This is a genomic window from Streptosporangium sp. NPDC049046, assembly GCF_040649155.1.
Lineage (GTDB): Bacteria > Actinomycetota > Actinomycetes > Streptosporangiales > Streptosporangiaceae > Streptosporangium.
On record NZ_JBEZEZ010000037.1, the window covers coordinates 1 to 55,428 of the forward strand.

General features: G+C 71.5%; 49 protein-coding genes. 25 read left to right on the forward strand and 24 right to left on the reverse strand.

Annotation, left to right across the window (positions count from 1 at the left end; all coding sequences use genetic code 11):
- Positions 1–133: 133 nt before the first annotated feature.
- Positions 134–1,333 (reverse strand): hypothetical protein, encoded by a 1,200-nt coding sequence (locus AB0B96_RS35285; protein ID WP_362905852.1) that lies wholly within the window; start codon positions 1,331–1,333, stop codon positions 134–136.
- Complete coding sequence (locus AB0B96_RS35290) at positions 1,330–1,845, reverse strand: SigE family RNA polymerase sigma factor (protein ID WP_362905854.1); 516 nt, start codon at positions 1,843–1,845, stop codon at positions 1,330–1,332. Before AB0B96_RS35290 ends, AB0B96_RS35285 begins: the two co-directional genes overlap by 4 nt.
- A gap of 204 nt (positions 1,846–2,049) precedes the next feature.
- Between AB0B96_RS35290 and AB0B96_RS35295 the strand changes: the two genes are divergently transcribed.
- From AB0B96_RS35295 to katG, 4 genes are all read left to right on the forward strand, one after another.
- On the forward strand, positions 2,050–2,535 hold the full coding sequence (locus AB0B96_RS35295; protein ID WP_362905856.1) for a hypothetical protein: 486 nt from the start codon (positions 2,050–2,052) through the stop codon (positions 2,533–2,535).
- Entirely contained in the window at positions 2,532–2,840 is a 309-nt protein-coding gene (locus AB0B96_RS35300) for a transcriptional regulator (RefSeq protein ID WP_362905858.1), read from the forward strand. The genes AB0B96_RS35295 and AB0B96_RS35300 overlap by 4 nt, the downstream gene beginning before the upstream one ends.
- Positions 2,841–3,016: 176 nt before the next feature.
- Positions 3,017–3,454, forward strand: a complete 438-nt coding sequence (locus AB0B96_RS35305) for a Fur family transcriptional regulator (RefSeq protein ID WP_350949426.1) — start codon at positions 3,017–3,019, stop codon at positions 3,452–3,454.
- A 40-nt stretch (positions 3,455–3,494) separates the two neighbouring features.
- Positions 3,495–5,726 (forward strand): catalase/peroxidase HPI, encoded by a 2,232-nt coding sequence (katG, locus tag AB0B96_RS35310; RefSeq protein WP_362905860.1) that lies wholly within the window; start codon positions 3,495–3,497, stop codon positions 5,724–5,726.
- A 94-nt stretch (positions 5,727–5,820) separates the two neighbouring features.
- Here the strand turns inward: katG and AB0B96_RS35315 are convergent, their stop codons facing one another.
- From AB0B96_RS35315 to AB0B96_RS35325, 3 genes are all read right to left on the reverse strand, one after another.
- Complete coding sequence (locus tag AB0B96_RS35315) at positions 5,821–6,834, reverse strand: class I SAM-dependent methyltransferase (protein WP_362905862.1); 1,014 nt, start codon at positions 6,832–6,834, stop codon at positions 5,821–5,823.
- The gene (locus tag AB0B96_RS35320) at positions 6,831–7,271 is read right to left on the reverse strand and encodes a VOC family protein (protein ID WP_362905864.1); all 441 of its coding nucleotides are present in this window, start codon (positions 7,269–7,271) and stop codon (positions 6,831–6,833) included. Before AB0B96_RS35320 ends, AB0B96_RS35315 begins: the two co-directional genes overlap by 4 nt.
- Before the next feature lie 183 nt (positions 7,272–7,454).
- Positions 7,455–8,219 (reverse strand): SDR family NAD(P)-dependent oxidoreductase, encoded by a 765-nt coding sequence (locus AB0B96_RS35325; RefSeq protein ID WP_362905866.1) that lies wholly within the window; start codon positions 8,217–8,219, stop codon positions 7,455–7,457.
- A gap of 115 nt (positions 8,220–8,334) precedes the next feature.
- On the opposite strand from AB0B96_RS35325, the gene AB0B96_RS35330 reads away from it, so the two are divergent.
- Both AB0B96_RS35330 and AB0B96_RS35335 read left to right on the forward strand, forming a co-directional pair.
- Positions 8,335–11,250 carry a condensation domain-containing protein gene (locus AB0B96_RS35330; protein ID WP_362905868.1) on the forward strand — a complete coding sequence of 972 codons (2,916 nt, stop codon included), beginning with the start codon at positions 8,335–8,337 and terminating at the stop codon, positions 11,248–11,250.
- The gene (locus AB0B96_RS35335; RefSeq protein WP_362905870.1) at positions 11,247–12,458 is read left to right on the forward strand and encodes an acyltransferase; all 1,212 of its coding nucleotides are present in this window, start codon (positions 11,247–11,249) and stop codon (positions 12,456–12,458) included. The genes AB0B96_RS35330 and AB0B96_RS35335 overlap by 4 nt, the downstream gene beginning before the upstream one ends.
- A gap of 73 nt (positions 12,459–12,531) precedes the next feature.
- On the opposite strand, the gene AB0B96_RS35340 is transcribed toward AB0B96_RS35335, so the two are convergent.
- Complete coding sequence (locus AB0B96_RS35340) at positions 12,532–13,947, reverse strand: DHA2 family efflux MFS transporter permease subunit (protein WP_362905872.1); 1,416 nt, start codon at positions 13,945–13,947, stop codon at positions 12,532–12,534.
- Between the two features lie 153 nt (positions 13,948–14,100).
- Here AB0B96_RS35340 and AB0B96_RS35345 point away from each other — a divergent pair, with 153 nt between their 5' ends.
- Positions 14,101–14,760 (forward strand): TetR/AcrR family transcriptional regulator, encoded by a 660-nt coding sequence (locus AB0B96_RS35345; protein ID WP_362905874.1) that lies wholly within the window; start codon positions 14,101–14,103, stop codon positions 14,758–14,760.
- A 15-nt stretch (positions 14,761–14,775) separates the two neighbouring features.
- Here AB0B96_RS35345 and AB0B96_RS35350 read toward each other — a convergent pair whose 3' ends face one another.
- Positions 14,776–15,435, reverse strand: coding sequence for a TetR/AcrR family transcriptional regulator C-terminal domain-containing protein (locus tag AB0B96_RS35350; RefSeq protein WP_362905876.1), 660 nt, complete (start codon positions 15,433–15,435; stop codon positions 14,776–14,778).
- A gap of 132 nt (positions 15,436–15,567) precedes the next feature.
- Here AB0B96_RS35350 and AB0B96_RS35355 point away from each other — a divergent pair, with 132 nt between their 5' ends.
- A complete protein-coding gene (locus AB0B96_RS35355) occupies positions 15,568–16,251 on the forward strand; it encodes a DUF998 domain-containing protein (RefSeq protein ID WP_362905878.1) in 684 nt (227 codons plus the stop codon).
- 74 nt (positions 16,252–16,325) lie between these two features.
- Here the strand turns inward: AB0B96_RS35355 and AB0B96_RS35360 are convergent, their stop codons facing one another.
- Complete coding sequence (locus AB0B96_RS35360; RefSeq protein WP_362905880.1) at positions 16,326–19,883, reverse strand: amino acid adenylation domain-containing protein; 3,558 nt, start codon at positions 19,881–19,883, stop codon at positions 16,326–16,328.
- Positions 19,880–22,426 (reverse strand): prolyl oligopeptidase family serine peptidase, encoded by a 2,547-nt coding sequence (locus AB0B96_RS35365; RefSeq protein WP_362905882.1) that lies wholly within the window; start codon positions 22,424–22,426, stop codon positions 19,880–19,882. The genes AB0B96_RS35360 and AB0B96_RS35365 overlap by 4 nt, the downstream gene beginning before the upstream one ends.
- 211 nt (positions 22,427–22,637) lie before the next feature.
- On the opposite strand from AB0B96_RS35365, the gene AB0B96_RS35370 reads away from it, so the two are divergent.
- Together AB0B96_RS35370 and AB0B96_RS35375 are read left to right on the forward strand one after the other, a co-directional pair.
- A complete protein-coding gene (locus AB0B96_RS35370; protein WP_362905884.1) occupies positions 22,638–23,849 on the forward strand; it encodes a cytochrome P450 in 1,212 nt (403 codons plus the stop codon).
- 11 nt (positions 23,850–23,860) lie between these two features.
- Positions 23,861–25,018, forward strand: a complete 1,158-nt coding sequence (locus tag AB0B96_RS35375; RefSeq protein ID WP_362905886.1) for a winged helix DNA-binding domain-containing protein — start codon at positions 23,861–23,863, stop codon at positions 25,016–25,018.
- Positions 25,019–25,073: 55 nt separating this feature from the next.
- On the opposite strand, the gene AB0B96_RS35380 is transcribed toward AB0B96_RS35375, so the two are convergent.
- From AB0B96_RS35380 to AB0B96_RS35395, 4 genes are all read right to left on the reverse strand, one after another.
- On the reverse strand, positions 25,074–25,853 hold the full coding sequence (locus AB0B96_RS35380; protein ID WP_362905888.1) for an alpha/beta fold hydrolase: 780 nt from the start codon (positions 25,851–25,853) through the stop codon (positions 25,074–25,076).
- Positions 25,854–25,906: 53 nt separating this feature from the next.
- On the reverse strand, positions 25,907–26,914 hold the full coding sequence (locus AB0B96_RS35385; RefSeq protein ID WP_362905890.1) for a 3-deoxy-7-phosphoheptulonate synthase: 1,008 nt from the start codon (positions 26,912–26,914) through the stop codon (positions 25,907–25,909).
- Positions 26,908–27,735, reverse strand: coding sequence for an orotidine-5'-phosphate decarboxylase (pyrF, locus tag AB0B96_RS35390; RefSeq protein WP_362905892.1), 828 nt, complete (start codon positions 27,733–27,735; stop codon positions 26,908–26,910). Before pyrF ends, AB0B96_RS35385 begins: the two co-directional genes overlap by 7 nt.
- 217 nt (positions 27,736–27,952) lie before the next feature.
- Positions 27,953–28,858 (reverse strand): NmrA family NAD(P)-binding protein, encoded by a 906-nt coding sequence (locus AB0B96_RS35395; protein WP_362905894.1) that lies wholly within the window; start codon positions 28,856–28,858, stop codon positions 27,953–27,955.
- 183 nt (positions 28,859–29,041) lie between these two features.
- Between AB0B96_RS35395 and AB0B96_RS35400 the strand changes: the two genes are divergently transcribed.
- The 3 genes from AB0B96_RS35400 to AB0B96_RS35410 all read left to right on the forward strand — a co-directional run bounded on the left by AB0B96_RS35400 (position 29,042) and on the right by AB0B96_RS35410 (position 31,112).
- Positions 29,042–29,716: a TetR/AcrR family transcriptional regulator gene (locus AB0B96_RS35400; RefSeq protein ID WP_362905896.1), complete on the forward strand. Its 675-nt coding sequence runs from the start codon at positions 29,042–29,044 to the stop codon at positions 29,714–29,716.
- Between the two features lie 104 nt (positions 29,717–29,820).
- The gene (locus AB0B96_RS35405) at positions 29,821–30,690 is read left to right on the forward strand and encodes an LLM class flavin-dependent oxidoreductase (protein ID WP_362905898.1); all 870 of its coding nucleotides are present in this window, start codon (positions 29,821–29,823) and stop codon (positions 30,688–30,690) included.
- Positions 30,687–31,112, forward strand: coding sequence for a nucleoside deaminase (locus AB0B96_RS35410; protein WP_362905900.1), 426 nt, complete (start codon positions 30,687–30,689; stop codon positions 31,110–31,112). Before AB0B96_RS35405 ends, AB0B96_RS35410 begins: the two co-directional genes overlap by 4 nt.
- A 26-nt stretch (positions 31,113–31,138) precedes the next feature.
- On the opposite strand, the gene AB0B96_RS35415 is transcribed toward AB0B96_RS35410, so the two are convergent.
- Positions 31,139–31,732: a TetR/AcrR family transcriptional regulator gene (locus AB0B96_RS35415; RefSeq protein WP_362905902.1), complete on the reverse strand. Its 594-nt coding sequence runs from the start codon at positions 31,730–31,732 to the stop codon at positions 31,139–31,141.
- 106 nt (positions 31,733–31,838) lie between these two features.
- On the opposite strand from AB0B96_RS35415, the gene AB0B96_RS35420 reads away from it, so the two are divergent.
- Positions 31,839–33,089 carry a Gfo/Idh/MocA family oxidoreductase gene (locus AB0B96_RS35420; RefSeq protein WP_362905905.1) on the forward strand — a complete coding sequence of 417 codons (1,251 nt, stop codon included), beginning with the start codon at positions 31,839–31,841 and terminating at the stop codon, positions 33,087–33,089.
- 113 nt (positions 33,090–33,202) lie between these two features.
- Here AB0B96_RS35420 and AB0B96_RS35425 read toward each other — a convergent pair whose 3' ends face one another.
- The 3 genes from AB0B96_RS35425 to cobF all read right to left on the reverse strand — a co-directional run bounded on the left by AB0B96_RS35425 (position 33,203) and on the right by cobF (position 36,167).
- Positions 33,203–34,045, reverse strand: a complete 843-nt coding sequence (locus tag AB0B96_RS35425) for a pentapeptide repeat-containing protein (protein ID WP_362905908.1) — start codon at positions 34,043–34,045, stop codon at positions 33,203–33,205.
- Positions 34,046–34,114: 69 nt separating this feature from the next.
- On the reverse strand, positions 34,115–35,077 hold the full coding sequence (locus AB0B96_RS35430; RefSeq protein WP_362905910.1) for a putative protein N(5)-glutamine methyltransferase: 963 nt from the start codon (positions 35,075–35,077) through the stop codon (positions 34,115–34,117).
- Positions 35,078–35,381: 304 nt separating this feature from the next.
- Complete coding sequence (cobF, locus tag AB0B96_RS35435; RefSeq protein ID WP_362905912.1) at positions 35,382–36,167, reverse strand: precorrin-6A synthase (deacetylating); 786 nt, start codon at positions 36,165–36,167, stop codon at positions 35,382–35,384.
- A gap of 187 nt (positions 36,168–36,354) precedes the next feature.
- Here cobF and AB0B96_RS35440 point away from each other — a divergent pair, with 187 nt between their 5' ends.
- Together AB0B96_RS35440 and AB0B96_RS35445 are read left to right on the forward strand one after the other, a co-directional pair.
- Positions 36,355–36,843: an NUDIX domain-containing protein gene (locus AB0B96_RS35440; protein WP_362905914.1), complete on the forward strand. Its 489-nt coding sequence runs from the start codon at positions 36,355–36,357 to the stop codon at positions 36,841–36,843.
- A 157-nt stretch (positions 36,844–37,000) separates the two neighbouring features.
- Entirely contained in the window at positions 37,001–37,348 is a 348-nt protein-coding gene (locus AB0B96_RS35445) for a PRC-barrel domain-containing protein (RefSeq protein WP_350949394.1), read from the forward strand.
- An 80-nt stretch (positions 37,349–37,428) separates the two neighbouring features.
- On the opposite strand, the gene AB0B96_RS35450 is transcribed toward AB0B96_RS35445, so the two are convergent.
- A complete protein-coding gene (locus tag AB0B96_RS35450) occupies positions 37,429–39,582 on the reverse strand; it encodes an RICIN domain-containing protein (protein ID WP_362905917.1) in 2,154 nt (717 codons plus the stop codon).
- A 545-nt stretch (positions 39,583–40,127) separates the two neighbouring features.
- Between AB0B96_RS35450 and AB0B96_RS35455 the strand changes: the two genes are divergently transcribed.
- From AB0B96_RS35455 to crcB, 4 genes are all read left to right on the forward strand, one after another.
- On the forward strand, positions 40,128–41,774 hold the full coding sequence (locus AB0B96_RS35455; protein ID WP_362905919.1) for an acetyl-CoA acetyltransferase: 1,647 nt from the start codon (positions 40,128–40,130) through the stop codon (positions 41,772–41,774).
- Positions 41,775–42,069: 295 nt separating this feature from the next.
- Complete coding sequence (locus tag AB0B96_RS35460) at positions 42,070–42,591, forward strand: CrcB family protein (RefSeq protein ID WP_362905921.1); 522 nt, start codon at positions 42,070–42,072, stop codon at positions 42,589–42,591.
- On the forward strand, positions 42,588–42,929 hold the full coding sequence (locus AB0B96_RS35465) for a DUF190 domain-containing protein (protein WP_362905923.1): 342 nt from the start codon (positions 42,588–42,590) through the stop codon (positions 42,927–42,929). The genes AB0B96_RS35460 and AB0B96_RS35465 overlap by 4 nt, the downstream gene beginning before the upstream one ends.
- Positions 42,926–43,312, forward strand: a complete 387-nt coding sequence (gene crcB / locus AB0B96_RS35470) for a fluoride efflux transporter CrcB (protein WP_362905925.1) — start codon at positions 42,926–42,928, stop codon at positions 43,310–43,312. The genes AB0B96_RS35465 and crcB overlap by 4 nt, the downstream gene beginning before the upstream one ends.
- Before the next feature lie 57 nt (positions 43,313–43,369).
- Here the strand turns inward: crcB and AB0B96_RS35475 are convergent, their stop codons facing one another.
- Entirely contained in the window at positions 43,370–45,019 is a 1,650-nt protein-coding gene (locus tag AB0B96_RS35475) for a bifunctional NAD(P)/FAD-dependent oxidoreductase/class I SAM-dependent methyltransferase (protein WP_362905927.1), read from the reverse strand.
- Positions 45,020–45,209: 190 nt separating this feature from the next.
- Positions 45,210–46,037 carry a nitroreductase/quinone reductase family protein gene (locus tag AB0B96_RS35480; protein ID WP_362905929.1) on the reverse strand — a complete coding sequence of 276 codons (828 nt, stop codon included), beginning with the start codon at positions 46,035–46,037 and terminating at the stop codon, positions 45,210–45,212.
- Between the two features lie 775 nt (positions 46,038–46,812).
- Here AB0B96_RS35480 and AB0B96_RS35485 point away from each other — a divergent pair.
- The 3 genes from AB0B96_RS35485 to AB0B96_RS35495 are packed head-to-tail and all read left to right on the forward strand — an operon-like array spanning position 46,813 to position 49,341.
- Complete coding sequence (locus AB0B96_RS35485; RefSeq protein WP_362905930.1) at positions 46,813–47,337, forward strand: PadR family transcriptional regulator; 525 nt, start codon at positions 46,813–46,815, stop codon at positions 47,335–47,337.
- Positions 47,330–47,992 (forward strand): ABC transporter ATP-binding protein, encoded by a 663-nt coding sequence (locus tag AB0B96_RS35490; protein ID WP_362905932.1) that lies wholly within the window; start codon positions 47,330–47,332, stop codon positions 47,990–47,992. Before AB0B96_RS35485 ends, AB0B96_RS35490 begins: the two co-directional genes overlap by 8 nt.
- Positions 47,989–49,341, forward strand: a complete 1,353-nt coding sequence (locus tag AB0B96_RS35495; RefSeq protein WP_362905934.1) for an FtsX-like permease family protein — start codon at positions 47,989–47,991, stop codon at positions 49,339–49,341. Before AB0B96_RS35490 ends, AB0B96_RS35495 begins: the two co-directional genes overlap by 4 nt.
- Before the next feature lie 103 nt (positions 49,342–49,444).
- Here AB0B96_RS35495 and AB0B96_RS35500 read toward each other — a convergent pair whose 3' ends face one another.
- On the reverse strand, positions 49,445–49,990 hold the full coding sequence (locus AB0B96_RS35500) for a hypothetical protein (RefSeq protein ID WP_362905936.1): 546 nt from the start codon (positions 49,988–49,990) through the stop codon (positions 49,445–49,447).
- A gap of 755 nt (positions 49,991–50,745) precedes the next feature.
- On the opposite strand from AB0B96_RS35500, the gene AB0B96_RS35505 reads away from it, so the two are divergent.
- Positions 50,746–51,462, forward strand: a complete 717-nt coding sequence (locus AB0B96_RS35505) for a polyprenol monophosphomannose synthase (RefSeq protein WP_350949382.1) — start codon at positions 50,746–50,748, stop codon at positions 51,460–51,462.
- Positions 51,463–51,754: 292 nt separating this feature from the next.
- On the opposite strand, the gene AB0B96_RS35510 is transcribed toward AB0B96_RS35505, so the two are convergent.
- From AB0B96_RS35510 to AB0B96_RS35520, 3 genes are read right to left on the reverse strand one after another with little or no spacing between them, the layout of a single operon-like run.
- The gene (locus AB0B96_RS35510; protein ID WP_350949381.1) at positions 51,755–52,366 is read right to left on the reverse strand and encodes a class I SAM-dependent methyltransferase; all 612 of its coding nucleotides are present in this window, start codon (positions 52,364–52,366) and stop codon (positions 51,755–51,757) included.
- A 52-nt stretch (positions 52,367–52,418) separates the two neighbouring features.
- Positions 52,419–53,258, reverse strand: a complete 840-nt coding sequence (locus AB0B96_RS35515) for a TIGR04282 family arsenosugar biosynthesis glycosyltransferase (protein WP_362905939.1) — start codon at positions 53,256–53,258, stop codon at positions 52,419–52,421.
- On the reverse strand, positions 53,255–53,920 hold the full coding sequence (locus AB0B96_RS35520; protein WP_362905941.1) for a glycosyltransferase family 2 protein: 666 nt from the start codon (positions 53,918–53,920) through the stop codon (positions 53,255–53,257). Before AB0B96_RS35520 ends, AB0B96_RS35515 begins: the two co-directional genes overlap by 4 nt.
- A 92-nt stretch (positions 53,921–54,012) precedes the next feature.
- On the opposite strand from AB0B96_RS35520, the gene AB0B96_RS35525 reads away from it, so the two are divergent.
- The gene (locus AB0B96_RS35525) at positions 54,013–55,401 is read left to right on the forward strand and encodes a hypothetical protein (protein WP_362905943.1); all 1,389 of its coding nucleotides are present in this window, start codon (positions 54,013–54,015) and stop codon (positions 55,399–55,401) included.
- The last annotated feature ends 27 nt before the right edge of the window (positions 55,402–55,428 follow it).

Sequence of the window (55,428 nt, forward strand, 5' to 3'; positions counted from 1 at the left end):
TTCTCCCATCTCGTGTTAGTGGCGTTTGGATGAGGGGGTTTGTATGCCGGTCCGCGACGCGGACCGGCATCCTCACCGAGGGCGCCGCCCGCGCGGACCCCGGTGCCCGCGCGGGCCCCTGTACGCGGCGCCGTCAGGGGATCCTGGACAGGTCGATCACATATCTGCCTTCCACGGTGAGGTACGTCATCATCCGCCCGGCCCGGTCGGCGACCGGGACCCCGCCCTGCGTGCCGTCGTTCCCGCTGTCGAAGGCCGCCAGCTTTCCGGTCTTCATGTCGTAGAGCCCGAGCCCTGGGGCGTCGTCTCGGAGGTTGCGCGCGTAGAAGCGGCTCTGGCTGGGAGGCTCCGGGATATGGAAACCGGGCGGCACCTCCTGCTGTGTCGAGCCGTCACGTGACCGGGTGAACGCTCTGGCGCCGCCGGGCGTCGTCGAGATGCAGGACTGGACGCCGCAGGCGAGCAGTTGCTGTCCCTGCCGGGCAGGGGCCGCGTCGTCGGTCTGGCCGGTCTCCAGGTTGACCAGGTGGGTGAACGGCGCCCCGTCCGCCCCGTCCTGTGGGCTCCATGTGCCCGGCGAGCCCGCCCACGGCCAGGACAGCAGGTGCAGCCCGGTCCCGTGGTCGAGCGGTGTCACCCGGCCCCCGTCCACGGGAACGCTGAACACCCCGCCCTTCCGCACGGAGAACACGATCGCGCCCTTCGCCACGGCGAGGCCGTCGATCGTGTCGCCTTCGGTCCTGTGCTCGGCCACCTGCCTGGCCTCGCCTCCGGTCAGCGGTACGGCCCACAGACGCACGGAGGTCTTCGTCGAGGTCGACCACGCCACCATGCTCTCGCCCAGGCCGATGTTCGCGGCGTTCCCCGGCGCGCGTATATCCGTGATCTTTCGTAGATCTCCTCCGGTCAGGTCGTAGAGGTAGAGAACCTCGGGCCGCATGGCCTCGGAGAGCGCCTCGACCAGCAGGTTCTGGTCGTCGGTCAGTGCGATCGGACGCAGTCGCCTGCCCTCGGGATCCTTGGCGGGTATCTTCCACACCGCCTGCGGCCACACCTTCTCGACGGGTTCGACGATGGTGTCGATCTCCACGAACGGCCTTCCCGACGGGCGGTCGGCCACGGTCACCGCCCTTCCGTCGTCGCCCCCCTGCAGGGCTACGGTCATCCCGCCGGCGACCGCCACGATGGTCGCCGCCGCGAGCAGGGTCTGGGACCTGCTCCTACGCCGCCGGTGGCCGGTCTCCAGCCGTTCCGCCGCCGAGGGGGCCAGTCGTGGCGCTCGTTCGGCCATGCGGCCCAGGGACCTGCTCAACCGCTCCTCGATGTCGGTCATCGACGCTTCCCGTGCTCCGACATGACGTTCTCCTCCGTGTGCTCGCCCGCCGCGGAACGGAGCTTGCCGAGCGCCCGCGACGCCTGGCTCCGCACGGTTCCGCGGGAGATCTTCAGGGCCGTCGCGATCTCCTCGTCGGTCAGCCCTTCGTAGTAGCGCAACACCAGCACCACCCGCTGCTTGCGGGGCAAACCGGCCAGCGCCTCCTCCAGCGCCCGCTCGTCCTCGCCGGGCGGCGTGTCGTGGTACCCGTGCTCCGGTGGGTCCCAGGCGAGCAGCTCGCGCCGTCGTAGTCGCCAGGTCGCCGTGTGGAGTCTGGCCATGGTGGTACGCACGTAACTTTCCGGGTTGTCCTTGGCGCGCAGTCTCGGCCAGGCGGCGCGCAGCCTCAGCAGCGCCTCCTGCACCAGGTCGGCCGCGTCGTGCGGGTTCCCGGCCAGGACGTAGCCGTAACGCAACAGTGCGTCACCGCGCTCGGCGACGAACCCGGCGAACCGGGGATCTGATTCCAACTGCCCTCGCCTTTCGTCGTCCCATCACCTCTCAGATGGATTGACCGGGCGAACTGTTGCATCGTCCGCGGAAAGGCGCGGAAGTCTCTCCTGGCGGGGGCGGTCGTCGGAAGGGCCTGTCCATGCTTGGCCAGTCTCGGAAAGTACTTGACGATCTGGAAAGTAGAAAGTACTTTCCAGATAGGAAAGAGTGAAGGAGTGGGCATGGAAATCTCCCCGGAAGAGGCTGCGCGGACGCTGGACCAGGTTCACGAGACGCGGCGCAGGGCCCTGCGCGCCGCGCCGCCGATGTTCCCCGCCTGGTATCCCGTGGCGGTCTGGGTCTTCGTCGCCGGAATACAGTTCGTCACCGAGGTCCCGCCCGCCTGGTGGATCTGGATCGCGGTGCCGGCCCTGTCGGCCGGTCTCGCCGTCGCCGTCCTCAAGTTCGTGACAGACGTCAAGAACGCGAACATGCGCCTGCACTCCTCCGTGGTGGACCCGTGGGCGTGGATCGGTTTCACCGGCTGGCTGGTCGCCACCGGTGTCGGGGCCGCCCTGATGGCGTTGTGGTTCACGGAACTGGGCCTCACCTACCCGCGTACGCTCATGGGTGTGATCATGACTGTGGTCGCGGCGATCACCACGCCTCTTCTGGCCCGCTGGATGTCCGGGCGGGCCGTCCGCCGGGCGGAGGCGGTGACGCGATGACGCCGCGACTCGACCCGGCGATCCACGCGCCGACCCGGTTGGGGATCGTCTCGCTGCTGGCCGCCGCCGACGAGGCGGAGTTCGCCTTCGTCCGCGACAACCTGGGCGTCAGCGACTCGGTGCTGTCCAAGCACGCGAGCGCCCTGGAGGCGGCCGGTTACGTGAAGATCCGCAAGGGGCACGTCGGCAAGCGCCCGAGGACATGGTTCAGCCTCACCCGCGAGGGGCGCGCCGCCTACACCGGCCACGTCGCCGCACTTCAGGCCATCGTCGCCCAGTCCGGCCTCTCGGTCCTCCCCAACTGAGACGGAACAGCCAGGACGAAACTCCCGCCGGGCCGTTCCGGGTGGCCGGAGTCGCCACTCGGAGCCGGTCCTCGGGTCCTCGGGGAACCCGGACCGTCTCCTCGCCTGGCGGGGTTCTAAATTTGCATCGTTCGTTAACTTGAACTCTTCGTGTTTATGGCGCTAGATTTGGCCCCATGACCGCACCTGGCACTCCGACCACCGCAGATGAGCTGCGCGGGGTGGGCCTGCGGGTGACGGCCGCGCGGGTGGCCCTGCTCGAGACCGTACGGGACGGCAACCACCTCGGAGTCGAGGCGATCGCCTCCGGAGTGCGCGATCGGGTGGGCCACATCTCACTCCAGGCCGTGTACGAGGCCCTCCAGGCGCTCACCGCGGCCGGGCTCTTACGCCGCATCGAGCCTGCCGGCAGTCCGGCCAGGTTCGAGGGGCGTGTCGGCGACAACCACCATCACATCGTGTGCAGGTCGTGCGGTGTCGTCGCCGACGTCGACTGCGTGGTCGGTGAGGCGCCCTGCCTGACCGCGTCCGACGACCACGGCTTCTCGATCGACGAGGCCGAGGTCATCTTCTGGGGCCTGTGCCCCGGCTGTTCCACCCCTCGCGGCTCCTGAGCGCCGCGACTCCCTGAAACAGAAGATCCAGAAGGATTCCATGTCTGAGAACCACGATGCAATCGTCACGGACGCGAAGGCGGAGGGCGAAGGTGGCTGCCCGGTCGCGCACGAGCGCGCCCCGCACCCGACTCAGGGCGGCGGAAACCGCCAGTGGTGGTCGGAGCGGCTCAACCTGAAGATCCTCGCGAAGAACCCCGCCGTGGCCAACCCCCTCGGCGAGGAGTTCGACTACGCCGAGGCGTTCAAGTCCCTCGACCTCGCGGCCGTGAAGCGGGACATCGCGCAGGTGCTCACCACCTCGCAGGACTGGTGGCCGGCCGACTACGGTAACTACGGCCCGTTCATCATCCGGATGGCCTGGCACAGCGCGGGCACCTACCGGATCAGCGACGGCCGCGGCGGCGCCGGTGCCGGTCAGCAGCGTTTCGCCCCCCTCAACAGCTGGCCCGACAACGCCAACCTCGACAAGGCCCGCCGCCTGCTGTGGCCGGTCAAGAAGAAGTACGGCCAGGCGCTCTCGTGGGCCGACCTCCTGGTCCTGTCCGGCAACGTCGCCCTGGAGTCGATGGGCTTCGAGACCTTCGGTTTCGCCGGCGGCCGTGCGGACGTCTGGGAGCCCGAGGAGGACGTCTACTGGGGTCCGGAGACCATCTGGCTCGACGACCAGCGCTACACCGGTGACCGGGAGCTCGAAAGCCCGCTCGGCGCGGTCCAGATGGGTCTCATCTACGTCAACCCCGAGGGCCCGAACGGCAACCCGGACCCGCTCGCCTCGGCCCGCGACATCCGCGAGACGTTCCGCAGGATGGCGATGAACGACGAGGAGACGGTCGCCCTGATCGCGGGCGGTCACACCTTCGGCAAGACCCACGGCGCGGGCCCGGCCGACCACGTCGGCGCCGACCCGGAGGCCGCCTCGATCGAGGAGCAGGGCCTGGGCTGGAACAACACCTACGGCACCGGCAAGGGTGGCGACACGATCACCAGCGGTCTCGAGGGTGCGTGGACGAACACCCCGGTGACGTGGGACAACAGCTTCTTCGAGATCCTCTACGGCTACGAGTGGGAGCTGAGCAAGAGCCCTGCGGGCGCGCACCAGTGGAAGCCCAAGGACGGCGCCGGTGCCGGTACGGTCCCCGACGCCCACGACCCGTCGAAGAGCCACGCTCCGACGATGCTCACGACCGACCTCGCGCTGCGGGTGGACCCGGTCTACGACCAGATCTCGCGGCGCTTCCTGGAGAACCCCGCCGCGTTCGCGGACGCCTTCGCCCGGGCGTGGTTCAAGCTGACCCACCGCGACATGGGCCCGGTCGTGCGCTACCTCGGCCCGGAGGTCCCGTCCGAGACGCTGCTGTGGCAGGACCCCCTGCCCACCGCGACGTACCAGCCGATCGACGCCGATGACGTCGCCTTCCTCAAGAGCAAGATCCTCGCCTCCGGCCTGCCGGTCTCCCAGCTGGTGTCGGCCGCGTGGGCGTCGGCCTTCTCCTTCCGCGGCAGCGACAAGCGCGGCGGCGCCAACGGCGCGCGCGTCCGCCTCGAGCCGCAGAAGGGGTGGGAGGTGAACGACCCCGACCAGCTGGCCACCGTGCTGCGCGCCCTGGAGGAGATCCAGGAGGCGTTCAACGCCGTGCGGAGCGGGGGCAAGCAGGTCTCGATCGCCGACCTGATCGTGCTCGCCGGCAGCGCCGCCGTCGAGCGGGCCGCCAAGGACGCGGGCTTCGACATCGAGGTCCCCTTCACGCCGGGCCGGGTGGACGCCTCGCAGGAGCAGACCGACGTGGAGTCGTTCGCCGCGCTCGAGCCGGCCTCCGACGGGTTCCGCAACTACCTCGGCAAGGGCAACCGCTTGCCCGCCGAGTACCTGCTGATCGACCGGGCGAACCTGCTCACCCTGAGCGCCCCCGAGATGACGGTCCTCGTCGGTGGCCTGCGCGTCCTGGGCGCCAACCACGGGCAGTCCTCGCTCGGCGTCCTCACCACGACCCCCGGGGTCCTGACCAACGACTTCTTCGTCAACCTGCTCGACCTGGGCACGAGGTGGAAGGCGACGTCGGAGGACGAGAGCACGTTCGAGGGCCGCGACCTCGCCACGGGCGAGGTCAAGTGGACCGGCAGCCGCGCCGACCTCGTCTTCGGGTCGAACTCCGAGCTGCGCGCGCTCGCGGAGGTCTACGCGAGCGACGACGCGAAGGAGAAGTTCGTGAAGGACTTCGTCGCCGCGTGGGTCAAGGTGATGAACCTCGACCGGTTCGACCTCGCCTGAGTGAGTTGTTCGGCGCGTCCGGGCCGGCCCACGCCGGTCGGCCCGGACGCGCCTTTCACCTGCCGGACGCACGTCCGGCAGGGTGTCACGGTCATCACCGGTCGCCGGTCCCGCCGGGAGCGGCCATCTGGTTCCGCAGGAGCACGTTGCCCGAGATCCTGGACTCGCACAGCCTCTCCGCCTCCGGGGTGCCGGCCACGACGGTGAAGCCGGTCGGCGCGAGCCGCAGCTCCATCACCGCGGCCCGTTCGGCGACGGGCAGCGCCGCGTAGCGGGCGAGCAGCTCCTCGTCGTCGAACAGGTCGGCGTCCGACAGGAACACCGGTGAGGCGGGGTGGCGACGGCCCAGGTCCAGGATCTTGCCGCCGCCGTCCCAGTTGACGCCGTTCAGCGCGACCCAGCCGATCCCGTCGAGGCCCTCGAACAGGCGGGCCGCGTCACCGAAGCGGTGGGTGCGCATGACCGGGTGCAGGTAGGCGTCGGCGTCCAGCACGTCCTGGTCGCGTGGGTCGGCGCCGGGCGCGGTGCCCGTGCCGTAGCGGCCCGCGGAGCGGCCGAAGCCCAGCCGGTGCACCACCGACAGGCCCTCCTCGCCGGTGTCGCCGCCCGACAGCAGCCGCACCAGCTCGCGGTCGATCAGCCGCTGGTGCTCGCCGAAGCTGTGGAACAGCCACAGGTACATCAGCCCGCCGGGCGACAGCCGCTCGGCGAGCCAGGCCAGGCCCGCGCGGGGGTCGTCCAGGCAGTGCAGCACCCCGGTCATCACGATCAAGTCGTAGGGGCCCTCGAACCCCTCCCCGCCGATGGCGCCGCGCACCAGCTCCACGTTGGTCAGCCCGTTGCGTTCGCGCAGCTCCTCGGCGACGTCGAGTGACGACTGCGACAGGTCCATGCCGGTGAAGTGCGCCCGGGGATACTGCGAGGCGAGCCCGAGCAGCTGGTGCCCGGTGCCGCACCCGGCGTCCAGCACCCGCTTGCCCGCCAGGGTCTTGTCCCTGGCGACCATACCGATGCCGAGCGCCAGGTCCAGGATCAGGTCGTCGCCGACGGTCAGCGACGGGCACGGGTAGCGTTCGTACAGCTCCCTGACCTGCTCGACGGCGCTCATGGGGTGTCGATCTCCTCGTACGGGATCTCCTCGACCCTGCGGGCGAAGACCCAGTGATGGCCCTCCGGGTCCTCGGTGGTGTAGTTGCGGTCACCGTAGAAACGCGTGTCCGGCTTGTCGCGGATCACCGCTCCCGCGGCCTTCGCGCGCTCGTAGTGCTCGTCCACGTCGTCCACGAACACATACAGGCTCTGGCGCAGCTCGCCCTCGCCCTGCGGCTCGTGCTTGCGGCCGTCACCCGTTCCGGCGAGCTGCACGACCCCCTCGCCGAACGACAGCTCGGCGTGGACGACGGACCCGTCGTCGTCGTTCAACACCTTGCGCTTTTCGAATCCGAACGCCTCGATGAGCCATTCGATGGCTTTCTCGACATCGGAGTAGAAGATGACGGGGGTGATTCTCGGCATTCCGTCGGGTGGGGTGAGCAATTTCCTCATCTCCTTCGATCGACGACCATGGAAACGTAACGGGACGCTACCCCGCATCCCGCCGGCGAGACGTGTCGGCGTTCACGGGATCGGTGTTCTGCTCGGAAGTTGCGCCGCCAAACGCCCCGTTGGTTTTTCACGTGTTCGGCGGGTCTTTCCGGTGTTCCGCTCCCGAACGTACGGCGAGTTCCCTCAGGTGTTCGGCAGGCGCAGGCCGCCGTCCAGGCGGACGACGGCGGCGTTGAGGTAACCCAGTTCGCATACGGCGCGGACCGCTCGCGCGAACTCCGCAGGGGTTCCCGGCCGGGGCGGGAAGGCGATCTGCCGCAGCAGCGGGCGCCGGAACTCCGGCGGGATCGCCGCGAGCAGCGGGGTGTCGAACAGGCCCGGTGACAGCGCGCACACCCGCACGCCGACGGAGGCGAGGTCGCGGGCGGCCGGCAGGGTGAGCGCCGCGACCGCGCCCTTGGAGGCGGCGTAGGCGACCTGGCCCGCCTGGCCGTCCTCGGCGGCGGCCGAGGAGGTGTTGACGACCACGCCACGCTCGCCGTCCTCCAGCGGTTCGGTCGCGGCCATCGCGGCGGCGGCCAGACGCATCACGTTGAAGGTGCCGACCACGTTGACCGCGAGCGCCCGCTCGAAGGTCTCCAGGTCGTGCGGGCGGCCGTCCAGCCCGACCGTACGGGCGGCGGGCGCGATTCCCGCGCAGCTCACCGCCACCCGCAGCGGTCCCGCGACCTCGGCGGCCGTCCGCACGGCGCGCTCGACCGAGCCCGCGTCGGTCACGTCGGTCTCCACGAACGTGCCGCCCACCTCGTCGGCCACCGGGCCCGCCGCGGCGGCCTCCAGGTCGGCCACGACCACGTGCGCTCCGGCCTTGGCGAGCTCGCGCGCGGTGGCGGCGCCGAGCCCTCCGCCGCCCCCGGAGACCAGCGCCGTCACACCCTGCAGCTCCATATCCGCTTCGCCGCCTTTTCGCAATAGAGGGTAAATGCTCTCGCTTATCAAGACATATCCTGACGCAAAATTCTGCATTCACGCTGCACCCCACAGACGTGAGGACACCATTCACATGACGATTTCCAAGAGCGCGGACAATGTGCACGACCTGATCGCCCGCCGCAGGCGCGAGCGAGATCGCATCCCGCGACACGCCGTGCCCGATTCGGGGGTGCCGGTCTCCTCCACCCAGGAGCGCATCTGGTTCGGCGAGATGTTCAATCCGGGTTTCGGGTTCTACCACGTGCCCGCCACGCTGCGGCTGCGCGGACCCCTTGACGCCCAAGCCCTCGACCGGGCGCTGTGCGAGGTGATCAGGCGGCACGAGATCCTGCGCTCCACCGTCGCGGAGGTCGACGGCATGCCCGTGCAGCGCGTCGGTGACGCGCCCGCGAGCGTGCTGCGCTCCGTCGACCTGGGTGACGAGCCGGACGCCGAGGCCGAGGCCGCGCGGATGGCCGCCGACGACATCCTCGCCCCGTTCGACCTGCGCCACGGGCCGCTCTGGCGGGCGCTGCTGCTTCGGCTGGGCCCCGACGACCACGTGCTCGTGCTCACCTTCCATCACATCGTCTTCGACGACCCGTCCTTCGGGATCGTCGGGCGCGAGGTCGAGGCCCTCTACACCGGGGCCGTCGGCGGGGCGACCGGTACCGGAGCCGGTACCGGCTCCGGCGAACCGGTGAGCCTGCCGGACCTGGACCTGCAGTACACCGACTTCTCCCTCTGGCAGCGCGAACGGCTGCGCACCGAGGACGTGCGCTCACGCCTGGTCGACTACTGGCGGCGCACCCTGGACGGCGTACCCCGCCTGCTCGACCTGCCCTCCGACCGGCCCCGGCCGCCGCACCGGCGCCGCGCGGGCCGCTTCCACCGCTCCCGGCTGCCGGGCGACGTCGTCGCCTCCGTGCGCGCGGTGGCACGTGAGGAGGGCACCACCCCGTTCACCGTGCTGCTCGCCGCCTACGGCGTGCTGCTGTCGCGCTACGCGGGCCAGGCCGACATCGTCACCGCCGTACCCGCCGCCGGGCGCATCCGGCCCGAACTCGAAGCGCTCGTCGGATGCTTCATCAACATCATCTGCCTGCGCCTCGACCTGCGCGGGGAGCCCACCTTCCGCGAACTGCTGCGCCGCGTGCGTCACGCCTCCGTCGAGGGACACGACCACGAGGAGATGCCCTTCGAGGAACTGGTGCGCGAGCTGCACCCGCAGCGGCCCCAGAGCCACACGCCGTTGTTCCAGGCGGGGCTCGGGGTGCGCGACAACGACGGCGTCTTCCTGAACCTGCCGGGCGTGCGGGCCTCGGAGTTCGTCCCCGACGTCGAGGTGTCGCACTTCGACCTGATGGTGGACTTCAGCGTCGACGGCGACGGCATGGCCGGCCTGTGGGGCTACAACGACGACCTGTTCGACCCCGCCACGGTCGAGGTCCTCGCCGAGCAGTTCGAGCTCCTGGTCGCCGGAGCCTGCGCCCACCCGGACCTAGCGGTCGGTGACCTCTCCCTTCCTCCCGCGCCCCGGCCCGCGGAGCCAGGGACCGGCGCCGAGGGACCGGCCGCCGTCCTCGCCGAGCGGGTGCGGCTCACCCCCGACGCGCCCGCCGTCACCACCCACGCGGGCACGCCTTCCACCGGCACCTCCACGAGCACTTCCACAGGCACCGCCACGGGCACGTCTTCCACGGGCGCCCCCTCCGCCGTCACGCTGACCTACGCCGAGCTCGACGCCCGCGCCGAGAACCTCGCGCCCGCCGTACGCAGGGGAGCAGGCCCCCCGGCCGCCGACAGTCCTGATCCGGCCGTCTGGCGATACGCCCACCTCAAGGCGGACGTCCTCGACGGCCGTACGGAGGGCGCGGGCGCCGCGCCGATCGCCGACCTCGCCTCGCGGATCGGCCTGGGCGTCGCCGACACCGTGCTCACCTTCGCCCCGCCCACGTCCGGCGCGTTCGCCGACGCCGTGCTGCTCGCACTCCTGCACGGCGCGCACCTGGTGACCGCGCCCCCCGAGGCCGCCCGTGACGCCGGACGGCTGAGGGACCTGGTCGCGGACGCCACCGTGGTGCACGCCCCGTCCGCCGCGTGGCGGCTGCTGCTCCATGAGGGCCTGCCCGCCGACCGCCCGTTCACCGCGCTCTGCGACGCGGCCACGACCCCGCCCGCTCTCGCGCGGGAACTGGCCGCCGCGATTCCCACCTGGACCCTGTACGGCGAGCACTGGGCCGCGGCCCACCGGGTCGACCCGCTCACGGAACCCCGCAGGGGCGTCCTGCTCGGCGAGGCCCTCGCCGGTACGTCGATCGAGATCGCCGACCGGACCGGGCGCCCCGGCGCAGTCGGCGTTCCCGGCGAGATCCACGTCGGCGGCACCGCCACCGGCGACCGCGGCCGCGTTCTCCCCGACGGCTCGCTGGAACTGCTCGGCCGCTTCGACCGGATGTTCACCGTCGGCGGGTTCCGGGTGGACACCGACGAGCTGGCCCGCTCCCTGGCGGGGCGGCCCGGCGTCGCCGAGGCCGCCGTCGACGTGCGCCACGACCGGCTCGCCGCGTACGTGGCGGGGGAGGGGATCGACCTCACCGAGCTCACCGCCCACCTGCCCGAATACCAGCTCCCCGGCTCCGTCACCGTCCTGGACTTCCTGCCCAGGACCGCCGAGGGCCACATCGCCCATACCGAGCTGCCCAGCCCCGAGGCCCCCGGCGAAGAGGGCGGGCACGTGCCGATCGAGGGCGGCACCGAGGAGACCGTCGCCGGGATCTGGCGCGAGCTGCTCGGCGTGGAGGAGATCGGAGCCTCCGACGGCTTCCTCGACCTCGGCGGCCACTCGCTCACCCTGGCCAGGCTGAGCCTGCGCTACGAGGTGGCGTTCGGCGTCGAGGTGGAGCTGCCCGACCTGCTGCGTCACGCGACCGTCCGCGAACAGGCGGCGCTCCTCGACGAGCGCCGCGCGCAAGCCGGCCTCGAGGGAGAGGAGGCGGCGTCATGACCTCGGTAGCCGCCAAGCCGTCACCGGACACGATCGAGGGGCCGCCGAGGACGCGGCTGGAGTCGCTCACCGGGCTGCGGTGGTTCGCCGCGTTCGGCGTGTTCTTCAGCCACGTCGCGATCCTGCTGCCCCTGCCCTACCTCAACGAGCTGTTCGTCCTCGGCACGGCCGGGGTGACGTTCTTCTTCGTCCTGTCCGGCTATGTCCTCACCTGGACGTTCTTCGACAGGGACACCGCGCCGAAGTTCTACTGGCGCCGCTTCGCCAGGATCTGGCCCTCGCTCCTCATCACCACCGTCGCGGCGGTCGCGCTGCTCGTCGGGGGCCAGCTCTGGCCCACCGAGGGCGGCACGGCGCTGGTGTGGTGGACGGTCGCGACACTGCTCATGGTGCAGGCGTGGTTCCCCGCGTCGTTCCAGAGCGACGCCGTGCCGCACACCGTCTCCTGGTCGCTGTCGTGCGAGGCGTTCTTCTACGCGGTCTTCCCGTTCGTGGTGCGCCCGATCGTGCGGCGCACGTTGCGTCAGATGGTGATGATCGCCGCCGTGCTCATCGTGATCAGCATCGGCACGCGCGTGTGGCTCTGGCTTGCCAACCCGCAGCTCACCGCCGAGAACTGGTTCACCTCCGACCTGTACTACTTCGCCACCCACTCGCCGATCTCCCGGGTCAGCGAGTTCGTGCTGGGCATCGTGATCGCCGCCGCCGTGCGCCGGGGCTGGCGCAGCCCGATCGGGTTGCGCACGGCGACCGCGATCACGGTCGGCTACTTCGCGCTGCTGTGGGCGTGGTCCTGGTCCGGCGTGTGGCAGACCGCGCTCGCCGAGACCGCCAACCGGGGCAGCATCGTGGTGTTCGCGCTGCTCATCGCGGCGGCGGCGACCAACGACCTGGCCGGGCGGCGCAGCCTGCTCAGCTCACGCCCGCTGGTGGCGCTCGGCCAGTGGTCCTACGCCTTCTACCTCGTTCACTTCCTGGTGCTCTTCCCCATCGCCAAGCACGCGTTCGGGCGGCAGTCGCTCTACGACTTCCCCGAGCCCACCTGGGCGCACCTGCCGTACGCGCTGGCGGGGCTGGTCGTCAGCGTGCTGCTGTCGTGGGGGCTGTACCGGCTGTACGAGTATCCGATCGAGAAGCGGCTGCGGGCCATGCTGCGCCGCGAGCCCAAGGCCGCCACCCCGGCACCGGGTGCGGAACCCTCGATGTGACGCGAGGGGGCACACCGCCGTCCCGCGTCTGCGGGCCTGCCCATGACGGGCCGTTCGCGGGGCCGTCGGCGGGTCACACCGGGACGTCGACGCCGCGAGGAGCGTCCTCGCGGCGGGGCAGGAGCGGGACGGCGGCGAGGACGACCACGATCATGGCGAAGGCGAACAGGAAGACGCCGTGGAAGCCGGTGATCACGTCGTCCGCGGTCTGCAGGATGAGCGTGACGACGGCGACGCCGATCGCGGCGCCGAGCTGGTTGAGCATGTAGAGCACCGAGCTGCCCTGCGCCACCAGCGGAGCGGGCAGCGTCCGGTACAGCGATCCCATCGTGGCCGCGCTGAAGAAGCCCATCCCCAGGCCCATGGTGAAGGCGGCCAGCGCGGGCCACACCTCGGGGGTCTGCGCTCCGACCCGGGTGAGGACCAGCGCGCCGAGGGCGGCCACGAGCGCCCCGGCGCAGGCCGGCCCGCGCGCGCCGATCCGGTCCGCGAGCCGTCCGGCCGGCGGCATGCTGACGGCGCCGCCGAGGCCCACCGGCGCCATCAGCAACCCGGCGGCGAGCGCGCCGTGTCCGTGCGCCTGCTGGTGGTACAGCGGCAGCGCGAACAGGGCGGCGAAGTTCGCGAGCCCGCCGAGGCCCATGATGGTGACGCTCGCCGCGAAACCCCGGCCCGCGAACAGCCGCGGGTCGATCAGGGGCGGGGTACGCCGGACGCGGAGCGCGTGGATCGTGTAGGCGGCGAGCAGGACGACGCCGGCGGCCACAGGGGTGAGCGCCTGCCAGGCGGTGAAGGCGCCCTGCTCGGCCGTCTGCGAGAGGGCCAGGACGAGAGCGGCGAACCCCGGACCGAGCAGGGCCAGGCCGAGGACGTCGAGCCGGACCCGCGACCGCTGCCGCCCGAGCGGTGGATCCGCGGGCAGCACGCGCAGGGCGAGCAGCAGGGCGACGAGGCCGACGGGCACGCTGAGCAGGAACATCCAGCGCCACGGCAGCCCTTGAAGGATGACCCCGCCCATGACGGGACCGAGGACGGGACCGAGGGAGAGGACCACGCCCATCAGGCCCATCACGCGCCCGGCGCGGTGGGGACCCGCGGCGCGGGCCAGCAGGATCAGGACGAGCGGGTCGAGGACGCCCGCGCCGACGCCCTGGACGACACGAAAGACGATCAGGCTGCCGACGTTCCAGGCCAGCCCGGAGGCGAGGGATCCGGCCAGGAACAGGGCCAGGCCCCACAGCCACAGCCGCCTGCCCCCGAACCGGTCCACGGCCCAGGTGGTGAAGGGGATGGTCGCCGTGACGGCGAGCAGAAAGCCGGTGGAGGCCCAGCCGACCGTGCTCAGCGAGGTGTCGAAGGCCCTGGCCAGGGTGCCGGTGGCGACGGCGGCCATCGTGCTGTTGAGGATGCCCAGCAGTCCGCCGAGCAGGATCACGCCGATCAGCCGCAGCAGCGCCGGATCGAGCCTGTCGTCCTGGGGTCGTGTCATGCGGTGTCCTTCGACTCGGCGGTTTCGGTGGTCGGGGCGCGGCAAACTAGACCAGCGAGTACAAATTAAGAGACCAATCAGTCTTAGTCAATCGCGTCCAGACAGATGGACTCACGAGTCTGGTCGGGTGATCGACGCGCTAGAATGCGGCCCATGAACGGAGCGGGAACCTCGGCAGGGCGGGATCTCGCCCCCGCGCGCGGACGCATCGACAAGCGGCAGGCGATCCTGGACGCCGCGTTCACCGTGTTCGCCCGCCAGGGATACGCCCAGGCCGGGGTGGATGTGATCGCCGCCGAGGCGGGCGTCGCCAAGGCCACCGTGTACAACCACTTCGGCGACAAGGAGACCCTGCTCCGTCAGGCGATCACCGCTCAGGCCGACAGGGCGCTGGCCAAGAACATGGCCGCGCTGGAGCGGCTCACCGACGACGGAGGCGAGCCGCGCGCGATGCTGGAGGAGGTCGGCCACAGCCTGCTCCGCTGTTACTGCGACGACCGCTCCTGGGCGCTGCGGCGACTCCTCGCGGCCGAGCTCAACCAGTTTCCCGACCTGCTCGACATCGTCCAAGGGCATGCGGCCGAGCGCGTCGCCCGAGCCCTGGCCGACCGGCTGGCCAGGCTCACACTCGCCGGCCGCCTGCGCGCGACCGACCCGGCCCGGGCCGCCGAACAGTTCAGCGCACTGCTCACCGGCCCGATGGAGGCACGGTCCCGGCTCGGCACCCGCGAGGTCACCGACGCCGAACTGCGGAGCGTGGCCGTCGCCGCCGTCCACACGTTCCTGCGAGCCTTCGGCCCGGACGCCGTCTAACCGAATGAGCGCGGTTCAGGCCGTGCGGGCCAGGGCGGTGGCCGTGCCGTCGATCAGCGCTTGGAGGCCGTGTTCGAAGGCGTCCTCGCCGAACGAGCCGCCGCTCTCGCGGAGCGCCGCGATCAGGGTGGCCTCCGTGCCGCCGTCGAGCAGTGCGGCCAGCGTCGCGAGCCGGTCCGGCGGGGCGTCCGGGTGTTGTCGGCGTTCGGCCTGCTCCTGCAGGACGTACCCGTTGACGTAACGGGTGAGGGCGGTGATCGTACGCAGCGCCAGAACCGGCGTGAAGCCCCGGCCGACCATGGCGGTCAGCTCCTCGTCGAACATCCTGATCGTCTCCGGGCTCAGGCTCGCGGCGTTGGCGACGAGGCGGGCGCCGTCGCGGTGGGCGAGCAGGGAGTCGCGGTACGCGCGGGCCCGGCGGGCGAGCCAGTCCTGCCAGGACTCGTCGTCGCGGGGCGGGCCCATCCCCGCGGCCAGGACGATCGCGTCGGCCATCCCGTCGAACAACTCCTGCTTGTTGCGCAGGTGCCAGTACAGGGCGGGTGACTGGACGCCCAGCTCCGAGGCGAGCCTGCGCACCGTGAGCCCGTCCAGACCGACCTCGTCGAGAAGCCGTAGCGCCGTATCGATCACCGTCTGCCGGGTCAGGCCGGCTCCTCGTTTGCTCTCTCCCATCGGTTGACACCTTAGCAGCGCTAAGGAAGCATGGCGGCGATGCACACTTAGCGCTGCTAAGGAAAGTGTGAGCATCGGTACCCCCGAGCACTTCGGGGATGCCGGTCACAGAGCCGGTCAAGAGGGGGAACCATGCCCGTCACGCGAGAACAGCGGCTGACGAGGGCGATGCTGACCTGCGGTGCCGTCGCCGGACCGCTGTTCATCCTCGTGGTCGTGATCCAGGACTACACGCGCGCGGATTTCGATCCCCGGCGGCAGCCGCTCAGCATGCTGAGCCTGGGCGACCTGGGGTGGATCCAGATCGCCAACTTCGTGATCACCGGGTTGCTGAACATCGCGTTCGCGGCGGGGCTGTGGCGGGTGCTACGTCCGGGCAACGGCGGCACCTGGGGACCGCTACTGATCGGTGGATACGGGACCGGCCTGGTCGCGGCCGGCGTCTTCCGCTTCGAACCGGCGTGGGGCTACCCGCCGGGCGCGCCGCCAGGACTTCCCGACGACCCCGGCCTGAGCTACATCCTGCATGGCGTCGCCTTCGTCCTGTTGTTCGTCTCGCTGGTCGCGGCGTGCTTCGTCTTCACCCGTTACTTCGCCGTACGGGGAGAGCGCGGGTGGGCGCTTTACTGCGCGGCCACCGGCGTGGCGCTTCTCGCTCTCTACCTGCTGGCAGGGTTGCTGTCGGATAACGGCGAGAACTCCCGGCCGTTGAGCCTGCTCCTGCGCGCCATCGCGCTCCTGGGCTGGGGGTGGGCCGCGGCCCTCGCGGCGCGGGTGCGCCGATCTCATACGCCGATCAGGTTCGGCACCGGGTGACGGAACAGGTTTGGCCGGTAAGCAGACTCCTTGGACTCGATCGTCCGGGCGCGGCCTGGTGGTGCGGTTCCTGCCTATCCGAGTTCGCGTAGCGCCGAGGCCAGGCCCGCGGCCGTGGGACGCTCCCAGAGCAGGCGGGCCGCCACCGGCCTGCGCAGGCCGCCGCGCAGGCGGCCGAGCAACGTCACCGCGAGCCGGGAGTCGCCGCCCGACTCGAAGAAGGCGTCGTGCGGGCCGATACCCGGCTCGTCCAGCACCCGCCGGAAAGCCTCCAGTACCTCCAGCTCCAGCCGGTCGCGAGGCTCGTCGGACCGGCTCGCGGCGCGGGCGGCCGAGGAGGCGAGCCTGCGGCGGTCTATCTTGCCCGCGGTGGTCAGCGGCAACTCGTCCAGCACGTGCACGGTCCCCGGCACCATGTAGCCGGGCAGCCGCCCGGCCGTCCACGCCCTGGCGTCCTTCGCCGTGACCGTCATCGCGGAGGTGGAGGTGGAGGTCGCGGTGGATCCCGAGCGGGGCGCGGGGGTGGAAACGGACGCGGCGGCGGTCCCCGAAGCGGCGGTGGAGGCGGAGGTGGCCACGTAGGCCACCAGCTGCTCGTCTTCCAGGGCCACCGCCGCGTCGTCCACGCCGGGACAGGCCCGCAGCGTCTGCTCGATCTCGCCCAGCTCGATCCGGTAGCCGCGATGCTTGACCTGGTGGTCCACCCGGCCGATGAAGTCGAGGCGGCCGTCGGGGCGCTGCCGCACCAGGTCACCGGTCCTATAGAGCCGCTCACCGCACACCGGAGGCGGCCCGCCCGGCACCGAGGGGGCCGAGGGGGATGGGCCGGTTGACGTCGAGGGGAGAGGAACATCCGCCCCCGAGAGGGGCGACCCGCATGAGGTCGAAGGGGGAGGCCCGTCCGGCGCCGAGGGGGATGGGCCGTTCAGGGCCGAAGGTGACGGTGTGTCCGGTGCCGTGGGTGGTCGTCCGGCCAGGGGGACGAACCGCTCGGCGGTCAGCGCGGGCCGCCGGTGGTAGCCGCGTGCCACGCCCGCGCCGCCGACGTGCAGCTCCCCGGGCACCCCCCACGGCGCGACGCGTCCGGCGGCGTCCAGCACCAGCGCGTACGCCCCCGCCATGGGCAGCCCGATAGGCGGTACGCCCTCGCCGGGCGAGCAGTCGGCCAGGGTCGCGATGACGGTCGCCTCGGTCGGCCCGTAGGCGTTGACCATGCGCCGGCCGGTGCCCCAGCGCTCCACCAGGTCGGGAGTGCACGCCTCACCGCCGGTGACCAGCACCCGCAGGGCGGGCAGCGGGTCGTCGCCGGGCAGCGTCGCGATCACCGAGGGGGGCAGCAACACGGCGTTCACCTCGCGCTCCGACAGGCACCTGCTCAGCGCCCGGCCGACGAGGATGTTCCCCGCCTCCGGCACGCACAGGGTGCCCCCGGAGACCAGCGTGGTGAACACCTCCCACACCCAGGCGTCGAAGGTCGGCGGCGCGAACTGCAGCAGCCGTACCCCGGGGCCGATCCCCAGCTCGGGGGCGAGGGCCATGACCAGGTTGCACGCGCCGGAGTGCTCGAGCAGCACCCCCTTGGGCAGGCCGGTCGAGCCCGAGGTGTAGATCATGTACGCGAGGTCGTGGGGCCCGGCAGGGCCGGGCGGAGTCTCCTTGGCGAGGGCATGCCGGTTGGACGGCCCGGGGACGAGACGGTCGAGGGGAACGGGATCGCGTCGGTCGAGGTCGAGGCGGCGCCCCCCGCCCTCGGGCAGGCCGCCGAGGATCTCCCCGGTGCTCACCAGGACGGCCGCCGCCGCGTCGGACAGCAGATACTTCAGCCTGGGGGCCGGTTGGGACGGGTCGAGAGCGAGGAACGCGCCGCCCGCGTACAGCACCCCGGTCACGACCGTGACCAGGCGGGCCGAGCGCGGCAGGCAGATCGCGGCCACGGTGCCGGGGCCCACCCCCTCGGCCGCGAGCCATCCGGCCAGCTCGCGGGCGCGTTCGTCCAGCTCGCGGTAGGTGAGCCGCTCGTCGTCCCCGTCCACGGCCGTCACCTCTGGGGTGCGCCGGGCCTGGGCGGCGATCAGCGCGGCCAGGGTGGAGCCCGGGGAGTCCAGGTCCACCGCCGCGGGCGGGCCCGCGATCGGTCCTGAGCGGTCGTCGAGTGGCAGGTCGAGCACCGGGCGCGCGGGGGAGCGGGCCATCTCGCCGAGCAGCCGGGCCAGGCGGGCGGCCATCAGTTCGATCGTGGCGTGGTCGAAGACGTCGGTGGCGTACGTCAGCGTCGCCCGGAACAGGCGGCCGTCCTCGGCGCTTTCCCCGGCCCCTCTTCCTTCTCCGTCCCCGTTTCCCCGGCTTTCGCCGTTCCGGGTTCCTGTCCTGTCCGGTGTTTTCGCGGTGAGACGCAGGTCCAGGTCGCAGGCCGTACGCCGGGCGGCGGGCTCCTCGTCGCCGAGCGGTTCGAGGCGCAGGCCCGCCGCCTCGTGCGAGGCGGGAGAGGGTACGACGCCGTACGCCACGTCGAACAGCGCACCCCGGCTGGGGTCACGGGGCGGCGCGACGGCGGAGACCAGGTCCTGCAGGGGCAGCCGGTGCCGCCAGGCGTCGTCCGCGGCCCGCCCCAGCCGGGCGGAGAGGGTGGCGAGGTCCGGGTCGCCTGACAGGTCCACCGGCAAGGGGAGAAGGTCGTCCAGCGGTCCGGCCGTCCCGGCGAACTCGTTCGGCTCCCCGCCGAGCAGCCCCGAGACACGCCCCGGGGCGTGCGCGCCGATCGTGAAGCGCTCCTGGCCCGAGCAGCGCGACAGCAGGACGGCGAACGCCGCGAGCACCGCGAGGGAGGGGGAGGCCGGCTCGGACGGCACGGCCACCTCGAAGCGGTGCGTCCCGCCCGCGCCGGAGCGGCGCCCGGGGCGGGGCCGGTCGGTGGCCGTCTCCAGCGGCGGCACGTCCTGCAGCGCCTCGCGCCAGAACTCCCGCCTGTCGTCGCCCGTCGCCCCGGGACCACTGTCCGAGACCGCCGCGGTGTCGGCGGGCGCGGCGTCCCGGCCGCGAACGGGCGCCGAGTCCCGGGCGCCGGGAAACGATGCCGACGGGTCAGGGGCCTTCGCGTTGGGAGCCTTCGCGTCCGGACGGGGGAAGTCGTCCCTGCCGGGCACGCGGGGCGTGCCGGGCAGGCGCGGGGAGTCGTCTTCGACCCGGGCCCGGTACAGCTCGGTCAGGTCGGCGGCGAGCACCGCGACCGAGCCCTCGTCCGCGACGCACGGGTGCATGCGCACCACGAGCACGTGTTCCTCGGGGCCGAGCGCGAGCAGGGAGGCGCGCGCCAGCGGCCCGGTCACCGGGTCGAACGGCCGGGACTCCACCTCGGTCAGCGCCGCGCCGAGCTTCTCCGGCTCGACCGGCACCCCCCGGGGCGCGGGCAGAGCCCCGGCCGACACCACCGGGCGAGGCCCGTCGCTACGGGTGGGCAGGGTCCAGCGCAGCACCTCGTGCCGCGCGGCCAGGTCGCCGAGCGCCGAGCCCAGCGCCCTCTCGTCGAGAGGGCCGGTCAGCCGCAGCCGCAGGGAGATCCCGTCGGGTACGGCGTCGCCGCGGATGCGGTGTTCCAGCCAGGCCCGTTCCTGGGCGGGCGAGAAGAGTCTCACGGGGTGCCTCCGGGCAGGTTGAGACGGAGCCAGTCCAGCTCCTGCTCGATCATGCTCTGGAAGTTCGCGGGGGAGATCATCGAGTACGGCATGTGCGCCTCGCCCCAGTAGCTGACCAGCCGCACCTTCTTGGCCTGCCTGGCCAGCGCGGTGTACATCTCCTCCGAGCCGGTGTGGGTCAGGTAGTCACGCTCGCCGTGCAGCATGAGCACCGGCGTCTTGATCTTGCCCGCGTGCAGGAGCGGGCTGTTGCGCACGTACCTCTGCGGGTCCTCCCACGGCGGCTTGCCCAGCCCGAACTCGAACGCGGGGTCCTCGATGTAGGCGGGCGCGAACCACTCCTGCGCGCGGGGCGTGTAGCGGAAGCGGGAGTCGAACACGCCGTAGCTGCTGATCACGTCGGAGAAGCCGGAGATCGCGATCGCCGCCTTGAAGCGGTCGGTCTGCGTCACCAGGCTGTGCACGTTGTAGGAGCCGAAGGAGTGTCCCAGCACCGCGAGCCGCTTCGGGTCGGCCACGCCCTCGTCGATCGCGGCGTCCACCGCGTTCATGATCGGCTTGGTGGGCCAGGTCATCGGCTCGGCCGCGGCCTTGCCTTGAGGGCGGGGTATGGAGGGGACGAGCACGGCGTAACCCTCGGCCGCGAGGAACTGCAGGGTGAGGTAGCTCGGGTTGTTCACCTGGAACTCCGGCACGTCCTCCAGGGTGGAGACGATCCTGGTGCCGTACACGTTGACCACGAGCGGGTGGCGCTGCCCGTCGCGGTGGTCCGGTGGCAGCAGCAGCGCGCCGGTGAGCTTCTCCCCGTCAGCCCCCTTGTAGGTGATGAGCTCGCGTTTCGGAGGGGTCACCTGGGCGAGGTGGCCGTTCAGCGAGAGCCGCTGGGTGTGGCGGCCCGCCTGGGAGGTCCACAGCGCGGTGCCCTGGTCGCCGCCCGCGCCGAAGACCGCGGTGCGGCTCGCGGGGGAGTATCCGGCGACGCCCGCCTCGGGGTGCGGCAGCGGGAGCGGGGTCAGCACGGGTGAGGCGCCGGGCGCCAGCTCGTACAGGCCGCCCTTGGCGTCACGGGCGAGCACCACGGGGAAGTCGCGGTCGAGGCGTGGGTTGGCCGGCTCGGCCCCTCCCCGGTCGGTGGGCCGCACGCCGTTGCGCTTGACGCCGTCGTCCAGCGGCCAGGCCAGCTCCGCCAGCGGCGCGGCGCCGCCCGTGTTCAGGTCGCGCGCCTTTCCGGTACGCGGGTCGATCAGCCAGGCGCGCCCGTCGGCCACGCCCAGCACGCCGCCGGGCACAGGTACCAGCTCCAGCGGCGGGACCTTGAACCGCGAGGTGAGGTCGCGCGGCGCGGCGGCCGGGTCGGCGGGGTCGAACGCCCACCAGTCCTGGCGGGCCATCGGGTTCACAGCATCGACGACCTTTGATCCGCGCACCAGCGGGGTTCCGGCGCCCCACAGCAGGCCCGTCGCGACGAGCCGGTCGGCGGCGAGCGGCGTGGCTTTTCCACCGGTGGAGGGTACGAGGTAGGCGGTGAACGGGTCGGGCGTCTCGGGGGTGGTCTTGCCGACGACGAGCAGCCGGGAGCCGTCGGCGGCCCAGCGAGGCTGCACGGTGACCGAGGGGTTCGGCACCTCGGTCACCACGCGCGGCTGCCCGCCGGAGGCGGAGGCGATCGCGAGCTGGGTGCGCCGTTCCAGAACACGCTTGAGCTGCCCGGCGACCGCCGGGGTGGGGCCGAGGTCGTCCACCCGGGCGATGAGGCGTCCGGTCGGATCGGCCACCAGGTTGCCCGCCGTGTAGGTACGGGCAGGGCCCGCCGAGGTGAGCTTCCCGGTGACGGCGTCGATGACGGCGATCTCCTCGTCCAGCTTGTCCTCGCTCTGGGCGGTGGAGCTGTCGAGCACCGAGGCGGTGGCCTCCTTGCCCTTCTCGACCTTCGCCCACTGCTTCGGGGCGACGCGCTGGGCCTCCAGCCATTGGCCGTACTCCAGCGCCCAGCGGCCGGCGTTCACCATCGGAGCGATCACCCGCCGCTCGTCCAGCCACTGGATGAGGTAGCCCGAGGCGTTCGTCATCGTCTGCACCCCGCGCGGGGTCAGCTTGCGGGTCTCGCCCGTCTCGCGGTCCCACACGTGCAGGAACACGTCGTCGCCGCCCCGGGTGGAGGCGAAGGCGAGCATGCGCCCGTCGGGCGACCACACCGGGTTGTAGTGGCCGGTGCCGTCCTTCGCGCCGTGCGTCACGTCGCGCGCCGGACCCTGGCCGTCGACTATCCAGATGTCCGCGCGCTCGTTTCCGTCGACAAATGATGCCCCATATCTGCTCGACTCGCTCGGGCCGCGTTTCACGACCACCGCCACCGCTTTACCGTCGGGGGACGGCACGACCTGACCGAGTTTCTTCGTGGTCATGAAGTCCTGCATCGCGAACGGCCGCGCGGTCCCCGCGGCGACGGATCGTTCCACCACCGGGGAAGCCGGTGGGGAAGCACCTCCCACCAGGGCGGCGGCCGTGAGCAATGACAGGGCGAGCTTGACACGTAGAACCATGGGAGGACGATAACCATGTCACCGGAAACAGGAAAAAACGCTCGGACGGGTCTCCGGAAGGCGGCCTATAATCCCGCCCTCGCCTTAATCGGGACGGTACGCGGGTTAATCGAGGCCGCCCCGCAGGTAATCGGGCCCGCCGGTAATCGAGCCATCCCGCCGGCGAGATGACTTCTGCCGGAAAATTCTCCGAGGAATGGGAAGTTCCTAAATGACTGATGTCGATCTGGCCGATGCCGATCTGCACGTCGGCGACAGACCCCACGAGGTCTTCCGCCATCTGCGAGACAACGACCCGCTCTACTGGAATCCCGACGGCAAGGAGCCCGGCTTCTGGTCGGTCACCCGCTACGAGGACTGCGTGAACGTCCAGAAGGACCCGCAGACCTTCAGTTCCAACCAGACCAACACCCTCGGCCCGCATCGCAACACCGGTGACCAGGGGTCCGGGAAGATGATCAACACGACGGACCCGCCCCGCCACACCGAGCTGCGCAAGCTGGTCAACAAGTGCTTCACCCCCCGGGCGATCGCCGCCCTGGAGCCGTACCTGCGCTCGGTCGTCAAGGACGTGTTCGCCGACGCGCTGGAAAAGGGAGAGTGCGACTTCGCCACCGTCGTGGCGGCCCTGCCCGTCGCGGGCATCTCCGCGCTGCTCGACGTGCCGCGCCAGGACTGGGACCTGATGCTCAGGCTCACCTCCACGGCGTTCGGCTCGCACGACAGCGAGTACCAGATGACCTCCGACGTGCGCGCCAACGCCGCCCAGGCGCACGGCCAGCTCCTGCTGTACTGCCAGGGCCTGGTGGAAAAACGCCGCAGGTCGCCCGGCGACGACATCGTCAGCCTGCTCGCCCGCTCCCAGGACGCGGGGGTGCTGAGCGAGGAGGAGTGCCTGCTCTTCTTCGACGTGCTGATGCTCGGCGGCAACGAGACCACCCGGCACGCCGCGGTCGGGGGACTGCTCGCCTTCATGGAGCACCCCGACCAGTGGGACCGGCTGCGCAAGGAACCCGAGCTGGTGCCCAACGCGGTGGGCGAGCTGCTGCGCTGGACCTCGCCCAGCCGCCACGTGCTGCGCCGCGCGGCCCGCGAGACCGAGCTGCACGGCAAGACCATTCACGAGGGCCAGGACGTCGTCATCTGGCACACCTCCGCCAACCGCGACGAGCGCGTGTTCGACTCTCCCGAGGTGTTCGACGTCGGGCGTCCGCGCAGTTCCCGCAGCGGGCACGTCGCGTTCGGCTCCGGCCCGCACTTCTGCCTGGGAGCCGCTCTCGCCGAGCTGGAACTCACCGTCTTCCTGGACGAGCTCGCGAACTCGGTGTCGGGGGCGGAACTGCTCGGCCCGCCCGACTATCTGCGCTCTCCCGTCATCAACGGTGTCAAGCACGTCCAGGTTCGGCTCCATCCCATGGGGTAGAAGCGTCGACCATGAACTCACTCACCTGGGATCAGGTCCACGCGCGGCGGCTGGCCCGCCATCACCTCGTGAAACCCGTCTCCGGCGACCTGCGCAAACCCGTGCGCGACGTGTGCGGGGTGCAGTCGCAGGTCGCCGCCGCGGCCGAGCTGGCCATCGGGGCACGGGTGAAGGACGCCACGCAGGAGCAGGTGCGCGCGGAGCTGTACGACAAGAAGCGCCTGGTCAAGACGTACAGCCTGCGCGGCACCCTGCACGTGCACGCCGCCGACGAGCTGGCACTGTGGATGGCCGCGATGCGCTGGAAGCCCTACTGGCGCGCCAAGGACAGCTGGCACGCCCACCACGGGCTCACCGCCAAGCAGGGCGAGGCGTTCGTCGACGCGGTCCGTGACGCGCTGGACGGCGAGTGCCTGACCCGCGAGGAGCTGGCGAAGGAGGTCTCCGGACGTGTCGGAGCGTGGGCGAAGGACAAGCTCGCCTCCAACTGGGGCGAGTTGCTGCGTCCCGTCGCCTACCTCGGCGTGCTCTGTTTCGGGCCGGTACGCGGAGCCAAGGTCACCTATGTCAGGCCCGACCGGTGGGCGGGGCTGAAGACCGAGGTGAAGGACCAGCCGGACCCCGAGGAGTCGGCGATGGAGATCGTGCGCCGCTATCTGCGCGCGTACGGTCCCGCCACCCACCAGGACCTGGCCCGCTGGTTCGCGCTCAGACCGCCCGAGGCGCGTGAGGCGCTGGAGTCGCTCGGCGAGGAGGTCGCCCAGGTCGAGGTGGAGGGACGCAAGGCGTACGTCCTCGCCGCCGACGAGGGCCGCTGGCCGTCCGACCCGAGCTGCGTGCGGCTGCTGCCGCAGTACGAGGCGTACGTTCTCGGCAGTGGTCCCAAGGAGGTCGTCGTGCCCAAGGACACCGCCGCTCGCGTCTTCGAACACGGCAGGGGCAGGTACGAGGGCGCGGTCGCTCACCAGATCATGCTCGTCGACGGGGTCGTGGCCGGGATGTGGGAGCGCAAGGAGAAGGGCGGCAAGGTCGAGATCAAGTTGGAGTCGTTCGTCAAGCTCGACTCCGGCCAGAGCGGGGAGCTGGAGAAGGAGGTCGAGCGCGTCGGCCGTTTCTACGGCGCCGAGGCCACCCTGTCCATGGGGAAACTCGTCGGCAAGAAACGCTGAGCTCCTCCCGGGGCACTCCCGGCCGGGAGTTCGGCGGAACTCGTCCCCGGCCGACTCAGCGGCAGGCGCCGAGATCCTCCCGTATCGCGCGCAGCATGGTGCGGCGCTGGGTGTGGATGAAGAAGTGCCCGCCCGGCAGCAGCCGCAGCCGGAACGCCGCCCCTGTCTGCGTGCTCCACGCGCTCAGGCCCGCCGCCGTCGTGGTCGGGTCCCCGTTCCCGCCGAACACCGAGATCGGGCAGGCGAGCGGTGGCTCGTCCTCGTGGACGTAGGACTCGGCGGCGTTCAGGTCCGCCCGCAGCACCGGCATGATGAGGCTCATCAGCTCCGCGTTGCCGATCACTTCCGGGGGGATGCCGTCCAGCCGGTGCAGCACCCGCATCAGGTCCTCGTCACCGAGCTGCCCGAGCCGTGGCATGCCGTCACGGACCTGGGGGGCGTTCCAGCCCGACACGAACAGCCGTCCGGGGCCAGGCAACCCGCGCGAGCGCAGCCGTCGTGTGACCGTGAACGACACCAGTGCGCCCATGCTGTGCCCGAACAGCGCGAACGGCAGCGCCTCCAGGCGTGACAGCCCGTCGATCACCGGGTCGACGATCATCGACAGTTTGTGCCTGGGCTTCTCGGAGATGCGGGTCTCCCTGCCCGGCGAGCGCACCGCCCACAGTTCCACGTCACCGGGGAGCAGGTCGGCCCAGCCGCGGAACGTCGTGGCGCCGCCTCCGGCGTTGGGCACGCAGACCAGCCTCGCGCGGGGCCGTTCCGGCCGGTGCAGCGGCACCAGCCAGCTCGCGGGATGAACCGCGGCGCGCGTCGAGGTCGTCGTCGAGGTCACTGAGGTCATGGAAGTCGCAGAGCTCGCAGAGGTCGCAGAGGTCGGGGAAACGGTCATCGCGGAACCGCCAGGGATCGTGCGGAGTCCCGGGCCCGCTCGCAGGCGGCGACCAGGTCCGTGAGGGACTCGGGGGGGAACATGTGCGCCGCGTCGCCGGGCCGGTACATCCTTTCCGGCCTCAAACACGACTCGATGAGCAGCCCGTCCGCGCCGTACGCCGCGGCCGCCAGCGAGGCCGGGGCGACCAGCGAGGCCGAGCCGGTGCTGTGACTGGGGTCGAAGACCACCGGCAGGTCGGTGCGGGCGCGCAGTGCGGCGATCGCCCCGAACCCGGGCTGCGGCGGGGTTCCCGAGGCGCCCGCGCAGAGCACCACGGCGTCGTTGCCCCGGGTGAGGACGAACTCCGCGGCCCGCAGCCAGTCGTTCAGGCTCGCCCGAGGCCCCCGCATCAGCAGTACCGGCCTGGGCTGGGCGCCCAGCTCGGCGAGGAGCGGGCGGTTGTCCAGCTGCCGCCCGTCCACCTGCAGGCAGTCGGCCACCTCGGCGACCGCCTCCACCTCGCGCGGGTCGCACACCTCGGTGATCACGGGGATGGCCGCCGCCCGCCGGACCTCCGCGAGCGCCTCCAGGCCACGCCTGCCCTTGCCGGGGAAGTGGTAGGGGCTGCTGCGCGTCTTGGAAAGCCCGGCCCGCAGGGCGTGCGCCTTCTGCGCCTTGACCGCCAGGGCCGTCTCGACCGTGTCCTCGGCCGACTCCAGCGCGCACGGCCCCGCCGCCCACCACAGCCGATCTCCCCCCACCACCCCGTCGCCGATCGCCACCTCGCTCGGTGCCACGCCGCTTTCCCGCCGTACCAGCCAGTGGCCCTCAGGGGTCGGGTGACGGGCCAGCACCGCGGGCGAGGTGGGTACGCGGGCGAGGGACTCGTCGCCGCTCACCACGACGAAGACCCGCCCGGCCAGCCTGACCGGCCAGGCGGCGACGTCCTCGTGCGCCCCGGCCAGCGCCGCCACCTCCTCGGCGACCTCGGCGGAGGTGCCGGGCCGGAGTTCGATCAGCACGCCGGGACCCCGGCGTCGATCTCCTTCCGCCAGGCCACGATGCTCGCGCTCAGCGCGGCGACGTCGGGCCCGTGTCGCAGTACCCCGGTCGTCACCGGCAGGACGGCACGTCCGGGAGCCTCGGCGGCGACGGCGAGAAGGTCGTGGGTCTCGCGTCCGGCCCTGCCCAGGCCCGGCAGTTCCACGACCGCCGACGGCATGCGGGCCACCAGGTCGGTCGCCTCCTCGCGGCCGGCCCCGACCACGGCCGCGGCGGCCACGCCGTGCTCGTCGTTCCACTCCCGCACCTCGTCGGCGGTGCTTTGCGCGACGGTGCGCGACCCTGTCACGGCGCCCTGGACCCCGCCGGCCGTGTGGTTGGAGGTGCGGACGAGCACCATGACCAGGGTTCCGCTGTCACGGGCCCTGTGCAGCAGGGGATCGAGGGCGGCGAAGCCCATGAACGGGTTCGCCGTCACCGCGTCCCCGCCCAGCACGCTGCCGGGACCGAGGTAGAGGTCGGCGTAGGAGTCCATCGTGTCGTCGGCGTCGCACACCTTCGCGTCCAGCACGGCGAGTGAGCCCCGCTCGTGCACGCCGTCGACGACCTCGCGCAGCAGGTCCGTGCCCGAAGTGCCGAAGCGGGTGAAGAACGGGACCTGGATCCGGTAGACGGACACCCGCTCGCCCGCGGCCTCCAGCACCACCCCGCACATCCGCCGGGCCCCGTCCACGTCGTCGTCCATCCTCCACGCCTCCAGCCACTTGGGGGAGGGGGCGATTCCCAGGCAGAGGGCGGATCGGGTCTTGAGCAGGTCGGTCCATATCGGTACGGCAGCCATGGGCCCATTGCACACGCTCGCGCCGGGGGCCGCGCCGGGCCCGCTCGCGGGCGGGGTTTCGTCGGCTAAAATCTCCGGCCCGCGTTTTGTTGATCTACATCGTAAAGGCGCCCGGCGGGAACACGGACCGTCTCACCGGCGTACCCGAGCGGTCCGTGTTCCCGCCGACGACGGACCGCGGCTCACGGGCCGCGGCGCGCGCCTTCCCTGGACGGGGTCAGATCGACGAGGTAGCCGGAGGCGCCGAGCGCTCCTGGCTCTTCCACAGTCGCGCGGTCTCGCGCACGTAGCTGCGGTAGTCGCGCGGCGCGTGGCCAAGCAGCCGGGTCACCTCCTGGACCTGCGCCGGATCGGTCGGGAACTCCGCGTTCTTCAGCAGGACGAAGCTCGAGATCCAGTCCTCGAGCTTCTGTGCGGCGAGCCGCTTGCCGAAGATCGCCTGCCACTCCCCGTCGCCGTCCACGTAGGTCACCGGACGCCCGAGTTCGGCCGCCCAGATCTCGGCGGCCTCGGCCCCGGTGAACGACTCGGGCCCGATCAGGGCGTACTCGCCACTCGGGAAAGCGGGATCGATGAGCGCGGTCGCCGCCAGCTCGGCCATGTCTCGCAGGTCGATGCGGTTCGATCGCTTGATCGGCGTCGGGTAGACGCCGTTCAGGATGTCTTCCTTGAAGATCTCGTCGTTCTGGTTGTAGTTGCTGAGAGCGATCACGACGGGGTTCGCCGTCGACGCCGCGAAGGCGGTGCTGACCTCGATCTTGCCGCGGTAGGCGGGCATGCTCTCCACGAACGCGGCTCTCATCTGGGGGTCGCTGATGTGCGTGCCGGCGAGGACGAGCCGGATCCCGGCCTCCTCGCCCGCTCGTACGAACGACGTGCCCAGTCGCACCTCGTCCGGCTCGTGCGGGGGGACGTAGAAAGCGGCCTGGACGCCCTTCATGGCACCGCGCACCGCGTCGGGGTCGCCGAGGTCGCCCACGTGGCGCTCGACGTGCGCGGGAAGGTGTGCGGCGCGCTTTTCGTCGCGCACCAGCACTCGCGCGTCGGTACCGCGTCTGAGCACCTCTTCGAGCACCAGGCTGCCCACGGTGCCCGTGCTCCCGACGATAAGAACCTTGGTCATCGCTCTTCCTCCAGCGATCTGCTGTCCCACTTCGCCGTCCGGCCGCCGTGGGCGATGCGTTACGTTGAACATACTTCATTGAATGATAATCAATCAAATGCCGATGGGCGTTCTCCGTGACCGGGCGGGGGACGATCGTGGAATACGCTGATGACAGGCCGAGCCGGCGTCGCGAGGAGGGGAATGGACGTGACCCAGTCCGTCGTGGGCAAGCCGCCCACCCGGCGGCAACTGGCCGCTCAGGAGACGCGCCGGAAACTGCTGGAAGCCGCGCTGGAGAACTTCTCCAGGCGCCCCTACGCCGACGTCACCGTCGCGGACATCGCCCGTTCGGCCGGGGTCGCCCACGGGCTTCTGTCCCACCACTTCAACGGCAAGGAGAACCTCTACGCGGAAGTCGTAGGCGTGATCGACCAACGGCTCCGCGCCGCCGCGAAGATCGGCTCCGACGGGCCCGTCGTCGAGCGGCTCCGCCGCCACCTCGCCGCCCATCTGAGGTTTCTGGCCGAGAACGAGGACGCCGCCCTGAACCTCATCCTGCGGCGTGCGGACACCACCGACGCGGCCTGGAAGGCCTTCGAGACGACGAGCCAGGAGGGAATCCGTGCGATCTGCGGGTTACTCGGCCTCGACGCGGACGCGCCGGCGCTCCGGCTGACCATGCGCGGGTTCAGCGCCGCCTGCGACGAGACGGCCCTGGTCTGGCTGAGAAGCGGTCGTCCCTACGAGATCGAGGCGCTGGTCGACGTCTTCGTCGCCTTTCTGACGGGCGCGATCCGGGCCGCCTGTGACCTCGCGCCGGCACCCGTGCTGCGTGAGGCTCTCGAGGTCCTTCAGTCCGAGGTCTCCGACGGCTGAAGCGGTCGAGCGGGTGATTTCACGGTCGCATGTCCTCAAAGAGCATGCGGCGCTGATCGAGGTATCCCTTCCGGATCTCCATGATCGCTCGCTAGCCTGAAGTGGTGAAAACAGGCGTCAACGTACTGAACTTCGGGCCGGGCACCGATCCAGGGGTGCTGCGCGGCTGGGCACGGACTGTGGAGGGGCTGGGCTTCGACCTCCTCATGGTCTCGGACCATGTCGCGATAACCCCCGATGTCGCCGAGCAGTACCCGCCGCCGTTCTACGAGCCCTTCACCACCCTGTCCTGGCTGGCCGGGGTGACCGACGGGATCCGGCTCGGCACCACGGTGCTCATCGTGCCGTACCGCCACCCGCTGCTCGTCGCCCGCATGGCGGCCAACCTCAACCGGCTCAGCGGCGGGCGGCTCGTCCTCGGCGTGGGCGTCGGCTGGGCGCGGCAGGAGTTCGAGGCGCTCGGGGTTCCGTTCGAGCGACGCGGGGCGCTGACCGACGATCACCTCCGGGTGATACGCGCCGCCTGGGAGAACGACGAGGACTACCAGGCCGGGCGGATACCGATCTGGGTCGGCGGCAACGGCGACGTGGGACTGCGCCGGGCGGTGCGTCTCGGGGAGGCGTGGCACCCGCTCCGCCTCACCCTGGAGCGGATGCGCGAAGGGCTGGACCGGCTGAAGGTCCTCGCGGACGAGGAACGGCGCCCGGTACCGGGCTTCGCACCCCGCATCGTCCTGCGGCTCACGCAGGCCCCGATCACCGCTCCGGGACGTCTCGCCGGCGAGGGCACGATCGACCAGGTCATCGACGACCTCGAACAGCTGCGTCTGCTGGGCGCCGACAGTGTCGTGCTCGATCCGTTCAACGGCGACCCGCAGGAGACGCGCCACCCGGAGGTGGCCTGGCAGGCGCTCGCGACCGTGGCGGCCCACTGGGATCTGAACACTCATCGACCACGAACAGGACGATCATGACGCACGACGACGAGAAGCATCTCCGCAGGGCGATCGAACTCGCCGCCGGGGCGCGAGCGACCGGAGACGCCCCTTTCGGGTCGCTACTGGTGGGTCCGGACGGCACGATCCTCGCCGAGGACCACAACACGGTTCTCAGCGACCGCGACATCAGCGCCCACCCCGAGCTGAAGCTGGCCAGGTGGGCGGCCCGCGAGCTCACCCCCGACGTCGCGGCGGCCACGACCATGTACACCAGCTGCCAGCCCTGCCCCATGTGCGCGGGCGCCATCGAACGGTCCGGCCTCGGCCGCGTCGTGTTCGCGCTCTCCAACGAGCAACTCGCGAGCCTCAAGCCGGGAGGCGGCTGGCCGCACGTGTCCCAGGAGGGCCCGGCGCTGTTCGACGAGGCGCGCGTCCCGGTCGAGGGCTACTACACGTAAAAACGGGTAGCCGCGTGCGCTCTGGCTCACCCCTCGGTGGGCCAGGCGCGCAGTGCCGTCTCGGCGACCCGCAGCAGATCCTCCCTGGCGCAGCCCGCGGCCGCCTGTACCGCGAGGCCGTCGGCGAGGGTGGTGACGAAGCGGGCCAGGTCCGCCGGGTCACAGCCGCCGGGCAGGTCGCCCTCCTCCCTCGCCCGTGACAGGCGCGCCCGCAGTGCCGCCTCTCCGGCCTGCCTGTGCGCCACCACCTCGCTCCTGATCTGCTCGGCCTCCGGCGCGCACGCCTGCACGCAGCGGATGCTGAGGCATCCGAGGGGGGTGTCGGGGCCGGTGGTCAGCTCGATCACGCCGTACACCAGGCGTTCGACGACCTCTCGTGCCCGGGGCGCCTCCAGGGCGCGGACGGTGAACGCCCCCGGACCGTTGACATAGCGGTCGAACACCCTGCGAAACAGCTCCTCCTTGTTGCCGAAGGTGCCGTAGAGGCTGGGACGGTTGATGCCCATGGCCGCGGTGAGATCCGATATCGCCGTTCCCTCATAGCCCTGGCTCCAGAAGACCTCGAGTGCCCGGTCCAGGGCGTTCTCGGGGTCGAACGCGCGCGGGCGCCCTCCTGGCATGCGCACCTCCCTAGTTTCTTACCGATCGATACGTTACCCCGTTGACGAGCCGATCCGCTCCGAGCTAGTTTTTTACCGATCGATACTTAACTCGTGAAGGGGGACCATGAGCAGATCACCCGCCGGTCCGATCCGTATCGGCGTCGTCGGCGCCAGCCCTGACCGGGGCTGGGGAACGGCAGCTCACCTACCGGCCCTGGCAGGCTTGGGGGAGTACGCCGTCACCGCGGTCGCGACCACCAGACAGGACAGCGCCCGCCGCACCGCCGCCGCGTTCGGAGTCCCGCACGCCTTTGCCGGCGCCGCCGAGCTGGCCGCCCACCCGGACGTGGACGTGGTCGCCGTGACGGTCAAGGCGCCCGACCACGCCGAGGCGATACGGGCCGCGCTCGACCACGGCAAGCACGTCGTGTCCGAGTGGCCGCTGGGGGTGAACCTGGCCGAGGCCGTCGAACTGGCCGAGGCGGCGACCGCCGCGGGGGTCGTCCACGCGGTCGTCCTCCAGGGATTTCACTCCCCGGCTGCGGGCTTCGTCAGGGATCTGATCGCCGAGGGCCGGATCGGACGGATGGAGTCGATCACCATCGTGGCCGACGGCGCCCCGCTCGGCGGGAGCCGTATCCCGCGCGACCTCGCCTGGAGCACCGACCCCGCCGCGGGGATGAACCTGCTGACCGTGATGGCCGGGCACGTCCTGGCGACGGTCGAGCATCTGGCGGGTCCGCTGACGGAGATATCCGCTTCGCTCACCCATCCTTATCGTGAGGTCGTCGTGGCCGGGACGGACCGGTCGATCCCCAGCGGGGTGCCCGGTCACGTAACCGTTCACGGACGCCTGGAGAGCGGCGCCGCGGCCGTGGTGAGCATATCCGGGGGCAACGCGCCGGGGCCCGACGGCTTCCATCTCAGGATCACCGGGAGCGAGGGCGCGCTGACCATCACCCCCACACAGCCCGGAATGTACCCGCACTGGGCCGACTGGACGGTGACCCGTTCGGCCGCCGACGGCACCCGCGCCGAGCCGGTCGTCGCGGGCCGCCCCACGCGCCAGGACGTTCCCGGCGACACCCTCGCGAGTCCACCCGTGCTCGTGCCTGTCGCCGTGCACGCCAACGCCCCCATGCCTGCGCCCACGCCCGCCGTCAAAGCCCTCGCCCACGCCTCTGAGCCCTCACTCGCCAACGTCCCCCCTGGCCCGCCCGCGAACGTCGCCGCCCTCTATCTGGAGGTCGCCCGCGCGATCACCGAGGAACGCGAGGCGTACCCCTCCTTCCACACCGCCGTGCGCCAGCACCGCGTGCTCGCCGCCATCGAGAACGCCTCGCGGACCGGCGTCCGCCAGACACTCGCCTCATAGGCACCCAACGCCGGACAGGGACCGGCCGGCGGCGCGTGTGCTGAGTTCGTACGAGAACGCACTTCCCTCACTGGACAAGTGAAGGCCGGGGACTCCGCTGAGCCTGGATCTGGCTACCAGTGGGCCGGTCGGGTGAGTGACGGCGGCAGCGAGGTCCGGGCGTCGCCCTTGGCGGCGTCCAGCTGGGACTGGATGAGGAAGATGCTCCCGGTGAGGTCGGCGCCCGAGAGGTCCGCGTCCCGCAGGTCGGCTCCGATGAGGTCGGCCGTCCTGAGGTCGGCGCCCCTCAGATCGGCCCCGATGAGGTAGGCCCCCCGCAGGTTGGCGCCCCGCAGGTCGGCGCCCTTCAGCTTGGCCCCGATGAGGTCGGCGCCCCTGCGGTCCTTCTTCTTCCCGCGCCCGGCCTCGGCGCGTACGAGCTCGCTCGCGCGCAGCAGCAGGGCGTTGACCTCCCGCCGGTGTGCCGCCACGTCCAGCCGTGCGAGCGCCTCGGGGGTGTCGCGGGTGAGGCGTTCGGTCCTCTCCAGGGCGAGGCCGAGCTCATCGTGGATGGAAAGGGCCGGTCGCAGGGTGAGCGCCTCGGTCAGGTACCAGAGCAGCTCGTGGAGGTCGCGCATGACCGGGAACACCTCGGCCATCCGCTTCGCGGTCTGTGGCGCCCGCCGCCAGTCCTGCCCGCCGAAGGTGACCTGGGAGACCTTCTGCCCGGCGCCGAAGCAGTCGTAGACGGTGCAACCACGGAAACCCTTGTCCCTGAGGCGGGTGTGGATGCCGCAGCGGAAGTCCGTCAGCAGGTTGGGGCAGGCCTGCCCGGCCTTCTTGTCGATCGCGAAGTCCGACGAGGCCGAGAAGGCGGGCACGACGCAGCACAGCGCGAAGCAGCTCTCGCAGTCGGCTCGCAGATCGGCACGATCTCCCCCGGTGGAGGGGGCCGTGTGCTCACGGCTGTCGGACAATGCGGGGATCTCCTCATGCGGGGCGGTCGCGCTGTTCGCGGTCCTTGAAACAGGGCCGCGAACAGCGATTCAACCGCTAAACCCTATCCGACCGCACCTGTTTCCCGATCGCGGGCGGGGATCGCGGGGCGGAGGGAGGGGGGGCATGGTCCCGACGACGACGGTGGCGTCCAGCTCCTCGGATTCGGCCACCCTCGGGACCAGCCCGTTGCGGGCGAAGGCCTCGGCGGTCCGCGGTGCCTGGCGTCGGCTCGTCTCGATCAGCAGGTGACCGCCCGGTGCGAGCCACCGCGCCGCGGACGCGGTCACCCGCCGCTGGATCTCCAGCCCGTCCGCGCCGCCGTCGAGTGCCACCCGTGGTTCGTGTACGCGGGCCTCCGGGGGCAGCAGACCGATCGCCTCGGTGGGCACGTAGGGGGCGTTGGCGGTCAGGATGTCGACGCGGCCCCGCAGCGTGGCGGGCAGCGGCTCGTAGAGATCACCCTCGTACACCCGGCCGCCGGGGGTGACGTTGCGCCGGGCACAGCGCACCGCGGCGGGGTCGATGTCGACGGCGTGCAACTCGACCGGTTCCAGGGCCGCGACCAGTGCGGCCCCCACCGCTCCGGAGCCGCAGCACAGATCGACGACGATCCGTGGCCGAGGGATCTGGTCGCCGGGAGCGGTGAGGTCTTCGGAACCGGAGGAAACAGGGGGATCGGAGGCGGGGCGGGGGAGGGAGGCGGACCGATCTGCCGATCCGGCGGTTCGGTGGGCGAGGGCGACGGCCTGGTGGACGAGAAACTCGGTGCGGCGCCGGGGAACGAAGACCCCGGTGTCCACGGCTATCCGCAGCCCGCAGAACTCCGCCCAGCCGAGAACGTGTTCGAGGGGCAGACCGGAGATCCGCCGGTCCAGCATGGCGGCGAGTTCGGACGACGTCCGCGCCGTGGAGAGGAGCAACCGTGCCTCGTCCTCGGCGAAGACGCAACCGGCGGCCCGGAGCCTGGTGACGACAACGGGTTGGGGGAGAAACGGCGGTAAAGCCGACATTGGAGCCTTTCGGGATGCCGATGGGGCTCCCTCGGTCACCTACGCCGGAAGGACCGCGCGACCGTGGGACGGGAGCACCCGACCTGACACAGCGGTAATGGGTCTCACCTCCTCGATCACGTCCATTGCTGGAGGGCAACACTACCTCCGAGCCGCCCTCCGTACGAACACATTACGGCGAGGCGGCTCTCACCTCGGTCCTGCCGAACTCCCCGTGCCCCTGTCGGAGCGGAACGCCGACGCCGCTCCTCGACGCGGCCGATCCGACGCCAGGCCCTCGCGCGCCACCCGCCGCGACCTCCCGTCAGGAGGGAGAGCTCCCGCGAGGAACCCGCCTCAGCAGGTACGTGTCCATGATCCAGCCCTTGCGTTCCCTCGCCTCGGCACGGACGTCGCGGATCCGGTCGGCGACCTCCTCGACCGGCCCCGCCACCAGGATCTCGTCGGGGGTGCCGAGGTAGGCGCCCCAGTAGATCTCGAAGTCGGCGGGGTCGGGCAGGGAGGCGAAGGCGTTGCGGGCGTCGAGCATCACGACGATGTCGTCGATGTCGTCGGATTCGCCGGGTCCCTCCTCCGACAGGCGGCGGCCCGTGGTGATGTGCAGGGGCCGTGCGACCCGGGTCAGGCTGGTGCGGTGCCGGGCGGCCAGCGCGGACACGCTGCTGATGCCGGCGACGACGTCGTACTCGAACCGCACCGTGCCCCGGGCGAGGACCTCCTCGACGATGGCCAGCGTGCTGTCGTAGAGGGAGGGATCGCCCCAGACGAGGAACGCGCCGGTCTCGTCGTCGCCGAGTTCGTCGCGGACGAGCCGCTCGTAGATGTCGGCGCGGCGCGACCGCCAGTCCTCCACCGCGCCCGCGTAGGCGGGGGTGGTCCGGTCGCGCTCGGGATCGCGGGCCTCGACCAGCCGGTACGGGGCGCGGGCGTGCGCGTCGACGAGGTCCTGCCGGAGCTGGACGAGGTCGTGCTTGGCCTCTCCCTTGTCGAGGACGAAGAACACGTCGGCCGCCGCGATGGCCTTGACCGCCTGAAGGGTGAGGTGGTCGGGGTTTCCCGCGCCGATGCCGATGATGAGGATTCGCTTCACGCGGGAAAGTCTGCCCCCTGTGCGAAGAGGACGTCGCGCCGGGCGGCATCCGGGCCGTACGGCTCGACATCCGTCCCGGCAGACCCCGGCCGGGCGGTGCGACGCGGGATGACGCGGGATCTCGTCGCGGGTCCCCGTAGGGGGGAGAAGTCGGATCAAGACCTCGTTCTGGTCTAGTCTCGCGATCGTGACGATCAGGAACTCACACTGCTCCTTCTGCGGCAGGGCCTTCGCCCCCGACCAGGCGTGGCCGCGCACCTGCTCCGGCTGCGGGAACACCTCCTACCTCAACCCGCTGCCGGTCGCGGTGATGGTTTTGCCGGTGGACGAGGGCCTGCTGGTGGTCCGTCGTGGCGTCGAACCGCACCGGGGCGCTCTCGCGCTGCCCGGTGGCTTCGTCGACATGGGCGAGTCCTGGCAGCAGGCGGCCGTCCGGGAGCTTCGCGAGGAGACGGGGGTCGTCGTCGACCCGGACGGCGTGCGCCTCCTCGACGTGCTCAGCGCCCCCGACGGGACCGTGCTGGTCTTCGCCCTGGGACCTCGGACGGGCGCGGCCGACCTCCCACCGGTCGTGCCGACGGACGAGACGACGGAGTGGCTGCTGATCGACGGACCGCGAGAACTCGCCTTCCCGCTGCACACCCGGATCGTGGCGGAGTACTTCGCCGCGAAATGATTACGCGGTCGTCGGCACCGGTGGATTCGGCTCTCGACCTCGGAGGGAGGGCGACGCGGCCGCCGGGGGCCCGGTCCCGGATCTCCGACGGCCTGTTTAGCGCGGGCGCGGCGGGTAGGGGGCGGTTGTCCCACCTTCACCGACGAGGAGAAACACCATGACGGACGTGTGGAGCTACCGCCCCGACACCTACAGCGGCGAGCAGGCGCTGGATCTCGTGGGGTTCGACGTGGAGGCCACCGACGGCAAGATCGGTTCGGTGGACGAGGAGAGCAACACGGTGGGCAACAGCTACATCGTCGTCGACACCGGGTTCTGGATTTTCGGCAAGAAGGTGCTGCTGCCGGCCGGCACCGTGCACCAGATCGATCCGCAGGAGCGCAAGATCTACGTCTCGCGCACCAAGCAGGAGATCAAGGACGCGCCGGAGTTCGACGAGGCGACCTACAGGGAGCCCGACTACCGCGAGAAGCTGGGCGGCTACTACGGCCCCGGCACGCTGTAGTCGTTGACCGTCGACGAGCCCTTCCCCGCCCGGGGAAGGGCTCGTTTTCCGTGCGGTTCAGGAACGAGGGGGAGACCAGCTCAGGGGTAATCGACGAGATTGGCCACGTTGGTGCTGGAGTTGGACGGGCCGCCCGTGGTGTTGACGACGTTGCGGATCGTGCCGACACCACCGAGCGAGACCGTCACCATGTTGTGAAGGCGCACCCCCGGCTTGTTCGGGACCTCGAACGCGCGGGCCGCCACGACCCCGGGGTTGACGTTGAAATAGCAGTAGCTGCCCAGGCCCCAGGCCTCGTGCGTGGTGACCGAGTCGGCCACCTTGTACGCGGCGTAGCCCTGCGTGCTCCCGTTCATCCAGGCGGCCTGGTTGGGCGGGTCGTAGGGCATCTCGTTCTGGTAGAAGTACGTCCGGCCGCCGTTGCCGTTCCAGACGGTCTGGTGCTGCTGGTAGTGCTCGACGAACAGGCCGTACATCGTGACGTCGTCGCCGTTGACGGTGAGTCCGTTGGCGGCGGTGTTGGTGTTCCACCCGATGCCGCTGCCGTGGTCACCGCGCCAGATCCACAGGTGGTCGCCGATCACGTTGTCGCTGTTGACGACGAGGCTCTGGGTGGCCTTGCCGACGGCCGCGCCACCGACCCGGAAGTACACGTCGTGCAGCGATGTCGGGTTGGCGGCGTGGCTCGCCGACGATCCCGCGGGACCGACCTGCATCAGCATGGCCGAGTTGGTGGTACCCGCGTCGAGCAGCAGCCCGGCGACCTTGACGCCGTCCACGTCGGCGACGGTCATCGCGGTCACGCCGTTGTCGGGAATCAGCGTTGCCAGGCCCAGGCCGAGCACGACGGTGTTGGCCCGGGTCACCCTGATCGTGTCGTTGAGGTGGTACACGGCCGGGGTGAACAGCAGGTTCAGCCCTTGTGCGAGCGCCGCGTTGATGTCCGCCGCGGTGTGGCCGGGCTTGACGACGAAGAACTGGCCGATCGGGATCGAGGTGCCCGCGGGGTTGCCGCCGGTCCACGTCGTGCCGGAGGAGTTCGTCCGCAGCGCCGGCACGAACACCTGGTAGGCACCGGCCTGGTCGACGTACAGGAACGGCTTCTCGCGCACGACCGGCGTGGTCGCGACCCTGGTGTAGGGCGGGTTCGGGAAGTTGCCCGCGGGCGGGTTGTTCACGCCCACGAACACCATGTTCCAGTTGGAACCGGTCCAGCCGCCCCACTCGGCGTTGCGCGACAGCCACTGCTGCTGCGTACCCGACCGGACCTGGCCGTCGATCTTGGAGTCGGCGATGAAGCCGCCGCTCGACCAGCCGCCGTCGTCGAGCTGCAGGTTGCCGCGCAGGTGCATCCGCCGGTACGAGGCGGCCTGCGAGACCGCCCAGCGGTCGGTGCCGGAGGGCGGGGTGACCGACAGGTTCTCGGCTCCGCGCCAGAAGTTGTGGGTCGCGTTGCCCTGGAACCAGTCGGCCTCGGCGTGCACGGCGCCGTTGATGGTGACGTTGTCGGGTGACAGGCCGAGACCGGCGATCTGCGTGTAGAAGCCGATGTTGGCGTCCACCGAGTATGAGCCGGGCTTGAACAGCAGGGCGAAGCGGTTGGCGCCGAACTGGTCGGTCTGCTGCTGGCTGAAGACCGTGTTGAGCCTGGCCTGGATGGTCGCGGTGGGCGTCGACGGGTCGAAGATGCTCACGTTCGGGCCGAGGTCGGGGTTGTTCCCGCTCGGTGGAGGGGTGCCCAGGCTGAAGGACTGGGCGGCCGTGCCGTTGCACGTGTACTGCTGGAGTTGCACGCTGTCCCCGATCGAGGCACCCGGCACGTCGAGACACTTGCCGCTGTGCCGGTTGACGAAGTGGTAGAAGCCGCCGGCCTCCTCCACGGCCTGCCACTGCTGGTTGTTGCCGCCGGAGTAGGACCAGAGCTGGATGGGAGCGCTGTCGGCGGTGGAGACGTCCTTGACGTCCCACGCCTGGGCGTCGTTGTTGCCGTTGCCGACCCGGTGGAACCCGCCGCTGGTCGACTGGAACCGCCAGAGCTGGGCGGCCGAGCCGTTGCACGCGTACTGCTGGACGACGGTGCCGTTGGCGGTCGCGGCGGCCCGCGCGTCCACGCACTTGCCGCTGTTGCGGCTGATCACGGTGGTGAGCCCGGCGGGTGGCGCGGCCTGCGCCGTACCCGCCGGCACGATCAGGAACGCCGCGACCACGGCGAGCGCCATGAGGAGGTGTCTCATCGGAGTCTCCCGGCATCCCGCCGTGACATGGGGGTGTTCCTGGTCGCGCCGGATGGCACCTCGGCGTATCCGGTGACGGCGGGGGGCGGCGCGGCGACCGCGCCCGGGAGTGGCGGTGGGGGGTGCTGCGGAGTCACGGTGGCTCTCCTCTCTGGGGGTTTCTTCGTGGGCGCGGCACGCGCTCCTGAAGCCGCGGGCCACAGGTGCTTCCGTGGGGTGAGCGGCCCCGAACCCTCTCCCATCGGCTGGAAGGAAGGCCTTGGTAACTTCACCCCTTAAAATTACCTCGGATCAAACATGTGATCAGAAAGTTTGTCAATAGGAAAGTTTCCAAATAGTAGTTGCGTGGACGTCGCGGTGAGGATCCACTGCGGCTCTTCGTCGACCCGTAACCCGTGCCGGTCCGACCTCACGGCGATCGCGTGGAGGAAGGAGATACGCTCCATCCTTCAAGGGCGGTTTTCAGCTATAAATCACGGGTGGCCCGGGTGAGTATCACTTCGGGGTGGTGACGCCCTCGGCGCCGGATCCGCGGGAGCGTGAAGATGACCTTCGAGGACCTCGACCCCCGCACGCCGGTGCTCGTGGGCGTCGGGCAGTCGTCCGAGCGGATCGGCGAGCGCGACTACCGGCGCCTGTCACCCGTCGAGCTCGCGGCGGCCGCCGTCCGCGAGGCCCTCGCCGACACCCGTGCGAACCCCGCGGACGTCGCCGCCGCCGTCGACACCGTGGCGGGGGTGCGCCAGTTCGAGATCTCCGCGCCCGGCGCCCTCGCACCGCTGGGCAGATCCACCAACTACCCTCGCTCCGTCGCGAACCGGGTGGGTGCGAACCCCGGCCGGGCGATCCTGGAGGTGGCCGGCGGGCAGGCGCCCCAGCGCCTGGTCAACGAACTCGCCGCGACGATCGCGACCGGGTCCTCGCGGGTGGCCCTCATCGTCGGATCCGAGGCGATCTCGACGGTCCTGCACCTGGCGGGGGCCGAGGACAGGCCCGATTTCGGCGAGACCGTCGAAGGTGATCTGGAGGATCGCGGCTACGGGCTCAAGGGACTCGTCTCCCGGTTCCTGGCCGCGCACGGGCTGGCGGGCGCGCCGAGCCAGTACGCGCTGTTCGACAACGCGCGCCGGGCCCGCCTCGGGCAGACGAGGCGGGAGTACGCGGCCGGGATGGGGGCGCTGTTCGCCCCGTTCACCAGGGTCGCCGCCGCCAACCCGCACGCCGCCGCGCCCGTCGAACGCGACGCCGGGGAACTGGTCACCCCGACCGAGGACAACCGGCTCATCGCCGAGCCCTACACCCGCTACCTCGTCGCGCGCGAGAAGGTCAACCAGGGGGCGGCCGTCCTGCTGATGTCCGTGGCCGACGCGAGACGTCTCGGCGTCCCCGCGCAGAGGTGGGTCTTCCTGCACGGCCACGCCGATCTGCGCGAGCGCGACCTGCTGGACCGGGCCGACCTCGGTGCGGGACCGGCCTCCGTGACGGCCGCCCGGCACGCCCTGGACCTGGCGGGCATCGGGGTGGACGACCTGCACGCCATCGACCTGTACAGCTGCTTTCCCATCGCCGTCTCCAACATCTGCGACGGCCTCGGCCTGGCCGCCGACGACCCGCGCGGGCTGACGGTCACCGGAGGACTCCCCTTCTTCGGCGGAGCGGGCAACAACTACTCGACGCACGCGATAGCCGAGATCGTCCGGAGGCTCCGCGCCAGGCCGGGCTCGTACGGCATGGTGGGGGCGAACGGCGGGATGCTGAGCAAGTACTCGGTCGGCGTCTACTCGACCGCTCCCACCGGGTGGCGCCAGGATCGCAGCGCCGAGCTTCAGGCCGAGATCGACGCCTGGCCCGCCGTCCCGCAGGCCGTCCGGGCCGACGGGCGGGGCACGATCGAGACCTACACCGTGAGGCACCGGCGCGACGGCACCCGCGTCGGCATCGTGATCGGGAGACTCGAGGCCGACGGTCGCCGCTTCCTGGCGAAGACCGCCGACGGTGACGAGAAGACGCTCGCCCTGCTCGGCGACGGCGAGCCCGTCGGGAGGCGTGTCCACGTCCGCTCCTTCGACGCGGGCAACCGGGTGAGCACGGATGCCACCGTGCTGGACCGGCTCATGACCGGTGGGGACTCCGCCGGGGTCGTCGCGGCTCCGCGCGCCGGCCTTGGTGGCGCGATCGCGAAACGGACGTGAGGAGCGTGGCACCGCAGGGCAGCGGGTTCCGCAAGCCACGAGATCCCGTTTCGCCCGCCCGGGTGTGCCACGGCTCCCTCTCCGTGATTTTCCGCGACACGGGCCTCGGGGAGCGGCCGTACGGATGATCGCGGGGCGGTCGCGCTACGCTGGGCACGAGGAGCCCGCCGATATCCGGCGGGCCTCGCGGCGGTGGGGCCCGCCGCTCCCAACCGCGGCATCCGCCGCCAACGGTCCCTACCCGTGACAGGCGGTGCCCGCGATGCCGGGCATCCCCCCGCGTGTAGGGAGAGGCATGCGTCCGGACCAGGTGAAATTCACGGTGGCGACCGAGCCCGTCGACCCCGGCATCGATCCCGACCTCGATCCACCCGGTGCGCGCGGGGGCGGCGAGTCGCGTCGCTCCCATCACGCCGTGCTGGTGGTGATCGCCGCCGGTGGCGCGATCGGCGCGGGTGCCCGCTACGGAGCCGCCCTGCTGTGGCCGACCGCGGCCGGTTCCTTCCCCTGGACGACGCTCGGGGTCAACGCCGCAGGTTGCCTGCTGATCGGTGCTCTCATGGTCGTGCTCACCGAGGCCTGGACGGCGCCCACCTGGGCGCGGCCGTTCCTGGCCACCGGGGTGCTGGGCGGCTTCACCACCTTCTCCACCTACTGCCTGGACATCGAGCGCCTGGTCTCCGCCGGCCGGATCGGCCCGACGCTCGGCTACCTGGCGGCGACGGTCATCGCGGCCCTGGTCGCGGTGACGGTCGGCGCGTGGACCACCCGCAGGCTTCTGGCTAGAGCGACGAGGGCGAGGAGGGGAACGCGATGATTCCAGCCGCCCGGGCACTGAGGTTGACGATCTTCGTCGACGACACGGACACCTGGCGCCACCGACCCCTGTACACCGAGATCGTGCATCGGGCCCACGCCGCCGGGCTGGCGGGGGCGTCCGTCTTCCGCGGCATCGAGGGCTTCGGCGCCACCTCGATGGTGCACACCACCCGGCTGCTGTCGATGGCCGACCACCTGCCGGTGATCGTCACGATCATCGACACCGAGGAACGGATCCGGGCCTTCCTGCCGAGGCTGGACGACCTCCTCACCGAAGGGCTGGCCACCCTGGACGAGGTCGAGGTCGTCCGCCCCGGGACCGGGGCGACGACGTGAGCGGGCCGCAGAACTGGCTCGTGGTGCTGCTCGGCGGTGCCGTCGGGGCGCCGCTGCGCTACCTGACGGACCGGGCCGTGCAGGCCCGCCACGACACGCTCTTCCCCTGGGGCACCTTCACCGTCAACGTGGTCGGCTCGCTGATCCTGGGAGCCCTGACCGGGGTCGCGCTGTCCGGCGCGGTGGGCCCCGGCGTGCAACTGCTGCTCGGCACCGGTTTCTGCGGGGCGCTGACCACGTACTCGACGTTCTCCTACGAGACGCTGCGGCTCGCCGAGACCGGCGCGGTCCTCTTCGCCGTGGTCAACGTCGTCGCCTCGGTCGCCGCCGGTCTCGGCGCGGTGTTCCTCGGTCTCACCCTCGCCCAGGCGATCGTCGCGTGACCCCGTTCCACGAGACACGGGAGACGCCCGGCCCTGGAAAGGGGGAGGGGCCGCCGTTCAGCCTTTCAGGCGCCGGACCTTGAGGACGTTGTCCGTGCGGGTGGTGGGCTGTCCTTCGGGGTCGTTCTGGATCCGCTCGTGTTCCTCGCAGAGCAGCACCTCCCACTCCCCTTCCGGGAGCTCCAGGCTTTCCAGCACCTCCTGCGGGGTGGGGAGGTGCACGTCGGGATGGGGGTTGTGCTCCCAGGCGGGGAATCCCGCGTGCCCGACGATGAGGAGCGTCCCGCCGGGCGCGACCGCCGAGGCGGCGGTCCGCAGGATCTTCTCTCGCGGCATGTCGCCGGGGGAGTGCAGGAAGTGGGCGGAGACGAGATCGAAGACGCCCTGCGGGAAGGAGACCCCCAGGTCGTGCCGCTGCCAGTCGACAAGGCCGGTGACGTCCGCCGACGCGGCGTGCCGGGCGGCGCGCTCCAGTGCGACACCGGAGATGTCGGTGGCGGTGACGCGCCATCCTCGCCGCGCGAGCCAGATCGCGTCGGCGCCCTCGCCGCATCCCAGGTCCAGGGCACTGCCCGGCTCCACACCGGTGATCTCGCGGACCAGGACGACGTTGGGGTTCCCGCTCCAGATCCGGTCGCTCTCGCGGTAGCGGAGGTCCCAGAACTCCTCCTCGGGGACGGCATCCTCCCGCGTGTGCTCGTGCCGGCCGGAGTCGCGGCGGGCGGCGACGGCCCGGCGGGTCTCCTCGGCGATCAGGTCGGCGTTGATCGCGGCGGCGGCACGCCCGCCCGCCGCGGCGGCGCCGATCACCTGCTCGGTGAGCGCGGTGACGTTTCCCGCCACCCACACCCCGGGCAGTGCCGTCGCCCCGGACGGGTCGGCGGCGACGTAGCTGCCGAACACGTGCCCGCCCATCTCCTGGTCGGTCGTCTCCAGGCCCAGGCCGGTGAGGAGGCCGGAGCGGGCGGTGAAGCGCGGGGTCACCACGAGAGCTTGAAGGGGGACCACCCGGCCATCGGCCAGGCGTACGCCGGTGAGCCGGTCGTCCACCACCTCCAGCGCCGTCACCGGCCCGTCGACCACGGCGATGTCGCGGGCGGCGAGCTGCTCGTACTCCTCGGCGCCGAACTCGGGCGCGGTGTGCGAGAAGAAGGTCACGTCCCTGCTCCACTGCCGCCACAGCAGGGCCTGGTGAACCGCGAACGGCCCGGTGGCGAGGACGCCGATCGCCTGGTCGCGCACCTCCCAGCCGTGGCAGTACGGGCAGTGCAGGACCTCGCGCCCCCAGCGTTCCCGCAGGCCCGGCACCTCGGGCAGTTCGTCGACGAGGCCGGTGGTCACGAGCAGCCGGTCCGCCGCGACCGAGATCCCGCTGTCGACGGCGACGCGGAAACCTCCGGTGTCCAGGCGCTCGGCCGCCACGACGTCACCTTGCATGATCTCGCCGCCGTAGCGGGTCACCTCCGCGCGTCCCGCGGCCACCAGCTCCGAGGGGGGCATGCCGTCGCGCGTCAGGTAGGAGTGGACGTGGGACGCCGGAGCGTTGCGCGGCCGGCCCGCGTCGATCACCAGCACCGAGCGCCGCGCACGGGCCAGGGTCAGCGCCCCGCTCAGCCCGGCGGCGCCACCGCCGACGACCACGACGTCGTAGCGCCGCTCCTCACCCGCGGGGGTGGACGTCACGGCCTGTTCCGCTTGTACGGTCATGTGTGTAGTACCTCCGTTCGCCGTGAATACTCCGCCCACCTCCCCGAATCCGGCAAACTTAGTTGCCGAACCGGCAAACAGAGGGGGGCGGGCCTGAGGACGGGCGGACACGGGCGCACGACGCGTCCTCAGGCGGGTGACCCGCGCACCGGCCGACGGCGAACGTCACCGGTACGCGGGCGGCGGGGTGCTACGCGCCGAGGATCGGGAGCAGCTGCTCCTCCTCGTAGGCCAGGTGCCTTTCCAGCTCGTCCGTGAGCCGCTCGACCTCGGGGAGCACCGGCAGCGGATCCGCGCCCTCGGTGGAGATGACGTCCCGCAGCTCCTCGACGAGAGCCGCGATCTTCTCGTGTTCCCGGCTCAGCCGCTCCAGGGTCGGGGCGAGCTCGGGGTGGCTCCCGGCGAGGAAGGGGAACAGCGCGATGTCCTCACCGGTGTGGTGGTTGTGCAGCCCCTGGCAGAGGGTGAGGCAGTTCACCCGCAGCTGGGCGCCGAGTCCGGGACCCGACTCGGTGACCTCCTTGCGGATCAGGGCGAGCTCTCGCCGGAACGCTTCGTGGACCATCCTGAGGGTCGCGCCCGCCGACGACCCCTTCGGCGGCCCGCCGCCGACCTGCTGGAGGGCGACCACCGGGATGACGCGCGCCGTCTTGGCCTGGTAGTCGGCCCACCCGGGGTCGGCCTCGGCCGCGCGGGCGAAGACGCGGTCGCGTTCGGCGCCCTCCAGGACGACGGCCCGCGCCTGGTAGGTGAAGATGCCGTCCTCGACCGTGACGAGAGGGTCGGCCACCAGGTTGTGGAACCAGGCGGGGTGGTTCGGCGCGCCCCCGGCCGAGGCGATGACCAGGACCCGGGCGCCACCGTCGGGAAGGTAGCCGAGCGGGGTCGTGTGCCGGGCGCCGGACCGCGCCCCGACGGTGGTGAGCAGGAGCAGCCGGGCCCCCTCGAAGGGGCCGCCGACCCGCCCGCCGTTGGCGCGGAACTCCTCGATGATCTGCTGGTTGAATTCGTTGGGCATTCTTTGTTTTCTTCTCCGGAATCGATGGTCCCGCGACTGTTCGCGGGCATGACGAAGGACCGTCCGATGGGCAGGACGAAATCACCACGGGGCGACCGCGACCGTGGTGCGGGAAATCAGGAAGGAGCACTGGGCGACCGGCCCGGTCGGCGATTCATCGCCGGGGCCGGTTCACGAACGGCGCGAAACCCGCGGTGACCGGTGCCGCGAGAGCAGGTGGGCGTCACGCGGGACGTGGAAGCCACCGGACCATGGAAAACCGGTGGGAATCACACGCGCGGGCTACATGGGACGCGGAGACCACGAAGGAGAGATCCGGGTCGCGTCCACGGAGAAACGTCGCGCTGAGAGCGCGGAAGGAAAAAAGGGGGAGGGCCTCTGGCCCGCCCGGGGCTCACGCCTCGGCCGGGTGCCCTACTCGCTGTTGGCCCAAGGCCGACCCGGCAGTCACAAGGTCAACCGTAATGCCACAAACGCATCGGAGCAACGCCGCGTTTCCCGGTCGCCACGAGCGAGAACCCCCTGCGGGTACGGGAGGCCACCGGGAAACGCGGCGCGTACCTTCCGTGACCGGGTGCGCCTTCCGCGACCGGGGGCCGAGCACGCGCACGCGTTCCGCCTGACGCCGCAGGACTCGCCGATATGACGACCGGCGTCGCGGATTCACCTGTTACCGGGGTCTGTTCCAACGACGCCGGCGCTCGCCTTCCCCGGCGCGAGGTGATCGGCCTCTCTCTATTCGCTCAGTGTATGTATTGAATGTATAGTCCCGATCATGTCTACAGGACACGTGATGCTCGGGCTGCTCGCGGAGCGGCCCAAGCACGGGTACGAACTCAAACGCGAGCACGACCAGCGCCTGCCGGGCGCCAGGCCGCTCGCGTACGGGCAGGTCTACGCGACATTGCAGCGACTGCAGAGGGACGGCTTCGCCGAGGTGGCGGAGACCGTGCGGGAGAGCGGTCCCGAGCGCACGGTGTACGCGCTCACCGAGGAGGGGCTGGCCGAGCTGACCCGGTGGCTGGAGCAGGTGGAGACACCCGCGCCGCACGTTTCCAGCACGCTCGTCTCGCGCGTGGTGGTGGCGATCGTGGCCGGAGGCGCCGCCGACGGCTACCTGGTCAGGCAGCGCGCGGCCCACCTGGCGCGGATGCGCGAACTCACCGCGGAGCGGGCCTCGGGGTCCCCCGCGCAGGCGCTCGCCGCCGACTACGCCCTTCAGCACCTCGACGCCGACCTGCGCTGGATCGAGGCGGCCATGGAACGACTCGCGGATCTCAAGGAGGAGATCGATGCTTGAGGCACGTGCGTTACGCAAGACCTTCGGCAGGACCGTCGCACTGGACGGCGCGTCCCTGGAGATCGGCGACGGGGAGATCGTCGCGATCACCGGCCCGAGTGGCTCCGGCAAGTCGACTTTGCTGCACTGCCTGGCCGGGATCATCCGTCCCGAGTCGGGGGAGGTCCACTTCGACGGGCGGCGCGTCGACACCCTCGACGACGCCGGCCGGACGACGCTGCGCAGGCAGAGCTTCGGTGTCGTCTTCCAGTCAGGCGGGCTCGTCCCCGAGCTGACCGCCGAGGAGAACGTGGCGCTGCCGCTGCTGTTCAACCGGCACGGACGCCAGGAGTCGCTGCTGGCCGCCCGGTCCCGGCTGGAACGGCTGGAGGTGGCCGACTGCGCGGCCCGGCGCCCCGGCGAGCTGTCCGGCGGACAGCTGCAGCGGGTCGCTGTGGCCCGCGCCCTGGTCACCGGTCCACGGGTGGTCTTCGCCGACGAGCCGACCGGCGCGCTCGACTCGCTGGCCGGTGAACGGGTGATGGACGAGCTCGTCGGTACGGCACGCGCGGACGGCACCACCCTGGTGATCGTCACCCACGACAACCGGGTGGCCGCCTACGCCGACCGGGAGATCGTGCTGCGCGACGGCAGGACGGCCGGGGTGACCGTGTGATCACCGTGATGCGGATGCTCGCCAGGGGCGGGTCGCGGCGCGAGCGGGTGCGGGGGCGTCTCATGGTCGCGGGGGCGGCGCTCGCGACCTTCCTGCTGTGCGTGGCGGCGAACCTGCTGGCGTTCGGGCTCGGCGTCTCGCGCCACCCCGACGGGTTCCTCGTCGAGAGGCGGATCGAGTATCTCGGCTTCTTCTCCGGCAGGGACGCACGGCTCGTCACCGCGCTGGCGCTGGCCCTGCTGGTCGTGCCCACCATGGCCTTCGTTTATCAGGTGAGCCGGCTGGCCACCGCGACGAGGGAGCGCAGGCTCGCCGCGCTCCGGCTGGCCGGGGCCACGCCGCGCGAGGTGCGTCTGCTCGGGGCGTACGAGAGCGGGTGGCGGTCCCTGCTGGGCGGGGTGTCCGGCGTCGCGCTGTACCTGGTGGCGCACCTGGTGCCGGCGTGGTCGCTGGAGGGTGCGGTGCCTCGTGTCCCGTCGGCGCAGATCCTGGCGATCCTCGCGGTGGTGCTGCTCGCCGGGACGCTGTCCGGGCTGAGGGCGGGACGGCACGTGGTGACCTCGCCGCTGGGCGTGGTCCGGCGGACACCCCCGGCCGGTCCCAGGGCGTCCGACCTGGCGCTGACCGCGGCGGGTGCCGTGATGTTCGTCGCCGGACTCAAGAACAAGATCCCCTTTGTGCCGTACGGGGCGGCGCTGTTCATGACCGCCGGCATGGTGCTCCTGCTGTTCGGCCTGGTCCTCGCTGCCTCGTGGTTGATCAGGGCCGCCGCCCGGCGGATCGGCGACCGCACCGGGGTGGCGGAGACCCTGCTGGCCGCCCGGATGGTCGGGGCCGACCCTCGGGGGTGGGCCCGCGCGCTGGCGGTGGTGGGGCTGACCGTGTTCTTCGGCTCCGCGGTCGGTGCCCAGCAGGGGCAGATCCTTCTCCGGGGCGGCATCAATCACTCCTGGGGTGTGGCCTATCTGCTCGTCGACCTCGCCCTGCTGATCGCGCTGGTCACCTCGGCCGCCGCCCTCGTGGTGCACCAGGCGGAGGACCTGCTGGATCACCGGCGCTCGTTCGCCGCCCTGGCCGCCTCGGGCGTGCCCGGCGTCGCGCTGGGCCGGGTCCTCACCCGGCAGGCGCTCATCGCGGCGCTGCCGGTGTGCGTCGTGGCCGCCGTCGCGGGGGTGGCAGTGGTCGTCCTGTCGCTGGCGGACATCTACCTGCCGGCGGCGCTCTCCGTCGCCGCCGCCCGGGCGATGCTCATGGTGGGGGTCGGCGTGCTGGCCGCGGTGCTGGTGGCGCGGGCCGCCCGGCCGATCCTGCGCCGGACGCTGCGGCCGGAGGGGTTGCGGGAGGAGTGAGAAGGGCCGCCGTCCCGGACTCGTCGCCAAGGCCGGGCCGCTCTCTTTCTCGCGGCACGGTCTTGGCGACGGACGGCGGCCTGTCCCGCGAGACGTCCGCTGCTCAGCGGGTCGCGGGCTCCGAGTTCTCGGTGCGGAGAGATCGTGAGGTCCGGGTGGGGCGGGTCAGGGTGGTGTCGGCCGACCTGGCCGCCCAGAGCGCGATGGCGATGTACAGGACCTGCTGCGGGACCCTGAGCCACAGGGGCGTCGCCTCGTCGCCGTTGAAGGGGACGTCGGCGACGGCCGCGTAGACGTTGGCGGGAAGCAGCAGCACGTAGAGAGCGGCCAGGCCGATCCCGGCGGCCCGGCGTGTCGCGGCGACCACGAGTCCCGCGGCGCCGAGGAGTTCCAGCACGCCGGTCGCGTAGACCACGGCGCCGGGGAACGGCACGATGGGCGGCACCATGCGCACCAGGTCGGCGTGGTTGGGCATGAAGGTCACCTCGGCCGGGACGAAGTGCGCGGTGGCGGTGACGACGAGCATGGCGGCCATCCCGTGTGCCGCGCTCACCGGCCAGGTGGCGAAGCGGCGGGTGCCGAGCGCGCCCAGCGCCCGGAAGCCCAGGGTGGCGGCCACAAGAACGATTTCAACCACGAATGCGGACATCGACCCACCTCTTACTCGGATAGTTGAACTATCCAGCATTAGATACTATCGCTATCCAGTAATGCAACCTGGTCGCACGCAGGGGGGAGTCGCCCAGGCCCTTGCGAACGGGTGCCGGGGGCGGGCTCCAGCAGGGGCCGGCTCCCCAGACCGAGAACGAATCCACGTACGGTCGCGGCAGGACGGTGAGCTCCGCGTCACCCCGGCCGTTGAGCTCGTCCGACGCTGTCTTCCGCGCCGTTCCGGTACCTCGCCGGCCTGTTCTTCTCGCGGAGCAGAAGATCGGCCTTGTATTCCACCGCTGGAGAGGGCGCCATTTTTTGTATCTCCCGAATGCGGCCGGTCGCCGACTCGACGTCCAGGCACAGGCCGGCGTGCGTGAAAACATCGGTGTTCCCCCGATGAGATTCTCACCCTCCGAACCGGACTCGTCACAGGCGATTTCCAGGGGTTGGCCGGCCGACATGGATTCGGCCCGCATAATGTCCCCGCGATAATCGGTCGCCGCCCGGTTCCATTATGAATGGATGATCCTTTAGAATACGTCGACCTGATGTGAGCGCAATGGGTTTTTCCTGCTCATACTCATGGCGACATGACGTGCGGTGACCTTCGGTCGGGAGGGGAACGGCGCGGCCGCTAGCATTGGGTTGATCTTCGTCCCTTCCGGTGTCGGACATCACCGGAAGGCGGCGCCACGTCGTTCGCGGCGAAGAACATCCGACCATCGATCCCGGAAGGCCCTGACCCCGACCATGGCCACCGTCACCGTCGTGATCCCGACGTTCAACGAGGCGGACAACCTTCCGTCGATCGCGGAGGCCCTGCTCGCGTTGCCGCTCGACGGCCTGCGAATCCTGGTGGTCGACGACGACTCCCCGGACGGTACGGGCCAGGTGGCCGACCGACTGGCCGCCGCGCACCCCGGCCGGGTCGACGTGGTGCACCGGCAGGTCAGGGAAGGGCTCGGGCGCGCCTACGTCGACGGCATGGAGACCGCGCTCTCGGCGGGGGCGGAGTTCGTGGTGCAGATGGACGCCGACTTCTCGCACCCCGTCGACGCCGTTCCGCGTCTGCTGGAGACCGCGCGGGCGACGGGGGCGGCGTGCGTGATCGGCAGCCGGTACGTGCCGGGCGGGACGCTGGCCGCCGAGTGGAGCCTGTGGCGGCGGGCCCTGTCGAGGTGGGCGAACTTCTACGTCCGCACCATCCTGCGCCTCGGGCTGCGGGACGTGACCGCCGGGTTCAAGATCTGGCGGGCGGAAAGCCTCACCGCCCTGGACCTCGGCACGATCTCCTCGGGGGGTTACAGCTTCCAGGTGGAGATGCACTATCGGGCGATCAGGGCCGGAATGACGATCGTCGAGATCCCCATCCATTTCTCCGACCGCCGGGCGGGTGACTCGAAGATGAGCCTCCGGGTGCAGTGGGAATCGGCCCTGATGCCGTGGCGGCTTGTCTTCAGGCGCTAAGGGATCCGCACGACACGAGAGTTCCCCGGACATGGGGATCGATTCTCCTCCGCAGGGCAGCGCTCCGGGAGACGGGATGCCCCGTTCGCCGTCGGCTCACCCCCGGTGAGCCTTTGTCGATAATCGACGAATTCGATCCGCCGCTGTCCATCGGCATGTCATATGGCGAGCGTCGTCGCCGACCTGTGATGCCGGAAGGCGCGGTGCGTCACCTCCCGACGCGTTCGAACGGCACAACGCCGAAGAAAGGAACGACGCCCTCCGGGCGTGGCGTTCCGGTGGACCTTCCCCGTCAGCGCAGGCTCGCGAACCACCTTCCGGCCTCCTTCCACGAGTCCACCCGGGAGAAACCGTTACGCCCGGCGAGGGTTCCCAGGTCGGAGACGGACACGGTGGCCCAGCCGAACCACGGGCCGGCGAGCTCGCGGCCGCGCAGCCGCAGATGCTCGACGCGGCCCGATGCGCTCGGTGGCTGCACCTCGGCGATGACCTCGCCCCCGGGCCGTACCAGCTCGCGGACCCTGCGCAGCAGGGCGTCCGGGGCGCCGCCGATCCCGATGTTGCCGTCGGCGAGCAGCACGGTGGCCCAGCGGCCGTGGCCGGGCAGGTGGTCGAAGACGTCGCGGCAGATCGCCCGGCCTCCCGCGCGCCGGGTGAGCCGGACGGCGTAGGGGGCGATGTCGACGCCCAGGGCGGGAACGCCTCGCCGCGCGAGTGCGACGGTGAGGCGGCCGGGACCGGACCCGACGTCCAGGGTGGGGGCCGCGCACCGCGACAGCATGGCCTCGTCCCCGTCGATCGGGGCGAGCCAGCGGGCCGCGTCGAGGGGCGCGGTCCTGCCGTCGGCGTACTCCATCTCGACGGTGGCGCCCGCCAGGGACTTCTCGTAGAGCTGCCCGATCACCGGATCACCCGTGCCCTCCGGGCGGCGGGCGGCGCGTCGTACGGTCGCCCGGTCACCGGATCGCCCTCGTCCCGAGCGCGGCGAGGACGGTCGCGAAGCAGGACGAGGGCGCCTGGGCCGCGACCGCCGCGGCGTCGTCGGCGGTGTCCACGTCCCGCAGGAGGGGCAGCATGCCCACCGACAGGCCCGCCGCACGCAGCCGCAGCAGCTGGGCGGCGCCGGTCGTGGGCCGCGACATCGGCACCCCGAGCAGGAGCGCGGGGTCGGGCCGGCGCAGGCCGAGCAGCCAGAAGCCGCCGTCGGCGGCGGGGCCGAACACGGCGTCGCGGGTGGCGAGCCCGGCCATCGCGTCGGTCAGGAGCGCCGGGGTGACCTGCGGGGTGTCCATGCCGATCAGAACCATGGGCAGGGGGCGGGAGTGGTACGCGTCCTCGAAGGCGGCGGCGAGCCGCTCGTCCAGCCCGGCGCCCCGCTGCGGCAGGACGGTGAAACCCGGCGGCAGCCAGGGGCCGATGTCGCCGCGCAGCGCCAGCACCCGGTGGCGTGCCGGAGCGTCGGCCACCGCGCCCAGGGTGTCGGCCAGTGCGGCGGTGGCCAGGGTCGCGGCCTCCTCGGGGCTGAACGGCGGGGTGAGCCTGGTCTTGACCTTGCCCGCCACCGGCTCCTTGGCGATGACGACGATCTGGCCGTCGCCCGCCTGGACGGCCTGACCTCCGCCTGCTCGGCCGTCCTGCCCGGCGCCGACCACGTCACGCCGCTCGTCGTCCCGGGGGCGGGCGGTTCGCCGTGTCGTGTTCGGGCCGCCGTCCTTGAAGGGTGCGCTCTGCCGCGTCGTGTTCCGGGCGTCGCGGGTGTGCGGGTCCCGCCGCGGCGCGTTCCGGTCGCCGGTCATCGCGCGCCGCCCGGTTCGCTCATGACCTTGCGCATGTCGCCGATCGCGCGCAGCGTGCCGCGTACGGTGCCGGTGACCTTGGACCGTCCGGCGCGAGGCAGGTAGTCCACCCCGGTCTCGGCGATCCGCCAGCCCTGGTCGGCCGCGCGCAGCACCATCTCCAACGGGTAGCCGAAACGCCGGTCGGCCAGGTTCAGGGCGAGGAGGTCCGCGCGGCGGCAGGCGCGCATCGGGCCGATGTCGCGGAGCCTGGTGCCGGTACGCCCGGCCAGCCGCCGGCCGAGAAAGGCGTTGCCCAGCCGCGCGTGCAGCGGCCAGGCCGCTCCCGGCACGGGAACCCGCCTGCCGAGCATCAGGTCGGCGCGACCTGAGACGACCGGCTCGGTCACCCGAGGGAGCTGGCCCGGGTCCAGCGACGCGTCGGCGTCCATGAAGCACACCACCTCGCCGATCGAGGCGAGCAGTCCCGCGTGACAGGCGGCACCGAACCCGCGTCTGGGCTCACTCACCACCAGCGCTCCCAGCTCGGCCGCGACCCGCGCCGATCCGTCCGTGGAACCGTTGTCCACCACGATCGGCCGGTAACCGTCGGGCATGCGCTCCAGCACCCACGGCAGTGCCGTCTCCTCGTCCAGGCACGGGAGCACAACATCGATCTTCATGTTTGAGAACGCTAAGGTCGACAGGGCCTGTCAACTCTTACGGAGTAGTGACGTGTCAGGGAAAGAAAGCGGTCCGTACCTAGTGTGGGAGGGTGATCAAACCCTCCCGCCGGCAGGTCAAGGGTCCGCGTGCGGCCGTTGCTCCCTCCGCTCCCGATGACTCCGGCGGCCGCCGGAGCGGGCGGGCGCTCGCCGTCTGGGTCTCGCTCGTCGTCGCGGCGTTCGCCGCCGGGGCCGTCCTGCACGCGCGGGGCATGCTGCCCATCGATCACCTGCCACCCCTGCACGGACACTTCCGCACGCCGTCGTTCTCGCTCCTGCCGCCCCTGTTCCTCGGCGCCCTCGCGGTCGCCGTACTGCCCGTCCTGACCGCGCGGTCGCGCTTCGGTGCCGCCCTGCTCCTCGCCTACGGCACGGCCCTGGCCTGGACGGTGCTGCTCGCCGTCTCCGGCGAGGGACTGGCCAGGCCGTTCACCGGCCCTCACGAGTATCCGGCCGTGCTGCCCGCGGTGGGAGACGACCCGCTGGGCTGGCTGGGCTCCTTCACCGAGCGGCTTCCCGGCTATCCCACCCATGTGCGAGGACATCCGCCGTTGCCCGTGCTGGTGCTCTGGGCCCTGGCGAGGGTGGGACTGCCCGGTCCGTTCTGGGCGGCGGTACTGGTCGTGCTGGTCGGCTGCTCGACGGTCGTGGCGGTCGCGGTCACCGTCCGGAGCGTCGCGGGGGAGGAGGCGGCCAGACGTGCGCTGCCGTACCTCGCCCTGAGCCCCGCCGCGGTCTGGATCGCCACGAGCATGGACGCCTTCTTCGCGGGGGTGGGCGCCTGGGGGGTGGCACTGCTGGTGTCCGGGGGCGCGGGCAGGACGCGCGTCCTTTCCGGGGTGGCGGCCGGAGTACTGCTGGGGGCACTGCCGTACCTCAGCTACGGTCTCGTGCCCTACCTGCTGATCCCGGTGGTCGCCGCCGTCGTCGCCCGGATCTCCCGCGCGAGCGCGGTCGCCTGCCTGGCGGGGGTGGCGGCGGTCACCGCCGCCTTCGCCGCGGGAGGCTTCCTCTGGCCGGCCGGAGTGCTCGCCACCCACGCGGAGTGGACCGCCGACCCCGGCGCGGCGCGGCCCTACCTCTACTTCCTCATCGCCAACCTGGCCGTGCTCGCCCTGCTGACCGGACCGGCGACCGCCGCGGGCCTGGCGCGGATGGCGCCCGGCGGTGCGCGTGCCCCGCTGGGGACGGTGCCCCGCGGCGTGCCCGCTCTGCTGCGGGCGGTGTCCGGTGACACGCGTGCCCTGGTCGCGGCGGCGATCGTGGCCGTGCTCGCCCTCGACGTCAGCGGGGTGACCAGGGGAGAGGTCGAGCGCATCTGGGTGCCCTACGCCACCTGGATCGTCCTGGCGGCGGCCTGGTCCCCGAGCCGCCGCTGGCTCGCCGCCCAGGCCCTGACGGGGCTCCTGCTGCAGGGACTCGTCATCTCCCCCTGGTGACCGGTCCGACTTCGGGGCTCGACATCG

Excerpts from the sequence above, each read along its gene's own strand:
- AB0B96_RS35285 (WP_362905852.1), bottom strand. The coding sequence starts at position 1,333 with ATGACCGACATCGAGGAGCGGTTGAGCAGGTCCCTGGGCCGCATGGCC.
- AB0B96_RS35295 (WP_362905856.1), top strand. The coding sequence starts at position 2,050 with ATGGAAATCTCCCCGGAAGAGGCTGCGCGGACGCTGGACCAGGTTCAC.
- AB0B96_RS35300 (WP_362905858.1), top strand. The coding sequence starts at position 2,532 with ATGACGCCGCGACTCGACCCGGCGATCCACGCGCCGACCCGGTTGGGG.
- AB0B96_RS35305 (WP_350949426.1), top strand. The coding sequence starts at position 3,017 with ATGACCGCACCTGGCACTCCGACCACCGCAGATGAGCTGCGCGGGGTG.
- katG (WP_362905860.1), top strand. The coding sequence starts at position 3,495 with ATGTCTGAGAACCACGATGCAATCGTCACGGACGCGAAGGCGGAGGGC.
- AB0B96_RS35315 (WP_362905862.1), bottom strand. The coding sequence starts at position 6,834 with ATGAGCGCCGTCGAGCAGGTCAGGGAGCTGTACGAACGCTACCCGTGC.
- AB0B96_RS35320 (WP_362905864.1), bottom strand. The coding sequence starts at position 7,271 with ATGAGGAAATTGCTCACCCCACCCGACGGAATGCCGAGAATCACCCCC.
- AB0B96_RS35325 (WP_362905866.1), bottom strand. The coding sequence starts at position 8,219 with ATGGAGCTGCAGGGTGTGACGGCGCTGGTCTCCGGGGGCGGCGGAGGG.
- AB0B96_RS35330 (WP_362905868.1), top strand. The coding sequence starts at position 8,335 with ATGACGATTTCCAAGAGCGCGGACAATGTGCACGACCTGATCGCCCGC.
- AB0B96_RS35335 (WP_362905870.1), top strand. The coding sequence starts at position 11,247 with ATGACCTCGGTAGCCGCCAAGCCGTCACCGGACACGATCGAGGGGCCG.
- AB0B96_RS35340 (WP_362905872.1), bottom strand. The coding sequence starts at position 13,947 with ATGACACGACCCCAGGACGACAGGCTCGATCCGGCGCTGCTGCGGCTG.
- AB0B96_RS35345 (WP_362905874.1), top strand. The coding sequence starts at position 14,101 with ATGAACGGAGCGGGAACCTCGGCAGGGCGGGATCTCGCCCCCGCGCGC.
- AB0B96_RS35350 (WP_362905876.1), bottom strand. The coding sequence starts at position 15,435 with ATGGGAGAGAGCAAACGAGGAGCCGGCCTGACCCGGCAGACGGTGATC.
- AB0B96_RS35355 (WP_362905878.1), top strand. The coding sequence starts at position 15,568 with ATGCCCGTCACGCGAGAACAGCGGCTGACGAGGGCGATGCTGACCTGC.
- AB0B96_RS35365 (WP_362905882.1), bottom strand. The coding sequence starts at position 22,426 with ATGGTTCTACGTGTCAAGCTCGCCCTGTCATTGCTCACGGCCGCCGCC.
- AB0B96_RS35370 (WP_362905884.1), top strand. The coding sequence starts at position 22,638 with ATGACTGATGTCGATCTGGCCGATGCCGATCTGCACGTCGGCGACAGA.
- AB0B96_RS35375 (WP_362905886.1), top strand. The coding sequence starts at position 23,861 with ATGAACTCACTCACCTGGGATCAGGTCCACGCGCGGCGGCTGGCCCGC.
- pyrF (WP_362905892.1), bottom strand. The coding sequence starts at position 27,735 with ATGGCTGCCGTACCGATATGGACCGACCTGCTCAAGACCCGATCCGCC.
- AB0B96_RS35395 (WP_362905894.1), bottom strand. The coding sequence starts at position 28,858 with ATGACCAAGGTTCTTATCGTCGGGAGCACGGGCACCGTGGGCAGCCTG.
- AB0B96_RS35400 (WP_362905896.1), top strand. The coding sequence starts at position 29,042 with ATGGACGTGACCCAGTCCGTCGTGGGCAAGCCGCCCACCCGGCGGCAA.
- AB0B96_RS35410 (WP_362905900.1), top strand. The coding sequence starts at position 30,687 with ATGACGCACGACGACGAGAAGCATCTCCGCAGGGCGATCGAACTCGCC.
- AB0B96_RS35415 (WP_362905902.1), bottom strand. The coding sequence starts at position 31,732 with ATGCCAGGAGGGCGCCCGCGCGCGTTCGACCCCGAGAACGCCCTGGAC.
- AB0B96_RS35420 (WP_362905905.1), top strand. The coding sequence starts at position 31,839 with ATGAGCAGATCACCCGCCGGTCCGATCCGTATCGGCGTCGTCGGCGCC.
- AB0B96_RS35430 (WP_362905910.1), bottom strand. The coding sequence starts at position 35,077 with ATGTCGGCTTTACCGCCGTTTCTCCCCCAACCCGTTGTCGTCACCAGG.
- AB0B96_RS35445 (WP_350949394.1), top strand. The coding sequence starts at position 37,001 with ATGACGGACGTGTGGAGCTACCGCCCCGACACCTACAGCGGCGAGCAG.
- AB0B96_RS35450 (WP_362905917.1), bottom strand. The coding sequence starts at position 39,582 with ATGAGACACCTCCTCATGGCGCTCGCCGTGGTCGCGGCGTTCCTGATC.
- AB0B96_RS35455 (WP_362905919.1), top strand. The coding sequence starts at position 40,128 with ATGACCTTCGAGGACCTCGACCCCCGCACGCCGGTGCTCGTGGGCGTC.
- AB0B96_RS35460 (WP_362905921.1), top strand. The coding sequence starts at position 42,070 with ATGCGTCCGGACCAGGTGAAATTCACGGTGGCGACCGAGCCCGTCGAC.
- AB0B96_RS35465 (WP_362905923.1), top strand. The coding sequence starts at position 42,588 with ATGATTCCAGCCGCCCGGGCACTGAGGTTGACGATCTTCGTCGACGAC.
- AB0B96_RS35475 (WP_362905927.1), bottom strand. The coding sequence starts at position 45,019 with ATGACCGTACAAGCGGAACAGGCCGTGACGTCCACCCCCGCGGGTGAG.
- AB0B96_RS35480 (WP_362905929.1), bottom strand. The coding sequence starts at position 46,037 with ATGCCCAACGAATTCAACCAGCAGATCATCGAGGAGTTCCGCGCCAAC.
- AB0B96_RS35485 (WP_362905930.1), top strand. The coding sequence starts at position 46,813 with ATGTCTACAGGACACGTGATGCTCGGGCTGCTCGCGGAGCGGCCCAAG.
- AB0B96_RS35490 (WP_362905932.1), top strand. The coding sequence starts at position 47,330 with ATGCTTGAGGCACGTGCGTTACGCAAGACCTTCGGCAGGACCGTCGCA.
- AB0B96_RS35500 (WP_362905936.1), bottom strand. The coding sequence starts at position 49,990 with ATGTCCGCATTCGTGGTTGAAATCGTTCTTGTGGCCGCCACCCTGGGC.
- AB0B96_RS35505 (WP_350949382.1), top strand. The coding sequence starts at position 50,746 with ATGGCCACCGTCACCGTCGTGATCCCGACGTTCAACGAGGCGGACAAC.
- AB0B96_RS35515 (WP_362905939.1), bottom strand. The coding sequence starts at position 53,258 with ATGACCGGCGACCGGAACGCGCCGCGGCGGGACCCGCACACCCGCGAC.
- AB0B96_RS35520 (WP_362905941.1), bottom strand. The coding sequence starts at position 53,920 with ATGAAGATCGATGTTGTGCTCCCGTGCCTGGACGAGGAGACGGCACTG.